Origin of the sequence: Chryseobacterium cheonjiense (assembly GCF_012927265.1) — a bacterium.
Classification (GTDB): domain Bacteria; phylum Bacteroidota; class Bacteroidia; order Flavobacteriales; family Weeksellaceae; genus Chryseobacterium; species Chryseobacterium cheonjiense.
Map to the genome: position 1 here is coordinate 2157003 of NZ_JABBGF010000001.1, position 57671 is coordinate 2214673.

The 57671-nt window shown below is 36.9% G+C and carries 47 protein-coding genes, 1 tRNA gene and 1 pseudogene (2 of these 49 cut by a window edge); 13 read left to right on the top strand and 36 right to left on the bottom strand.

Annotation, left to right across the window (positions count from 1 at the left end; all coding sequences use genetic code 11):
- The 3 genes from HHL20_RS09705 to HHL20_RS09715 form a co-directional block, all read left to right on the top strand.
- Positions 1-848 carry the 3' portion of a 3-hydroxybutyryl-CoA dehydrogenase gene (locus tag HHL20_RS09705; RefSeq protein ID WP_185194811.1) on the top strand. The gene continues 43 nt to the left of window position 1, outside the view, so the window shows 848 of its 891 coding nt (coding positions 44-891); the start codon falls outside the window, past its left edge; its stop codon occupies positions 846-848.
- 74 nt (positions 849-922) lie between these two features.
- Positions 923-2239, top strand: coding sequence for a hypothetical protein (locus HHL20_RS09710; RefSeq protein ID WP_169230929.1), 1317 nt, complete (start codon positions 923-925; stop codon positions 2237-2239).
- Positions 2240-2277: 38 nt separating this feature from the next.
- Positions 2278-2517, top strand: a complete 240-nt coding sequence (locus HHL20_RS09715; protein WP_002977986.1) for a hypothetical protein — start codon at positions 2278-2280, stop codon at positions 2515-2517.
- A 52-nt stretch (positions 2518-2569) separates the two neighbouring features.
- Here HHL20_RS09715 and HHL20_RS09720 read toward each other — a convergent pair whose 3' ends face one another.
- From HHL20_RS09720 to dnaN, 3 genes are all read right to left on the bottom strand, one after another.
- The gene (locus HHL20_RS09720; protein ID WP_169230930.1) at positions 2570-2977 is read right to left on the bottom strand and encodes an META domain-containing protein; all 408 of its coding nucleotides are present in this window, start codon (positions 2975-2977) and stop codon (positions 2570-2572) included.
- Between the two features lie 290 nt (positions 2978-3267).
- Positions 3268-5670: a phenylalanine--tRNA ligase subunit beta gene (pheT, locus tag HHL20_RS09725; protein WP_169230931.1), complete on the bottom strand. Its 2403-nt coding sequence runs from the start codon at positions 5668-5670 to the stop codon at positions 3268-3270.
- A gap of 827 nt (positions 5671-6497) precedes the next feature.
- Positions 6498-7628 (bottom strand): DNA polymerase III subunit beta, encoded by a 1131-nt coding sequence (gene dnaN, locus HHL20_RS09730; protein WP_169230932.1) that lies wholly within the window; start codon positions 7626-7628, stop codon positions 6498-6500.
- 200 nt (positions 7629-7828) lie between these two features.
- Between dnaN and HHL20_RS09735 the strand changes: the two genes are divergently transcribed.
- The 3 genes from HHL20_RS09735 to HHL20_RS09745 all read left to right on the top strand — a co-directional run bounded on the left by HHL20_RS09735 (position 7829) and on the right by HHL20_RS09745 (position 9227).
- A complete protein-coding gene (locus tag HHL20_RS09735; protein ID WP_169230933.1) occupies positions 7829-8179 on the top strand; it encodes a diacylglycerol kinase family protein in 351 nt (116 codons plus the stop codon).
- A 150-nt stretch (positions 8180-8329) separates the two neighbouring features.
- Positions 8330-8701 (top strand): hypothetical protein, encoded by a 372-nt coding sequence (locus HHL20_RS09740; RefSeq protein ID WP_169230934.1) that lies wholly within the window; start codon positions 8330-8332, stop codon positions 8699-8701.
- A gap of 4 nt (positions 8702-8705) precedes the next feature.
- Positions 8706-9227, top strand: a complete 522-nt coding sequence (locus HHL20_RS09745) for a hypothetical protein (protein WP_169230935.1) — start codon at positions 8706-8708, stop codon at positions 9225-9227.
- A gap of 63 nt (positions 9228-9290) precedes the next feature.
- Here the strand turns inward: HHL20_RS09745 and HHL20_RS09750 are convergent, their stop codons facing one another.
- The 15 genes from HHL20_RS09750 to HHL20_RS09820 all read right to left on the bottom strand — a co-directional run bounded on the left by HHL20_RS09750 (position 9291) and on the right by HHL20_RS09820 (position 30688).
- On the bottom strand, positions 9291-9623 hold the full coding sequence (locus tag HHL20_RS09750) for a gamma-glutamylcyclotransferase family protein (protein ID WP_169230936.1): 333 nt from the start codon (positions 9621-9623) through the stop codon (positions 9291-9293).
- Between the two features lie 157 nt (positions 9624-9780).
- Positions 9781-10164, bottom strand: a complete 384-nt coding sequence (locus HHL20_RS09755) for a ribonuclease inhibitor (protein ID WP_169230937.1) — start codon at positions 10162-10164, stop codon at positions 9781-9783.
- A 58-nt stretch (positions 10165-10222) separates the two neighbouring features.
- Positions 10223-11743 (bottom strand): hypothetical protein, encoded by a 1521-nt coding sequence (locus HHL20_RS09760; RefSeq protein ID WP_169230938.1) that lies wholly within the window; start codon positions 11741-11743, stop codon positions 10223-10225.
- Positions 11743-12705 (bottom strand): hypothetical protein, encoded by a 963-nt coding sequence (locus HHL20_RS09765; protein WP_169230939.1) that lies wholly within the window; start codon positions 12703-12705, stop codon positions 11743-11745. The genes HHL20_RS09760 and HHL20_RS09765 overlap by 1 nt, the downstream gene beginning before the upstream one ends.
- A 14-nt stretch (positions 12706-12719) precedes the next feature.
- Complete coding sequence (locus HHL20_RS09770) at positions 12720-13754, bottom strand: hypothetical protein (RefSeq protein ID WP_169230940.1); 1035 nt, start codon at positions 13752-13754, stop codon at positions 12720-12722.
- A gap of 150 nt (positions 13755-13904) precedes the next feature.
- On the bottom strand, positions 13905-17600 hold the full coding sequence (locus HHL20_RS09775; RefSeq protein WP_169230941.1) for a phosphoribosylformylglycinamidine synthase: 3696 nt from the start codon (positions 17598-17600) through the stop codon (positions 13905-13907).
- Positions 17601-17884: 284 nt separating this feature from the next.
- Complete coding sequence (locus HHL20_RS09780; protein ID WP_169230942.1) at positions 17885-18358, bottom strand: transposase; 474 nt, start codon at positions 18356-18358, stop codon at positions 17885-17887.
- Positions 18359-18419: 61 nt separating this feature from the next.
- Complete coding sequence (locus HHL20_RS09785) at positions 18420-19379, bottom strand: WG repeat-containing protein (protein WP_169230943.1); 960 nt, start codon at positions 19377-19379, stop codon at positions 18420-18422.
- Positions 19380-19475: 96 nt separating this feature from the next.
- Complete coding sequence (gene purB, locus HHL20_RS09790) at positions 19476-20903, bottom strand: adenylosuccinate lyase (protein ID WP_169230944.1); 1428 nt, start codon at positions 20901-20903, stop codon at positions 19476-19478.
- A 137-nt stretch (positions 20904-21040) separates the two neighbouring features.
- Positions 21041-21421, bottom strand: coding sequence for a hypothetical protein (locus HHL20_RS09795; protein ID WP_169230945.1), 381 nt, complete (start codon positions 21419-21421; stop codon positions 21041-21043).
- A 66-nt stretch (positions 21422-21487) separates the two neighbouring features.
- Positions 21488-23818 carry a beta-glucosidase BglX gene (gene bglX, locus HHL20_RS09800; protein ID WP_169230946.1) on the bottom strand — a complete coding sequence of 777 codons (2331 nt, stop codon included), beginning with the start codon at positions 23816-23818 and terminating at the stop codon, positions 21488-21490.
- A 203-nt stretch (positions 23819-24021) separates the two neighbouring features.
- Complete coding sequence (locus HHL20_RS09805) at positions 24022-24723, bottom strand: carboxylesterase family protein (RefSeq protein WP_194306234.1); 702 nt, start codon at positions 24721-24723, stop codon at positions 24022-24024.
- Positions 24724-24975: 252 nt separating this feature from the next.
- A complete protein-coding gene (locus HHL20_RS09810) occupies positions 24976-26364 on the bottom strand; it encodes a glucoamylase family protein (RefSeq protein ID WP_169230947.1) in 1389 nt (462 codons plus the stop codon).
- Positions 26365-26440: 76 nt separating this feature from the next.
- The gene (locus HHL20_RS09815) at positions 26441-27865 is read right to left on the bottom strand and encodes a RagB/SusD family nutrient uptake outer membrane protein (RefSeq protein WP_169230948.1); all 1425 of its coding nucleotides are present in this window, start codon (positions 27863-27865) and stop codon (positions 26441-26443) included.
- A gap of 9 nt (positions 27866-27874) precedes the next feature.
- The gene (locus HHL20_RS09820) at positions 27875-30688 is read right to left on the bottom strand and encodes a SusC/RagA family TonB-linked outer membrane protein (RefSeq protein ID WP_169230949.1); all 2814 of its coding nucleotides are present in this window, start codon (positions 30686-30688) and stop codon (positions 27875-27877) included.
- Between the two features lie 430 nt (positions 30689-31118).
- Between HHL20_RS09820 and HHL20_RS09825 the strand changes: the two genes are divergently transcribed.
- Positions 31119-31799, top strand: a complete 681-nt coding sequence (locus HHL20_RS09825) for a DUF4197 family protein (protein WP_169230950.1) — start codon at positions 31119-31121, stop codon at positions 31797-31799.
- Between the two features lie 41 nt (positions 31800-31840).
- A complete protein-coding gene (locus tag HHL20_RS09830; RefSeq protein ID WP_169230951.1) occupies positions 31841-32146 on the top strand; it encodes a DUF493 family protein in 306 nt (101 codons plus the stop codon).
- A 31-nt stretch (positions 32147-32177) separates the two neighbouring features.
- Here the strand turns inward: HHL20_RS09830 and HHL20_RS09835 are convergent, their stop codons facing one another.
- The 11 genes from HHL20_RS09835 to HHL20_RS09885 all read right to left on the bottom strand — a co-directional run bounded on the left by HHL20_RS09835 (position 32178) and on the right by HHL20_RS09885 (position 39285).
- A complete protein-coding gene (locus HHL20_RS09835) occupies positions 32178-32528 on the bottom strand; it encodes an ArsC/Spx/MgsR family protein (RefSeq protein ID WP_169230952.1) in 351 nt (116 codons plus the stop codon).
- 85 nt (positions 32529-32613) lie between these two features.
- Positions 32614-33228, bottom strand: a complete 615-nt coding sequence (locus HHL20_RS09840; protein ID WP_169230953.1) for a deoxynucleoside kinase — start codon at positions 33226-33228, stop codon at positions 32614-32616.
- Positions 33229-33259: 31 nt separating this feature from the next.
- Complete coding sequence (locus HHL20_RS09845; RefSeq protein ID WP_228463155.1) at positions 33260-34222, bottom strand: hypothetical protein; 963 nt, start codon at positions 34220-34222, stop codon at positions 33260-33262.
- 109 nt (positions 34223-34331) lie between these two features.
- Complete coding sequence (locus tag HHL20_RS09850; RefSeq protein ID WP_169230955.1) at positions 34332-35354, bottom strand: glutaminyl-peptide cyclotransferase; 1023 nt, start codon at positions 35352-35354, stop codon at positions 34332-34334.
- Between the two features lie 128 nt (positions 35355-35482).
- Positions 35483-35908: an SRPBCC family protein gene (locus HHL20_RS09855; protein ID WP_169230956.1), complete on the bottom strand. Its 426-nt coding sequence runs from the start codon at positions 35906-35908 to the stop codon at positions 35483-35485.
- 162 nt (positions 35909-36070) lie between these two features.
- A complete protein-coding gene (locus HHL20_RS09860) occupies positions 36071-36745 on the bottom strand; it encodes a DUF2490 domain-containing protein (protein WP_169230957.1) in 675 nt (224 codons plus the stop codon).
- Between the two features lie 170 nt (positions 36746-36915).
- A complete protein-coding gene (locus tag HHL20_RS09865) occupies positions 36916-37365 on the bottom strand; it encodes a VOC family protein (RefSeq protein WP_169230958.1) in 450 nt (149 codons plus the stop codon).
- Positions 37366-37387: 22 nt separating this feature from the next.
- A complete protein-coding gene (locus HHL20_RS09870) occupies positions 37388-37759 on the bottom strand; it encodes a VOC family protein (protein WP_169230959.1) in 372 nt (123 codons plus the stop codon).
- A 36-nt stretch (positions 37760-37795) separates the two neighbouring features.
- Positions 37796-38269: a hypothetical protein gene (locus HHL20_RS09875; RefSeq protein WP_169230960.1), complete on the bottom strand. Its 474-nt coding sequence runs from the start codon at positions 38267-38269 to the stop codon at positions 37796-37798.
- 18 nt (positions 38270-38287) lie between these two features.
- Entirely contained in the window at positions 38288-38824 is a 537-nt protein-coding gene (locus tag HHL20_RS09880) for a hypothetical protein (protein WP_169230961.1), read from the bottom strand.
- 5 nt (positions 38825-38829) lie between these two features.
- Positions 38830-39285: a DUF1569 domain-containing protein gene (locus tag HHL20_RS09885; protein WP_169230962.1), complete on the bottom strand. Its 456-nt coding sequence runs from the start codon at positions 39283-39285 to the stop codon at positions 38830-38832.
- A 195-nt stretch (positions 39286-39480) separates the two neighbouring features.
- On the opposite strand from HHL20_RS09885, the gene HHL20_RS09890 reads away from it, so the two are divergent.
- A complete protein-coding gene (locus tag HHL20_RS09890) occupies positions 39481-40737 on the top strand; it encodes a hypothetical protein (RefSeq protein ID WP_169230963.1) in 1257 nt (418 codons plus the stop codon).
- Positions 40738-40835: 98 nt separating this feature from the next.
- Here HHL20_RS09890 and HHL20_RS09895 read toward each other — a convergent pair whose 3' ends face one another.
- Complete coding sequence (locus HHL20_RS09895) at positions 40836-46724, bottom strand: alpha-2-macroglobulin family protein (RefSeq protein WP_169230964.1); 5889 nt, start codon at positions 46722-46724, stop codon at positions 40836-40838.
- 18 nt (positions 46725-46742) lie between these two features.
- On the opposite strand from HHL20_RS09895, the gene HHL20_RS09900 reads away from it, so the two are divergent.
- The 3 genes from HHL20_RS09900 to HHL20_RS09910 are packed head-to-tail and all read left to right on the top strand — an operon-like array spanning position 46743 to position 48901.
- Positions 46743-47498: a UbiA prenyltransferase family protein gene (locus tag HHL20_RS09900; RefSeq protein ID WP_169230965.1), complete on the top strand. Its 756-nt coding sequence runs from the start codon at positions 46743-46745 to the stop codon at positions 47496-47498.
- Positions 47499-47501: 3 nt separating this feature from the next.
- On the top strand, positions 47502-48581 hold the full coding sequence (gene recF, locus HHL20_RS09905) for a DNA replication/repair protein RecF (protein ID WP_169230966.1): 1080 nt from the start codon (positions 47502-47504) through the stop codon (positions 48579-48581).
- A gap of 23 nt (positions 48582-48604) precedes the next feature.
- Positions 48605-48901, top strand: coding sequence for a hypothetical protein (locus tag HHL20_RS09910; protein WP_169230967.1), 297 nt, complete (start codon positions 48605-48607; stop codon positions 48899-48901).
- Here HHL20_RS09910 and HHL20_RS09915 read toward each other — a convergent pair.
- Genes HHL20_RS09915 through HHL20_RS09925 form a run of 3 tightly spaced genes read right to left on the bottom strand, consistent with a single transcriptional unit; the run spans position 48879 to position 52655 of the window.
- Entirely contained in the window at positions 48879-50909 is a 2031-nt protein-coding gene (locus tag HHL20_RS09915; protein ID WP_169230968.1) for a recombinase, read from the bottom strand. The genes HHL20_RS09910 and HHL20_RS09915 overlap by 23 nt on opposite strands.
- A 13-nt stretch (positions 50910-50922) precedes the next feature.
- A complete protein-coding gene (mtgA, locus tag HHL20_RS09920; RefSeq protein ID WP_169230969.1) occupies positions 50923-51567 on the bottom strand; it encodes a monofunctional biosynthetic peptidoglycan transglycosylase in 645 nt (214 codons plus the stop codon).
- A 41-nt stretch (positions 51568-51608) separates the two neighbouring features.
- Positions 51609-52655, bottom strand: coding sequence for an ABC transporter substrate-binding protein (locus tag HHL20_RS09925; protein WP_169230970.1), 1047 nt, complete (start codon positions 52653-52655; stop codon positions 51609-51611).
- A gap of 48 nt (positions 52656-52703) precedes the next feature.
- On the opposite strand from HHL20_RS09925, the gene HHL20_RS09930 reads away from it, so the two are divergent.
- Positions 52704-52777 (top strand) — tRNA-Arg (locus tag HHL20_RS09930).
- Positions 52778-52839: 62 nt separating this feature from the next.
- Here HHL20_RS09930 and HHL20_RS09935 read toward each other — a convergent pair.
- The 3 genes and pseudogenes from HHL20_RS09935 to HHL20_RS09945 all read right to left on the bottom strand — a co-directional run.
- Positions 52840-54889: pseudogene (locus tag HHL20_RS09935) on the bottom strand (heavy metal translocating P-type ATPase).
- Positions 54890-54912: 23 nt separating this feature from the next.
- On the bottom strand, positions 54913-56220 hold the full coding sequence (locus HHL20_RS09940; protein WP_169230971.1) for an efflux RND transporter periplasmic adaptor subunit: 1308 nt from the start codon (positions 56218-56220) through the stop codon (positions 54913-54915).
- Position 56221: 1 nt separating this feature from the next.
- A protein-coding gene (locus tag HHL20_RS09945; protein WP_169230972.1) for a CusA/CzcA family heavy metal efflux RND transporter crosses the window boundary here: on the bottom strand, positions 56222-57671 show its 3' portion. The gene runs 2915 nt beyond the window's last position; only the last 1450 of its 4365 coding nucleotides appear in the window; its start codon lies off the right edge, out of view; it ends in the stop codon at positions 56222-56224.

The window sequence follows — 57671 nt, forward strand, 5'->3', positions numbered from 1 at the left end:
GTATTGCCCATACTTTTGCACAAAGCGGTTTTAAAGTAAACCTGGTAGATGTATCTAAGGAAGCTTTGGACAAAGGGCTGAAAACCATTACTACCAATCTCGACAGAATAATTGCAAAGGGAAACCTTACGGAAGAACAAAAAGCTGAGACATTAGGCAATATTAATACTTTTACTGCACTTCAGGATGCTGTGAGTTCTGCAGATCTTATTGTGGAAGCAGCAACGGAAAATCAGGAATTAAAGCTGAAAATTTTCGGTCAGATGGATGAATTTGCACCCGAAAACTGTATTCTGGCGACCAATACTTCCTCTATTTCCATCACTAAGATTGCAGCGGCTACAAAAAGAGCGGATAAAGTAATCGGGATGCATTTTATGAATCCTGTTCCGATCATGAAACTGGTAGAGATTATTAAAGGATATTCTACTTCTAAAGAGACTTTTGATGCGATTTATGAAATGAGCAAAACCTTAGGTAAAGTTCCTGTGGAAGTTAATGATTATCCGGGATTTGTGGCTAACAGAATCCTTATGCCGATGATCAATGAGTCTATCGAAACCTTATACAATGATGTTGCCGGTGTTGAGGAAATTGATACGGTAATGAAATTGGGAATGGCTCATCCGATGGGGCCGCTTCAATTGGCAGATTTTATCGGTCTTGATGTTTGTCTGGCAATTCTGAACGTAATGTATGACGGCTTCAAAAATCCTAGATACGCACCGAATCCTTTATTGGTCAACATGGTAATGGCCGGGAAACTGGGAGTAAAATCCGGAGAAGGTTTCTACGATTACTCGGAAAGCAAAAAAGCGGAGAAAGTAGCAAAGATGTTTGCAAAATAAGAATTATGAACGGTGAATAGCCAACAGTGAATTTTAATTGATTTGTTTTACAAAATTGATTAATTTCACCACCGATGAAATTTAAAGAACGAAATATTCAGATATCAATGATCATCATTACTTTAATGATGATCATTTTGCGTTTTTTACTGAACGAAAAAGGGAGAACCAACCCGGATTCTATCCGTTACATGAGGTTTGCCCATGTTTTTCCGACGATTGATAATACCACTACCCCATTAGGTTATCCGCTGAGTATTAAATTTTTCACTTTTTTCGGTCCGGATGAATTCTGGAGCAGTAAAATCGTAGGAATTTCATCATTCCTGTTTATTCTCTTTTTTACCTGGAAAAAGAAATTTTTCTTTAAAGAATCGGTTGTTTTAAGTGCGTTGTTCAGCTTTCTGTCGATCTATTCCTACACGATGAGTGAAGCGCTGATATTGCCGTTTGTACTGTTATTTCTCTATACCTGTTCTTTAATCATTGAAGGTAAACTGGAAAAAGGAAAAGCTGTTTTTTATCTTTCATTATCTCTGATTGCACTTTACAATATACGGTACAGTTCGCTTTTCATCATGGCCGGAACCGGGCTTTTCGGATTGATTTTTTTGAAGAGAAAATACTCGTCGGTCTTTATTATTTCAGGTTTGACCGGGGGTATATTCGTGGTTTTATATAAATTTTTATTCATTGATTATTTTAATGCAAATTACGTTAATGAATTCCTTGAAATCGGTTTGCATCCCACTTCCAAGCTGTTGGTTGAATTATTTCAGGGTCTGTGTACCACTTTTAATCCCTTCATTCATATTGCAAATCCGGGAGGAGGGCTTATTAACTATGCAATCTATGGTATCGGACTTTTGAACATTCTTTTGATATGCTGGCTTTTTATAAGATATAAACTTACCGAGACTGAATTTTTCTTTATTTTTATAAGCGTTGCGGGAATTGTCTGTTCTTATTTTATACAATATTTCTATTCCGTTAATCCAATTGATTACCGTTTAATGGCCCCGTTCAGCTTTCCGGTATGGATGGTGTATTTCAGAAAATTATTCCAGATATTTGACCGTAAAGTTTACATCATTGGCTTTTTAAGTATTTCATCGGGCCTGCTTTTCACATGGCTGTCAAGAGGAAATTACCTGGAAAACAGGAAAGAGATGCAACATTTTTTACAGTCTGAAAAACTGGACAAGATACCTTTACAATTTTATCTGGAAACTGCTGAAGATCTGGACAAGATACAGGTTGCGGAACTGATCAGCACCGTAAATCCGAATATTACACTGAGTTTTAAGCCGAAAGACACTTTACGCAAAACAACTTTAACGAGGTACAAAGTTTTACAAAAAATAAAGATAGACAAGAACAAATACCAATAATTTTATTATCTTTGATTTAAAGTTAAAACATTAAAAAAATGAAATTACCAAAGTTTTTATTAGCAGATAATTCGGAATTTCCAGAAGATTTGTTCGTAGTTCACACAGAATATCCGAGATTCATCCTGAATGTTGAAGAGGAAGAAGTGGAGTGGCTGGATGATCTTGAAGGCGATGATGAGGAGACTATGGCAGATGAGGCTACAAAAGTGGTGGAAGCTGCGTTTAAATGGTGCGATGAAGAGTTGGCTAAGTACGACGAAGAAGAGGAAGATTAATACAATCTAAACATAAAAAAGGAACTCACTTGAGTTCCTTTTCTTTTTATTATTATTCAGCTTTATTGAATTTTAAAAGAAGGAGATTGTCCTGATATAATTCCAGCACATTTCCTGTGATGACATATTTATTGGCTTTAGACATCATATCCATAAAGTTCTTTTCTACACTCATATTCTCACAAGCCATTTTAGTAGATCCCATCTGTCCGGCAGAGAAATTCCCTGTGGAAGGTTCTACTTTAGCTGTTCCGAAATAGTTGTTGCATCCTGTATTTCCGCTGATTTTTTCACCTTCAATATTCAGAGTAGGAATTTTACCTTTCACATTGTCAGCCAGAGCCCATTTTGTACCGGCCAGTGAAGGTTGTGCCTTCCCTACTTTAGAAGCCGAACCGGACATCGCACCGCACGAAACCAAAACCACTGCCGTACTGATACTTAAAAAAAGATTTTTCATTTTTTTCTTTTTGATTCAATCAAATTTACGGAAATATTATTATTTAAACGCTCCTGAGAAGATTTTATTATTCTTTTAACGGCAGTTTTTAATGAAATTTTTAAAGAAAATATAATTGAAATTGCTGTTCGCAAATCATGAGATCATGGTGCAACACTTCAATTTATTTGTGAAATATTTGCGCTTTAATTGTAATGTTCTGGCTAAAGCCGACCTGATATGGTTATTAGAAAAGCGGGCTAAAGCCCGCTTCTATTAATATTTAATCTTTTTATATTATTGTAAAGAAATTAACCTCTTAGTTCCGCATTGAAGTCCTTTTGGAAGGATTTAATCAGAGAATCCATTACTGCCGTAATTTCTTTCTCTTCAAGCGTTTTCTCCTCATTCAGCAGTTCAAAACTCATCGCATACGATTTTTTACCCTCAGGAAGATTTTTTCCTTCATAGACATCAAAAAGGTTGATGTTTTTGATATAAGGCGATTTATTTTTCTTGGCAGCCTGATAAAGGTCTTCGTAATTCACGTGCTTATCAATCAATAAGGCAAGGTCTCTTCGGATCTTGTTGAATTTAGGAATATCTTTAAATTTCAGTTCATTTTGAGAACGCAGCTTTTGGGCAAATTCCAGTTCGATTTCCGCGTAGAAGCACTCCTGATCGACATCAAAATCTTTCAGCATCTGAGCAGAAACTTTCCCTATTCTTACCAATGTTTTACCATCAGCTTCATAAGCGAGGGCATCAGAAAACCTATCGTCAGACAAAGCAACTTCTTTATAGTCAATTGCCAGCTTCTCCAGCAAAACTTTTATATACGCTTTTAAATTGTAGAAGCTTGTTGCAGATTTAGGCTGCAGCCAGTTTTCAGCTACATCTCTTCCCGAAACAAGAATGGCTAATTGCTTTCTTTCTTCGTATTTCTCTTTTTTATGGTAGATCTTTCCAAATTCGAAAAATTTGATATCCTGATTTTTCCTGTTGATATTATAGATCGCATTTTGTAAAAGCCCTTCCAGCAAAGATTTTCTCATAAAAGCAAGATCGTTGCTTAACGGATTCAACAGTTTCACCGCGTCTGTTTCATCTTTTACGGAAGTTAATGAGTTATTCATCACTTCATTGAAACCCAGACTCTGCAATGTTCTTGCCCAGCTGTTTTCCAGTTCATCCTGATCTTTTGCATGAAGCTTTACCGGTGTAAAAGATATTTTCTGAGGAGCATCAATTTTATTGTACCCGTAAATTCTTAAGATCTCTTCAATGACGTCAATTTCTCTGGTCACATCGGCTCTGTATGCCGGAACAGAAATCTCATACCCATTCTGTATTTCATTTAACACCTGAATATCAAGTGCCTTTAAAATTTCTTTTACTTTTTCTCTGTGGATTTTGGTACCCAGAATCTGCTCGATTTTAGAAAATCTGATGATTACGTAGTTATCTTCAATTTTCTTAGGATATTCTTCCAGCAATTCACCGGCAAGTTTTCCTCCGGCAATATCCTGAATCATTTTTATGGCATGCGTAATTGCTGTTCTGGTAATATTAGGATCTACTCCCCTTTCAAACCTGAATGATGCATCGGTATTCAGGCCATGGAATTTTGCCGCTTTCCGTACTGCTACAGGATTGAAGTAGGCACTTTCCAGGAAGATTGTTGTTGTTTCATTAGAAACTCCTGAATCTGCACCTCCGAAAACTCCTGCAATACACATCGGGTTGTCTTTTCCGTCTTTGATGATGATTTCAGAACCGTTCAGCGTTCTTTCCACACCGTCAAGGGTTGTGAATTTTGTTCCTTCTTTTACAGTTCCTACTTTCACGGTTTTATCTGCAATCTTGTTGGCATCAAAAGCATGAAGCGGCTGACCAAATCCATGAAGAATATAGTTGGTAATATCCACCACGTTATTGATAGGGCTTAGTCCGATGGCTTTCAGCCGGTCTTTCAGCCATGCCGGAGATTCCGCTACTTTTATATCTTCAATCACCGCTCCGATATATCTTGGAGACAGTTCAGCGTCTTCCACTACTAAACTGAAATCGTTTGTTCCTTCGTTGCTCAGTACTACTGAAGAAACTTTTTCAAATTCAGATTTTTGTTTGTTTGTAGAAAGATATGCATGAAGATCCCTTGCTACACCATAGTGAGACATAGCATCGGTTCTGTTAGGCGTTAAACCTATTTCCAGAACTTCGTCATTTGCAATTTCAAAATAATCAGCGAATTTTTTCCCGACTTCAAATTTTTCTTCATCAAGAACCATAATTCCTCCGTGGTCGTCGCTTAATCCCAATTCGTCTTCCGCACAGATCATTCCCTGGGAAACTTCACCTCTGATTTTAGCTTCTTTAATTTCAAAAAAGCTTCCGGATTTATCATAGATCTTTGTTCCGACTACTGCCACAGGAACCGTTTGTCCGGCTTCTACGTTTGGAGCCCCGCAAACAATGTTTAAGATTTTCCCGTTTCCAACGTCTACCGTTGTTTTTTTGAGTTTGTCCGCATTGGGATGTTTTTCGCAGGTAAGAACTTTACCCACAACAATTCCTTCCAGGCTGCCTTGTATGCTTTCAAATTTTTCTATCCCTTCAACTTCAAGGCCTATATCTGTAAGGAACTCACCGATTCTTTCAGTTTTCAATTCCGTTTTGATAAAGTCTTTAAGCCAATTGTTTGATATTTTCATCTGATAATTTTTATTTTTTCCAGAAGCAGATGCCCTCTTACGGTTTCACCTGATCTATTTTGAAAAATTTTGTTGAATTTTTAAGTTTACAAATGTCGTGTTTTTTTGAGAAATAGGGAAATTTATGGCGAACTTTAAGAGTTAATTTTATCAGCTTTTACTGTCTTTCTTCGTTGGTTTAATATCCTTTGAATTTTTGTTGTCCTTTCTTATAATTTTGAGGTATTGTTTTCTCCCGCGATTTCATGTATGGCGCAGATTTTTTATTACAAAGAAATTTCCATGCAGTTGTCATGCTGGAAGCATCTAAATACTATTTTTTAAGCTAATTGTTGTTTTCTCCCGCTGATTCCACGGATGGCGCAGATTTTTTAATGTTGTTACGTAAGTTTGGTATGCCACAGGCGGGTAAACCCTATTTTTTTAAAGCTGATTGTTGTTTCTCCCGCTGATTGTGCAGATTATACAGGTTTATTACAAAGATTTCTATAAAGATTGTCATGCTGAAAGCATCTAAATCTGATTATTTTATTTTAAAATCTGATTATTTTTATTCTCCCGCGGATTTCACGGATAACACAGATTGTTATTATTTCATGCTTGATCTGAGGAGGACGACAAAGTAGAGTTATTTCCCGGATTTAAATAGGAAACCTTCATCTTAGCCCCGATTGCAGCTTTGTTTGAGCTCATTTTACAGTTTCGGCGGCGCGGCTCCGCCGCGCCGCCGAAACTGTAAAATAGCGAGTGCGAAAAGCGGGAAAAAGCTTCAAAAAATAAGAGGCCCTGAAAATCAAGACCTCTTTATAATTTTATTTAAATTAATGCTATAACCCGATTACCGGCATGGATAACATTAAAATACTTTCGTTTTCTTCGAGACCGTCAAGAGGCTCAATAATTCCCGGTCTGTTTGGCTGGGACATTTTCATGGTAATATCGTCTGAACCAAGAATTGTCAACATTTCGGTTAAGAATTTAGAGCTGAATCCGATATTGATATCTTCCCCATTGTAATCGCAAGGAATCTGCATGTCTGCCTTGTTTGCATATTCTGTATCCTCCGCGTGAAGGTGAAGAATATTTGCCGACAATTTGAATCGTACCTGGTTGGTCGACTTGTTTGACATTATGGAAGCTCTTTTGATTGCTCCTAAAAGAAGGTTTCTGTTGATTGTTAATACATTCGGGTTTTCTTTAGGGATTACCGCTGTATAATTCGGATATTTCCCATCAATGAGTCTACAGATCCATGTATGCTTTCCGAACGTGAATCTTGCCATATTTTCATTGAAATCGATGGTTACATCGTCGTTTGAGCTGGCCAGAATATTCTTGAAAATGTTCAGCGGTTTTTTTGGCATGATGAATTCCATAGGTTCGGCATTCATCAGGTCATTTCTTTTGTAAACAACCAGTCTGTGGGAATCGGTAGAAACAAAGTTGGTTTCATTTTCCCCGAACTGGAACAAAACTCCTGTCATTACGGGACGTAGGGAGTCGTTACTTGTTGCAAAAAGAGTATTGGTAAGTGCTTCAGACAAAACTCCTGCTGACATGGTAACACTTTGTGCTGCGTCAAACTCAGGAAGTTCCGGATAGTCGTCTGCATTATCCAGCGCTACGGCAAAGTTGTCTTTTTCATCTAAAATCTCAAGCTGACTTCCGGTGCCTTCTGCATTGTCTTTTACAACAAGCGTTAATGGCTGTTCTCCGTAGGTCTTGATAAAATCCTGAAAAATCTTGGCAGGAACGGCAAATTTACCCGTATCATCGGACTTTACTTCAAGAGAAGTCACAAGAGTTGTCTCGCCATCGGATGCTGTAATGGTAACCTGAGTTCCGTCTAATTCAAAAAGATAATTTTCTAAAATCGGTCTCGACTGAGAGCTTGATATTACGCCACTTACAGTTTGCAAAGCTTTCTGCAGTTCACCACTTGAAATAATAAATTTCATAGATTTAAAAATAAATTTTTACAAATATAATAAATAGAAAACAGATTGAAAAGAATAATCCTGAGAGTTATTAACAACCATCAAAAGATTCAGCGATCTTCTGCCCCATTTTTCTGATATCAACAGATATCAAATTGATAATGACTAAAGATAAGGATTTTCTTCACGCAAATAATTATATTTGCCAATAACTTTTCATTATGCGAAAACCGCCTCTTCATACAAGTTTTTTCAATGCTTTCCGCGGTGTGTTGCTTATGGTGAAAAGCGAAAGGAACTTTCAGATTGAAACCGCTGCTTTCTTTGTTAACCTTTTTCTGATTTTTTATTTAAAACTGACTGCCACTGATGCAGCTCTTATCATTATTGTTTGTTCGGGTGTTTTAGCCGCTGAGATTTTCAATACAGCTGTTGAGCGGATTTGCGATATTATACAACCTGAATTTGACAAACGCATCGGTTTTATTAAAGACATTTCCGCGGGAGCAGTAATTTTAATGGCAATCGTTTCTGTTATTGTCGGATTTTCAGTCTACTGGAAATACCTCTAAGAATTATCATTATTTTAATTTTTATTTTAAAATCAATATTTTTTCATAGTAAAAAACCTTAAATACAGATATTTTTACAATAAAATTAATTTATCACCATATAATGACAAATTATTTCATATATTTGTTTCACAATAAACAAGTAATAATATGAAAGTCAAATTACTCTATGTCATTCTATTGACAGGATTCATTTCGTGCAGCACCGAAACCTCTACTCTCAACCCGCTGAGCACGACAAAAAGTGAAGAAGTTCTGAATTTTGAAAATTCCATCAAAAGTTTATCCAGACCCGAGAACCGTGAAACTCCTGAAGAGCTCAGGAACAAAAAATCTCTTGAATTAAGCGACAGAAGAAAAGATATTCTGATTCCTTCAGCATTAGAACTGATAAAATCCACAGGGGTAAAAGACAGAGAAATTACCCAAAATACGCAAGGCGACAGGGATAAGATTTTAACGTGGGCAGTAAAGATCTATAATGAAAAACTTGAAAAAATTAATCAAAATTCTAAAAACTAATTACATGAAAAAAATATTCACAATTATATTTGGTTTAGCTTTAGGATCATCTGCATTTGCACAGAACGGGTCAGGTAATTTGCATATTTTTAATGATATTACTAATCATAAGCTGGATTTGTACTATACGATTTTCACCGTTGTTCCGTCCACCTGCAGCGCAGGCGTACAAGCACTGGATCTTGTACATTTACCTCCCAATGAAATTGCCAGCTACACTACTTATATTAATTCCACTTCAGCAGCAGGACACCCTTACCCTATAGATCACTGGTCTCCCGATGTACTTTCTTATCCTCCGATTATAGCGAGTGCCCAAAGATGGAGCTATATAAAATTCTCACTCAGCGACCCTCTTAATCCCGGCCCAATCACGCCAACACTTGGCGGATCTGTAGGCTTTTATAACAGCTGTACAGGAGTGCCTGCAAGTATTGCCGGTACAGGTAGCCTCAATGGTACAAACTATAGTTTCAGTGCTGATACTTTTATGTTTGGAGGAGATTTATGGATAAATGTTCAATAAATTAAAATAAACTCAATAAAAAGCCTGTCAGCAATTCTGACAGGCTTTATTTTCACAAGCGGATTATTTTCCCACATATATAAATCCGGATTTGCCGGATCTGAAAACCGCTTCAATTCTTTTGTAATCATCCACTTCATATTCGTCGGCCTGTAAGATTTCTTCATCTGTTACTTCAAACAGGATGCCTTCTACCTGATCTTCGGGGTTTCCCGAAAACACCAAAATAGGATGATATTTCTGGTTGCTCTTCCGTAAAACTTCAGGATCTGTAATTTCCAGCATTTCAAGCCTGTAACCCGTCAGAACATCTTTCTGTCCGTGTAAAATCCGTCCGAAAGTTTCGATCTGAACCTGTTCTTTTTGTAGTGTTCCGTATGAAAATAAATTGGGCATTGAAAAATGTTTTTTAAAATAAATAATTGTCAGGCGATAAAATTGTAGCCAGAGATCAGGATGCTTCGACAAGCTAATCAAGACATTCCGGAATTCTAAGGCATTTTATTTAAACTGATTTATTAATGATCTTAGCAATAACTTTGATGATTTCAGATCAATCCAAAATGAGTGTAATATTTTTATGTGATTCAATAATTTCAATTAAAATTTCAAATAAGGTCTGCCCGTTTCCTTCAGCCAGATCATCCAGTTTTTCCTGAATCAATTTTATGTTAAAAGGCTTTCCCTGCAGGATTTTATTTTCGTAAAATTTTTTAGTTACCTCAAAACCTAATTCTTCTTTAGACTTTTGGGAATGTTTCCATATAATTTCGCCCTGAAAACCATATAAGATGTCATTGAACCCATCCAGTGTTCCGATCTTCCAGTCTTCATCCTTCATGAAAAGTCCGGAAACCTCATTGTAAAAACCTTCCAGGGTCGAAAAATGACTGCCATTGATGACAGTCATTTCATTTTTATTGTTTTGCTTTTTCATTTATTTATTATAAAACTTATTTATAATGAACACTTCTCTTTAAAATTACAAAAATACGTTATTCGAAAATAGGTATAGATTTTAAATCATGAATATAGATTGTATCATTTCCCGAAATTGTAAAGCTTTCCTTATTTTTTTCAAAAAGCAGTTTAGAATAATCCGACTTTTGATATTGGTAATATTTTTCTATACTCTTCGGATTTGCTTTAAAAACGAAACTAATGACAGTGTCAATTTTTAAATTTCCCGTTAACTTTCCATTGATCTTATCCATGATCTGAAGCTCTGCCTCTGCATTAGGCTTCGGATTCAGGGCAGGAATTGCGGTCTGTGGAATCTGCTCTGTTACGAGTTCCTGTTCCGGTTCATTATAAACGGTTATTTTTTCAGGCTCCTTAAAAAACTGAAACCATGCTAATCCTGAAATTGCAGCCAGCAAAAGAACGGAAAGGATGAGTGTTGCTATTTTAAAAACATTGGAATGTACAACTTCGTTTTCTTTCCGATCGGAACCAATATAATTAGAACGAGAATATACCGGAATCTCACGTTCGCGCATCGGTTTTGTTTGTGAAATTGATTCCAGATCAGATATTCCTAAATTTCTGATATTTTCCAGGAAGCTGCTTCTGCTCACATTGTAAGATTGCCTGATTTTATTTAACGTAATGCTGTCAGCTGTTTTCAACTGATTTAAAAATTCATCAATTTTCTGAGAAAATCTATAGTAAACATCATTTAGCTGGTATAAATTTTTTTCAGACTCTTCTATTCTTTTACCATTTGCAGCGTGCAGTTCCTTATTTTTTTCTATTTTGGACTTAAAATCTTCATAATTCTGTTTTTTAGAACTATCTAATTTTATTTTTTCATTTTCAAATTCATTAACTGCCTCCTGAATCTGACGTTTTCTTTCTTCAGCAAGTTTACTGATTTCATTTTCAAAACCGTCTCTCTGAACAAACTGAAAGATGTTTTTCTGACGCACAAAGTTTGCGATTTCTGAACTTTCCGTGAAATAAATTGTATCAAATACATTCAAAAGATCCACCGATCTCTTTAAAATCGTTTGCAATGCTGCGGGCTTTGTTTCACAATATACCATCAATTGACGGTTTGTGTTTCTTGCAGAATTTAAACTATCTATTTTCTTTAGATTAAAATCTATTTTATCAAAATCCGCAAGCTTATTAACGGAGAAATTTTCAGAGTGATTTACCATAAGTGTATCATTCTGCACGTTTCTGCTGACCAGATTAACGTGAAATTCATTTAGATACCGAATGGTAATATTTTCATCGGCAATTTCATCTACAAACATTATACTTGAGCCGATAAAAGATCCCTCTCTAGCCGAAGTCGGTTCTTTAGCGTAGGTATAAACGGTATAGGTAATCATATAAGATCCGTCTTTATATTCCTTGCGTAAGGAATATAATTTGCTGTCCGGATAGATAAGTATAGATCCCCTTATATCTAAAGTTTTTATTGCTACGGGGGTTCCGGCAAAGAATGTCTGGGTAAAACCATTGGGATTTCCAAAAGTTCCAAATGCAATTAAATTAACACTGCTCATTAATTTGTAAAACTGAATTTTATACGTTCCCAAAAAGTTCCTTCATAATTTAGCGGATAGCCTACAATGCTTTCATAAAGCCATTCTGATAATTTCTGTGCTCTTTCTAAGTTGAGTATGGTTACCTGGTTAGTCTCTTCGTTAAGCTCCCCTACCGTATAAAATGTTTTTGCCAGCCCGTAGGTATCCATTGCTGTAGAAGTCATCGGCAGTCTTTCTTCAATAAAATTATCCAGTTCAATCGACGCTTCTACATTCGCTCTTCCGGATTTATCCCATTTCGAGATAACCAGAATAATGTTTACGGATTTTAATTTTTTCTCATACTTTTCAAGTTTATTTAGAAACGTATTGATTAATATATCATCTTTGTGTGCACTCTCATAGCTGGTTACAATAATAAATGTAAGAGGAAGATTAGCTGAAAGATAGGTTTCTATGCTGCTGTGATAGCTCCCGCCACGCTTTATTTCATTGTGATTTTCTCCCGAGGTTTCCAGAAAAGTCAGATTAATGGGATTTACTTTTTTTGATTTATTATTAGGTTCAAAGATGAGGTCCAGTCTGGTAACCTGATCTTTCACTGTTCCCGCAGGCAAGACCCCTTTACTAATATTTTCAAAGAAATCATAAAGGAGGCTTTCTGCTTCCGCTGTATTGGGGGTACCTATCTTTGGTCTTATAACCCCTGCTTTCGACCTCAGATAGTAAAGCATGGTTGCTAAAATAACGGATTTTCCGGAAGAAGCTGTTCCGAAAAAAAACACAAAATTGCTGTCTTTGTTTTTGATTTCCGAAACATTACCCTTCGCAATAGGAACAAAATGGTCATTTATAATTTCCTTATTATGATCTAAAGATAGAGGCTTTAGCGCTTCTTCATCTTCAAAAGTTAAAGGTTTAAGGACTTCCTGATCCTTATCAAAAGATAAGGGTTTCAAAGGTTCATTTTCCCATTCCATATTTTATATTTCTATTAGATTATTGTTTTTCCACTGCGTTTACTTGTAAAAATGCTTTCACTGCTGTTCCCCGCATTTCTGTTATTTTCTGCAGGCATCAAAAGAATGATAAACATAATACCGAAGTCTAACAATATGCAACCTGCTAAAACGACCAGCTGAAACATTCCGAAATTTTTGATGGCATGACTAAAAGCATATCCTATTTTTCCCACTTCCTGAGTTTCCGAGTGGGTTGGCTCAAACTTCAGTTTATCCTTCCCCAAAATAGATTCTGCTTTGGTGCCAAGGCGATTATATTCAGTTAAAGATTTATCAATCTGTCCCTGGGCCATTAAGTTTATTACATCAGGATTCATTTGCAAGAGATTTTGAATTTCTTTATTCCATCGTAAAGAAGCGCTGTTAATATCACTCATTAAATTTTTCTCTTCAGGCGTAAGATTATAAACCATTTGTACAATCTGCTCTTCCATTCTGTCGGCAAGATCAGCATATCCGTCAGGAGTTTCACTAATGGGCGTAAGGGGCGTTACTTTTTTGCCTATCATTTTTTCAATTCTTGCAATAATCTGTCTTGCTTCCGGTCCTATCCCTACATTTTTAGGATCACTGATCTGAATTTTCAACAGGTTCAGCTCACTGCGGATTGCCTGTCTTGTTTTAGCATCCGGAACAGAATAATTTAGTTTAGATTCAACATCCGTTTCCAGAGCACTGAACTTTTCATTAACACTGCGTAGCTCAGTTGTATAAATATCGGTTCTCATAAACCTTGTATATAGTGCATTGAAATTGGCAATGAAGCAAAATGAAGCGAAGAAAAAATAAATCCAGCCAAGCGAAGATGGCGGTTGCCCGTGGATCTTTGCCCGTCGTATCTGCCAAAGCAAAAAAAGCAAGATAAGAGAAAGTACCAGGGCAATGACGAAGGAGCTTCCTCCGAAAATCTGCTGTAAGCCGAGCCAGGTTTGGTAAAAGCTAACCCCGATAAGCATTACGGCTAAGATACCGAGAAAGAAATCGGTTGCAGTAATTTTTGTTTTCATAGTTAAAATGTTTATTTAAATCCTTATTTACATCTGCAATTTATTACGGTTTTACGTATAATTTTTACGGTTTTCCGTAAAACAAAGAAACTTATAAATGAAAAATGCCCCCATTATCAAATGGAGGCATTTTTTATATTGATTTTTCGTTTATTTGAAGTATTCCACTCCGTTTTTGAAGATGTTGTGGTAATTCGCTGTAGGAATATTTTTCATTAAACCTTCTGCAAAACGTTCAGGGTGACCCATTCTCCCGAAAATTTTCCCGTCCGGACTTGTTATTCCTTCAATTCCGAATAATGAATTATTTGGATTAAACGGCATTCCGTGGGCAATATTTCCTTCAAGATCAAGGTATTGCGTTGCAATCTGTCCGTTTTCATACAGCTTCTGAATTTCTGCTTCCGAAGCCATAAAACGTCCCTCCCCGTGAGAAATAGGAATGGTAAATACCTGATCTTTCATACCTTTTAACCAAGGTGATTCGTCATTTGTTACTTTTACGTTCACCATCTGGGAAATATGTCTTCTGATGGCATTATGCGCCAACGTTGGCGAATTTTCATCTAAATCTTTTATTCTTCCATAAGGTAACAATCCTGATTTTACCAACGCCTGGAATCCGTTACAGATTCCGATGATCATCCCGTCTCTGTCTAGCAATTCATGAACGGCATTTCTCATCTTTTCGTTTTTCAGAACGTTGACGATGAATTTTGCAGAACCATCCGGTTCGTCACCGGCAGAGAAACCTCCTGAGAATGCTAAAATCTGTGATGAAGCGATTTCTTTAACCCATGCATCAATACTTTCATCCAACAATTGGTGATTAATATTAATTAATGGCAGACTGCTTATCACAGCACCTTCTTTGGCAAAAGCATTTAATGTATCATATTCACAGTTTGTTCCCGGAAAGACCGGTGCAAAGACTTTTGGCTGAGCAATTCCGTGTTTTTTGATGATGATATTTCTTGGATTGACTGAATTTAATTTTTCATCCAGTTCAACCGTAATTTTTTCTTTTTCAATCGTTGGGAAAAGATTTTCGAAGGTATTGGTGTTAGCAGCCAAAAGTTTGTCGATAGCTATTGATTGTTGGTTGATCGTTAAAGTTTCATCCGCAACTACTTTTCCGATCAGCTGAAGGTTTACAGAACTTAACTCTTCTTTAGATTCTATAATTAAGCTTCCGATATTTTTTGCCAATAAAACGTTTTCATCTACTGTAATTTCTGCTCCCAATCTGTTCCCGAAGCTCATTTTCGCTAAGGCAACGGCAACTCCGCCTTCTTTCACCGTTTTTACAGAAACAATTTTTCCGACTTTAATATTTTCAAAAATAAGTTCATAGATTTCTTTTAAAGCATCATAATTCGGAAGTCCGTTTTCCTGCGGAATATGGTTGAAGAAATATATGTTATTACCTTCATTTTTAAATTCAGGAGAGATCACTGTTGATTTTTCTCCATTGGCACAGGCAAAGGAAATCAACGTTGGCGGAACATTCAGATCCTGATATGTTCCACTCATGGAATCTTTACCTCCAATTGCAGCAAGTCCGAAGTTAATCTGAGCATCATAAGCTCCCAAAAGAGAAGCCAACGGCTTGCCCCACTTTTCAGGGTTCTGACCTAATTTTTCAAAATATTCCTGGAAACTGAATCTGATATTTTTGTAATCGCCACCCATCGCTACGATTTTCGCAACACTTTCCACAACTGCATATGACGCTCCAAGCAATGAGTTTTGCTTTGAAATTTCAGCATCAAATCCCCAGCTTGCCAAAGAAACCGTTTCAATATCTTTGGCTCCGATGATTGGCAATGTCTGCACACTTCCTTCCATCAAAGTCTGCTGGTATTTTCCGCCTAAAGGCATCGCAACGGTTGTCGCTCCAATAGAGGAATCGAACATTTCCAGCAGCCCTTTTTGAGAGGCTACATTTTTATCGCTTAATATTTTTAAGAAATTTTCTTCATTGAATACAGGAGTTTCTTCTTTTACTTCATTAAGGTGCGTAATTTTAACTTCCTGACTTTTTGAACAACCATTGGTATCTAAAAACGCTCTTGAAAGGTCAACGATTTTATTTCCTTTCCAGAACATCTGCATTCTTCCGGAATCGGTAACTTTTGCCACCTCAACGGCTACAATATTTTCTGCTTCACAGAATTTTATGAACTGTTCTTTATCTTTCGGATCTACAACAACTGCCATTCTTTCCTGAGATTCGGAAATAGCGAGTTCAGTGCCGTTCAGGCCTTCGTATTTTAAAGGTAAAACATCCAAATTAACTTCCAAAGAATCAGCAATTTCGCCGATGGCTACGGAAACTCCTCCGGCTCCGAAGTCATTTGATTTTTTAATCAGCCTTGTCACTTCAGGATTTCTGAATAATCTCTGGATTTTACGTTCTTCAACGGCATTTCCTTTCTGAACTTCAGAACTCATGGTGTGGATCGAAGTTTCGTCCTGCTCTTTAGAACTTCCGCTTGCACCGCCTACTCCGTCGCGGCCGGTTGCTCCTCCTAAAATAATGATTGAATCGCCGGCTTCAGGTTTTTCGCGTCTTACCCAATCCACAGGAACAGCTCCGGCAACGAAACCAACTTCCATTCTTTTTGCTTTGTAGCCTTCATCGTAAATTTCAGAAACCATTGTAGTCGCCAAACCAATTTGGTTACCGTAAGAAGAATATCCGTTTGCAGCCTGTTTTGTGATTGTTTTTTGAGGTAATTTACCCGGTAACGTCTGATCGACCGGCTCCAGCACATCTGCTGCCCCCGTTAATCTCATCGCCTGAAATACAAAAGAACGTCCTGACAAAGGATCTCTGATCGCACCTCCAAGACAGGTCGATGCACCACCAAAAGGTTCAATTTCTGTCGGGTGGTTGTGGGTTTCGTTTTTAAATAATAGATACCACGGCTCTTTTTTACCGTCGTATTCCGCCTCAATCTGAATGGTACAGGCATTGATCTCATCGGATACCACCAGGTTCTCCAGATTGCCTGTTTTATGGAAATACCTTGCGCAAACCGTCGCTAAATCCATCAGGGAAATAGGTTTTAATTCGCGGCCCAGGAATTTTCTTTTTTCGATATAATCATTGAAAATAGTTTCCAATGTATGTTTAAACTGTCCTTCAAATTCAATATTCGACAGTTCTGTTTCAAAGGTGGTATGACGGCAGTGATCGCTCCAATAGGTATCCAGAACTTTAAGCTCGGTTTCGGTAGGATTCCTGTTTTCCGACTTAAAATATTCCTGAATGAATTTAAGATCATCCAGTCCTAGTGCAAATCCGTGGTTGTTGTAGAAATCTTCCAGCTGCGCATCATCAAAAGTGATAAAATTTTCGTGGATGATTACTTTTGACGGTGCTTCTTCCGCAGGAATGTTTAAAATGGTTAAATCTTTTTCCTGAGATTCAACCTTATTGATAAGAAGGTCTTTTATTTTAACCAAATCCGATTCTGAAATCCCTTCGAATTCTATTAATTTACCACTCCTTACTTTGGACTTTTCATTTTCAGTGAGTAATGCAATACACTGTTGTGCAGAATCTGCACGCTGATCGTATTGTCCGGGCAAAAATTCCATGGCAAAATGAATGGACGATGCCGGATTTTCTTCATGCAGAATATCTGTAACCGGATCTACGAAGGTGCTGTTGACTACTTTTTCAAATTCTCCGTCATTCAGTCCGAAGATATCATACACATTATACACTTTTACCTGCTGTACCGTGGAAACCACTGCTTTTACTTCATCAAAAATTTTTGGACTTTCCACATCGAAAATTCCTCTTTTTTCTACGAAAATTCTTTTGTTTTGAGACATTAGATGTCAGATATTATATATTATTAGACTTATTTTTATTTTCAAATATTTGGCTGCATTGCCTTTTTATTTTACAAAGATAGCATTCCTACGGAATGCGTGCATTATTTAATTTTATTACTACTACTACACAGATTTCATTCCTACGGAATGATATAATTTTCTAATGTTGATTCCGTCAGGAATCATAGCTGTGTAGAAAGCCTGTTTGAATTAAAGCGCAGTCCGTAGGACTGCTATTCTCTTTTGATTGAAAATCACAGAACAATACTGCAATTACAAAATTATTTTTCGCCATCATAGAATTCAAATAAATATTCATTCTTAAATTCAATTTCAAAAACATTAAGCATTTCAGTATATTCTTCTCTGAAACTTTTTTTTGAATGATGTTTATCCTGGTTTAATACATAATTTATAACCTTATCTTTCTGACTTTTTGCATAAGAAAATGCTCCGTAACCTTCTTGCCAGGAAAATTTACCAAAACACAACTTTTTTTCATTAATAAAATTTGTTGATTCAATTTTAACCGTTTTAACTAATTCCGGAATTGTTATTTGTAAATTTTTATAGCTAAAGAAAACATGAAGATGATCAGGATTTGCATAAATCGCTAATACCTTTTGTTTCTTATTGTTAAATATTCCACAAATATATTTTTCAATTTCAACTCTGACTTCGGATTTGATTTTAATATTTCTTCCTTTTGTAGCAAAAACAACCTGAATATAAATCTGTGTATAGGTATTCGGCATATTCTATTTTCATCATTTTTGCAAAGATAGCATTCCTACTGAATAAACATTTTCAACATTTTCATTTACTCAGTTTATTCGGGTTATCCGGATGTTCTTCTTGAAATTTCTCCGCATTTTTTCTTTCTTCCTTTAGCCATTTTTCAAAAGGAATTCTTTCATCGTCATATTCCAGTTCGAGAACTGTTTTGCCGTCTTCTGAAACCAGGAATTTATAACCGGATAATCCGGCTTGTGCTTTTCGGTAATCATAAGCATTTACCTGATAAAACGGGAAGTTTTCCTTTGGCCGTTCTACGATTTCAAAGAATAATTTCTTCTCATCTTCTGACAGCTTATTGTAATGGTTGACATAATATATCCCGGAAATATTCCTGTTTTGTTTTTCAAAAAACCGGAGAATATTTTTTTCTTTTTCATTATACGAAAAAGGGTATGGATAGTGTTTACCGTTAATTTCGATGGTATTTCCTGATTTTGCAACAGGTTGAACAATCTCTCCTTTGAAATTTATCACGCCCCAGGTCCCGCCAACGATTGCTTTATGTTCTTCTTCCGTTTTCTCCCAGTCGCAGCCATTGCAATAGGCAGCATATCCGTAATTAAATGGTGATGCGAAATCGTATTTCGGTCTGATAACTACGGTTCCGTTTCTGTCTGTAAAGCCAACTTTCCCGTTTTTAACGAATCTTCTCATCCCTTCTGAGAAATAATCTGCTCCGTTATCATAAAAGAAAGGTCTGTACAAAAAATTTCCTTTTCTATCGTAGACATACCCCCATGCATTTTTTTCCGGGACTTCATTTGCTTTCGGTCCGTCAAAATAAATAGTCTCTCCTTTTACCAAATCTCCGTCTTTTAAGTATGAAAAAATCTTAAACTGTGCCGGGATGATGATTTTACCATCCTGTTTTTTTACCCCAACCAAAGAGTCCTTGGATTTAAAGTATCTGAGAATCTCTTTGTCTTGTGATAAAGCAAAGAATGGCATTAATGATAGTAAGAAAAGTATTTTTTTCATAGGGAAATAAACTTTTACATTTTATGAGCGGCTTTAGATCTGACCAGTTAAAGCAATGATCAAATAAAATATGCAGCCCAAAAGACTGCATATCGTTTATACTTTAAGATCAGCTTCGAGTCCGATCAGGTCCTTGTTCTGATCGATGATCGGCTGTACTTCGTTTTTGATAAATTCTTCCGTCTGGATCGGGGCAAAACCGATGAAGTTCTTCGGATCAAGCACTTCTTTTAGTTTCGATTTATCCAGCTTTAAGGTGTGGTCATTCAGAATTCTTTCGATAAGGTCGTTTTCTTTTCCTTCTACTTTCACCTGCTTGGAAGCTTCCATAGAATGAACCCTTATCACTTCATGAATTTCCTGACGGTCACCACCGGCTTTTACTTCTTCCATGATGATATATTCTGTCGCCATGAAAGGAAGCTCTTCCATAATGTGTTTGTTGATTCTGTTCGGATATACTACGATTCCGTTCATGATGTTATTCCAGATTAGAAGGATCGCATCCACTGCTAAAAACGCCTGTGGAATTGTCAGTCTCTTATTTGCGGAATCGTCCAAGGTTCTTTCAAACCACTGGGTCGAAGCTACCATAGCAGAACTTGTCGTTAAAGACATTACATATTTTGCCAAGGCTCCGATTCTTTCGCTTCTCATCGGATTACGTTTGTATGCCATTGCAGACGAACCGATTTGGTTTTTCTCAAACGGTTCTTCAATTTCTTTAAGGTTTTGAAGCAAACGTAAATCGTTGGTGAATTTATGGGCAGACTGTGCAATATTTCCTAATAAAGCGACTACTTTAGCATCGATTTTTCTGTCGTAAGTCTGTCCGGAAACTCCGAATACTTTTTCGAAACCGAATCTTTTGGATAATTCTTTATCCAGGTGTTTTACTTTAGAATAATCTCCGTTGAAAAGCTCCAGGAAACTCGCTGCAGTTCCGGTGGTTCCTTTCACGCCTCTGAATCTTAATGTTTCCAGGAAGAAATCAAGTTCTTCGATATCCAGCACCAGACTTTGCAACCAGAGTGTCGCTCTTTTACCAACGGTGGTAAGCTGAGCCGGCTGAAAATGGGTGAATCCTAAGGTTGGAAGATCTTTATATTCAATAGCAAAATCTGCTAAATTTTTAATAACGTTAACGAGCTTTTTCTTTAAGATTAAAAGTCCGTCACGAATCTGGATCAAATCTGTATTGTCTCCTACGAATGCTGAAGTTGCCCCGAGGTGAATGATTCCTTTGGCTGAAGGAGCCACATCTCCATAGGTATGAACGTGTGCCATTACATCATGACGAAACTTCTTTTCATATTCGGCTGCTTTATCATAATCGATGTTTTCAGCATTGGCTTTCAGTTCTGCAATTTGTTCATCACTGATTTCGAGGCCTAAGTCTTTTTCGATTTCAGCAAGCGCGATCCAAAGTTTTCTCCAGGTACGGAATTTATTATTGTGTGAGAAATTAAATAACATTTCTTCACTGGAGTAGCGCTCTTCCAATGGATTTTTGTAGGAATTCATTCTTTCTTTTACTTTTTAGCTATGCAAAAATAAGGTTTTTGAGTGAGATTTGAAAATGGTTTAGCTAATTAAAGCACTCTTCTCATCTTTTGAGAGTTTATAGAAAAAGCCATCTTTAGAATGGTTTTCTGCAATAATTATTGATAAATTACAAAATTGTCTTTTTTTAATTGATACGTCTTTTTGTAAGGGACCAGAACGTAATTTCCGTTTTTCCAGATTTTACTTTTTCGCTGTTTTGTAAGAATTATACTTTCCGGTTCTTCCATAAGAAAAATTTCTGCTTTCATCATGTCTTTACTAAAAACAACTGCAGCCATGAAGTTTGCACCCTCCTGAGATCTTACTCCTTTCAATTTGATCTTCTGCTCAAATACCCGTATACAATCATTTTTGGCTTTAGAATAAGTATATCCTGCGGAGGGTATACAGCCATGAGCGTCTCTGTCATTTCCTACCATCTGTGCAAAAGATAAGGCACTAAGGAACATTGTGCTTAATAAAATAATTTTTTTCATCTGTTAATGTTTAATTAATCAATCCAAGATACAAAAAGTAAGCCACTCAAATTGAGTGGCTTACTTTTATTTTGTCCAGTTGATTTTTGAGTGTTTCACATCTTCAGAACTTGTTCCGATCATGATATCAAATTCTCCCGGCTCCCAGTCGTATTTCAGGTCTCCGTTGTAGAATTTCAGATTTTCCGGACTGATGCTAAAGGTAACCTTTTTAGATTCTCCTTTTTTAAGCATTACTTTCTGGAAACCTTTCAATTCTTTTACCGGTCTGGTAATGCTTCCTACCATATCTCTGATGTAAAGCTGCACAACTTCTGATCCGTCATAATTTCCGGAATTCGTTACCGTAACCGAAGCCTGAATCGCTTGATTCCCTTTCGGATTGGCATTGGAAACCGTAAGATCAGAATAGTTGAATTTCGTGTAGCTCAACCCATATCCGAAGGGATATAACGGCGTATTACATTCATCCATATAATTGGAACGGAATCTCTGGTACTCACATTTATCCACAAGTTTCTGATCCAACGGTCTCCCCGTATTTTTAGCGTTATAGTAAATAGGCACCTGCCCTAAACTTCTCGGAAAGGTCATTGGTAGTTTTCCGGAAGGGTTTACTTTTCCGAAAAGAACGTCTGCAATAGCATTTCCGGCTTCAGAACCAGGGAACCACGCATTAAGAATAGCATCCGGAGCATCTTTAACATTGGTAAGCGCCAACGGACGGCCTGTGAATAATACCATTGCAATAGGCTTTCCTGTCTTTTTCAGTTCGTTTAAAAGGTCTACCTGAGATTGCGGAATGGTAATTTCTGTTCTTGAAGAAGATTCTCCGCTCATTTCAGCAGATTCTCCGATGGCCAGAACAATAACATCTGCTTTATTGGCTACGTCAACAGCTTCTTTTAATAAAGCTTCTTTTGAACGGCTATCTCTATCTGTTTTTTTACCGTGAGCCGCATAGATTTCTTCCAGCTTTGCATCATCATCGATATTGGCTCCTTTTGCAGAGATAAATTTTACATTTTTACCATAGTTTGCCTGAAGACCCTGAACCAGATTAACCGATTTATCATGTTTTGCCGCAACACTCCATGTTCCGGTCATATTGATTGCGTTATTCACCAACGGCCCGATTACCGCAACGGTTCCTGTTGCTTTTAAAGGAAGTGTCTGATTTTCATTTTTTAATAAAACCATTGACTGTGCTGCAACATTTCTTGCAATATTTCTGTTTTCCTGGCTGAAAACTTCTTTAGCTGCTAATTTAGCATCTCCATGCTTGTATGGATTATCAAACAATCCCAGATCATATTTGGACTCCAGCACTCTCCTTGCTGCCATATCGATTTCAGACTGGGTAACTTTTCCTTCAGATAAAGACTTTTTTAATGTTGTTAAAAATCCTTCTCCCACCATATCCATATCAACACCCGCTTTTAAAGCCAGTGCAGAAACCTGCTGAAGATCTCCCATTCCGTGATCTACCATTTCGTTGATCCCGGTATAATCGGTCACTACAAACCCTTTGAATTTCCACTGATTTCTTAATACTTCGGTCTGAAGCCATCTGTTTCCTGTAGCGGGAACGCCATCTACTTCATTGAAAGAGGCCATTACAGAAGCTACTCCTGCATCGACGGCTGCTTTATAAGGAGGGAAATATTCGTTGAACATTCTCACGTGGCTCATATCAACGGTATTATAATCTCTACCCGCTTCTCCGGCTCCGTATAATGCGAAATGCTTTACACATGCTAAAATGGTATTTCCGGCTGAAAGGTCTTTACCCTGATATCCGTACACCATGTTTTTAGCGATCTCGCTTCCTAAATAAGGATCTTCTCCGGAACCTTCGGAAACTCTTCCCCATCTAGGCTCACGGGAAATATCCACCATTGGCGAGAAGGTCCAGTTGATCCCGTCTGATGAAGCTTCTTTGGCAGCCACTCTTGCGGACTGCTGAACAAGATTCATATCCCAAGAGGAAGCAAGCCCTAATGGAATCGGGAATGTGGTTTCATATCCGTGGATTACATCCATTCCGAAAATCAAAGGGATTTTAAGTCGGCTGTTTTCAACGGCAACTTTTTGAACGGCTTTAATTTTATCCGCTCCTTTTATGTTGAATAGTCCTCCAACCAGTCCCTGCTCGATTTTTTTACCAATATCTGAGCTTTTTGCCAGACCTGTGGTAAAATCGCCTGAACTTGGAAGATTGAGCTGTCCGATTTTTTCGTCTAAGGTCATTTTTGACAAAAGATTGTCTACGAAAGCTTTCTTTTTAGCCTGGTATTGAGCCGTCTGATAAGACTGAACGGGCTGAGATACCATTTCCTGTGCAGAAAATACAGGAGCCAGTGCCAACATGGCGATTACAATTAACTTTTTTCTCATAACTTCTTCATTATTTTAAGGAATTCGTGAATCTTCGATTTCATAAATCTATCTTCTTTAATTATAGTTTCTTTATTAAGAATTTATTTCAAACGCAAAGTTCGCAAAGATTTGTCTTTATAAATGACCTGCATATTTTCGGCCGCAAAAGCACTTCTACAAGCTCAGCATAAACCATTCACTCAGCAAAGGCTTTGCTAAAATTATTTTTCTTTTCTTTTTGACAGCATCCATTCATATAATTTAGGATTGGAATAGGTCGAATCCCAGGAATTATGGTTGTCATTAGGAAAGATGGTTAATTCTGCGGACGGATTTACCGGATGCAGTGCCTGGTAAAAATTAAATGCGTTTTCGGGTAAAACTACATCATCCATTCCACCGTGGAAAATTTTCATATTCAGATTTTTGTACTGATCAATATTGGCGTACATCACCCTGTCTGTAGGCGCACAAACGGAAACTACTGCCGCAAACATTTCGGGATGTTCCATCGCCAGTTTTAACGTTCCCCAACCTCCCATGGAAAGTCCTGTAAGGTAAATTCTGGAAGCATCAATTTTATATTTTGCCTGAATTTCTTTGATCAGAGCATATACAGTAACGGTATCCCACCACGTATTTTCCGGGCATTGTGGCGCCAGAATTGCCACGGGCTCCTTGATCAGGTTTTTATAGGTGAACGGACTGTGTGCTTTTACGATCTCCAGGTTATTTCCTCTTTCCCCGGAACCATGAAGGAAAACAATAAGCGGTACATTTCCTTTAGTATTCTGCGGATAGTCGAGGATATAGGAAATTTTTTCCTGTCTTTTGACTTCCTTATTTAATTCTGCTTTTATTTCCTGAGCGCCGACACTCAATGAGAATGGCAGGAATAAAAGCGGTAAGTATTTCAGCTTCAATTTAATTTTTACTTTTTATGTTTGTTTCCGGCTTTAAATGATTTAATTCGATACTGCGGCCAATATTGAATTTTTTTTTAAATAGCCCCGATTGAGTGGCCTGTCTGAGCTCTTTTCAGGTTTCGGCGGCGCGGCTTCGCCGCGCCGCCGAAACCTGAAAAAGCGAGTAGCGAAAGCGGGATCAAGCTCCAAAATAAATCTGGTTTATGCTTTCTGCTATATGTATCTGTTAAAGATATTAATAATTATCAATTACCTGATGTTATATTTTTCAGATTTAAAGCTTAATTTCTTTAATCCCTGCTGAATTTCGGGTGCATTCATGAATAATTTCCATAAAAATCCGGTTCTGTAATTTTCAATCATCGGTGCAATGGTACCCTGATCGATGGCAAGATATCTTGGGGTAAACCAGTTGTCGTAATTGATTGACGTTGCATCATAAGGTCCGGCAGAGCCAATAAATTCAGGCTTCTGCGTGTAGATAAATCTTAAAAAATCCATAGATTCTTTCGGGGTGTACGGAAAACTGCTCAATGCGGCAGTTGGTGTAATTACTCCTCTGTCATTTTTTGGGAAATGTGCATCATATCCGGCCGTTCCGTCATCATTTCTTGAATAACTTGCGGTTAGTCCCCAATAGTTTGGTCCGTAACCTTTCCAGTTCTTGGGATTTTCAACGCAGTATTTATAATCAATAAGCACCTGATTTTTGTTCAGATCGAAATAATTTTTGATTAATTTATCCGAAAGATTGGTCGGATCCAACCCGATGTATGAGTAATGTGCCCAAAATAAAGGACCACCATATTCTTCGGCTCCGTTGTGCTTTACATATAACGGGAGGCCGTATTTTGTTTTGTCTGAAAGGTAGGTTCCGTTTCTTGTCCAGCCTTTATAGTAAGTTTCAGCATCAATAGGGTAAGTAGGTGAAGATGCGGCTAAAATGTACGTAATCAGGCATTCGTTGTAGCCTTCAAGCGGAAAGTTCATTTCCCAGCCGTAATTTGGAGACCAATGCCAGTACAATACTTTTTCGCCTCCTTTGGTGTACCAGTTCCACTGGATTCCTTTCCAGAGTTCATCACATTTTTTGGCAAGCGCTTTTTCTTCAGCATTTCCGTTTTTGAAATACTCACGGACCATTAAAATTCCTGAAGTTAGAAATGCCGTTTCTACAAGGTCTCCACCATTGTCTTTTTTCCCGAAAGGTACTGTTTTACCGGTTTCACCGTTGATCCAGTGCGACCATGCTCCTTTGTGACGATCTGCTTTTGCCAGAAAGTCCATCATTACGGTCAATCGTTTCACCGCTTCTTTTCTTGGGACAAAACCTCTTTCAACCCCTACCAGAACTGTTGCCAGGCCAAACCCGGAACCACCTGTGGTCACAACATGTTTGTCATTATCCGGGTAGATATTATCTTCGTGATACCGCTCCCGTCCAAGCTTAGAGTTTGGCTCTGCATAGTCCCAGAAGTATTTCAATGCATCTTTCTGCACGCGGTCCATTAACTGCTCGTCTGTAATATCATTTTTCACGTTCTGGGTTTTCGGAGCCTGCTGTTGTGTCGACTGCGAATTTTTGCAAGAAACGGTAAATAAAGATATTAAAGCGATTGATGCTATTATCCTTTTCATTTTTTAGATGTTTTGAAGTTATATCCTAAAAGAAGAGGAGAACTTTCATTCTCCTCTCAAGTTATATGGTTATATTTTAGTAGCCAGGGTTCTGGGTTAAGATGCCACTACTTTGGTTGATTGAATTTAAAGGGATTGGGAATACTTCATTTTTCCCGGCTTTAAATCCGTATGGTGCCAAAACAGTTGCTGCCTGTCCTGTTCTCACCAAGTCTACAAAACGGTCTCCTTCCATAGCCAGCTCTACTCTACGTTCACGCCAGATGGCGGTTCTTAATGCAGATTGCGTAGTAGCAGTAGTTCCTGCTAACTGTGCTCTTGTTCTTACTTTATTAAGATTCGTAATCGCAGCAGTAGTGTTTCCTAATTCATTAGCTGCTTCAGCATTTATTAGAAGAACCTCTGCAAATCTTAGAATTCTGATATTTTGTATTGATCCATAGCCGCAAGCATTATTATTCAGTGATTTTGGAACATATACTTTCTGATTCCACATATTTCCTGCCTGAGGATCTCCTTTTTGAATTAAATCACCTTCAGGAGTGGTTTCACCATTTCTTAGAATCGTTAATTCTTTACGGATATCTCCGGTTTCAAATGCTGATTCTAATGCAGTCGTCGGGGTAAAGAATCCCCATCCGAACTGATTTCTTACTCCCTGAACTTCTGCATACTGGCTTCCTCCGAATTGTGAGGAACAGTCACAGTTAACCTCAATAACTGATTCCGATCCAAACTCTCCCGCAGGCCGGAATAGATGATTGAAATTTGGATCAAGATTATACCCCATTGCTATTACCTGATTTGAAGTATCGTAGGCTTTCTGCCAATCTTTTTTGTATAAATACACTTTAGACAAAAGTCCTAACGCGCCGCCTTTTGTCATTCTTCCTAAATCTGAAGCAGGATATGACTGAGGTAAAACAGCCGCCGCACTTGTAAGATCAGAAATAATGAAATTATATACCTCATCTACAGAGTTTCTTGGAATGTTATAGTTTTTATCAGCCGGTAGGCCATCAAAAATAGGAACGCCCCCGTAAATTCTTACCAGATTAAAATAGAAATATGCTCTGAGCATTTTAGCTTCTGCTATAAGTCTATTTTTTAAAGTGGCATCCATATTAATATTCGGTACGTTTGTAATTACCTGATTACATCTGTTCACGAATTGCCATTGTCCAATCCAGTACCCTTCTACACCGGAATCACTTGCAGTGTAGGTAAATTGATCATAAGCATTAATAAAAGATGCGTCTCCCGGGTTTGATCCTTTTTCAACATCATCAGCAGGAACTCCAAAAACAAATTGAGAAGGAAATGCGGAGTTTTCCCAGCTTCGTAGTGCTACATAAATTGCGTTTGTAGCTTGCATTGCATCTTCCTGAGTTGTAAAAAATGCGTCAGCTACTAATCTATTTGGCTGTTGCACGTCTAAATAATCATCCTTACATGATCCAAGTGCCGATAATATGGCTATTGATAAAAGTATTTTTTTCATAATTTTCGATTAAAAAGTTAAATTCATACCAAATGTATAAATTGCTGATAATGGATAGATGTTATTATCGATTCCCATTTGAACTCTATCTGCACTGGTAATCTCCGGCGAGAATCCTTTATATTTGAAAGTTGTTAATGGGTTTTGTGCACTAAGATAAAGTCTAACCCTCGTGAAGTTCGGTAATTTAGCAAAGCCTTTCGGTAAAGAATATCCAACCTGAATATTTCTTATTCTGAAATAAGCACCACTTTCCACATAAAAGCTGCTTGGCAAAATTATAGATTGGTTATTGGTAACCATAGAATAAGAATTGGAAGTACCAGGTCCGTTCCATCTGTTATTATAGAAATCCAGATCCCAGCTTTCGTTACCAAATCTCTGTTCACGGTTGTAATTGTATATTTTATTTCCAAATACTCCCTGAAAGTCTATAGCAAAATCGAAGTTGGAGACATTCATATTGAAACCAAAACCATAAGTCCCTTTTGGAACAGGGCTTCCTAAGAAAGTTTTATCCCTTTCATCAATAACTCCGTTTCCATCCTGGTCTACAAATTTAAACCATCCTGCTTTTGCACCTGTCTGAGCAGAAGCAGCCGCTTCAGCATCAGTCTGGAATACCCCTGCTACTTCATATCCATAATAGGAACCTACAGCCTGGCCAGCTTGTAATCTCACAATCTGATTTCCAAAGAGGCTTGGTGCAGAATTCGCATAAGATCCTCCAAAAACTGAAGTAATTTCATTTTTCAGCGATGTAAAATTACCATAGAAGCCAATCCTCACCTTGTCAGATAATTTCTTATCATAATTTACTGATAATTCTACCCCTCTGTTATTGAAAGAAAAAGCATTTGTAATATAACCCGCCCAGTTTGCTGCTCCGGAAACGGTACCCTGAACTATTCCATAAACTACATCTTTTGTATCTTTATCAAAATAAGTTGCTTCAAATTTTAAGTTATTGTTAAGAAACGCCATTTCAATACCAAAATCCTTTCCGGTAGTAATTTCCCAACCAATGGATGTATCTATAAAATTGTCTATTGTAGCCGCCGGAGACCCTGTTGAGCCATAGTAAGCACCTTCTTTTATATTTGTTGCAAATAAAGTATAAGCCCCATTCTGTACGTTTGGATTTCCTGTTCTTCCCCAGCTCCCTCTTAATTTTAAGAGATTAAAAATATTCTGGTTGCTCATGAACTCTTCTTTCGAAATAACCCAACCTGCACTAACGGATGGGAATATCTCATTTCTGTTTTGATTGAAATTAGAAGATCCGTCTCTACGTATTGACCCGTTAATAAGATATTTGCCCGCGTAATCATAATTCACTCTTCCAAAGAAAGACTGAATTCTGCTTAATTTAGGAATAACATCTCTTCCTAGGTCATACATTCCGACTTCAAAAATATTTGTTCCGTTTGATATTTCAAGGGAACCATTAGTTCCATCATAATTTACATTAGTGGCATTTCTGTAGACCTGATTGTAATAATTCTGTGTTCTTGAAAAACCTGCTAATAAATCAAAATTATGACTTCCAAAACTTTTCTTCCAATTTAATGTATTATCCCAAACGTAATCTCTGTTTTTAGAGTCTCTTGTGATAAGTGTAGAAACACCTGGCTGTGGAGTATAAGTTATTACAGGAGTATATTCGTATTTGCTTGAATTTAAATTATCATTTGTCAAACTACTTCTAAAAGTAAAATCTTTTAAGAATTTCACCTCTGCCCAAACATTATTAAGCAATCTCTGTTGTCTGTCCTGAGATCTAAAAAGATCTAATTGCGCACGAGGATTATTTACAGTGACTAATGTAAAATATTGGTATGTTCCTGTGGAAGGATTAATAGGAGAATATACGGGTGGTGCATTATAGGCATTCAGCAGCGGATTATTTGCCGTATTAATTAATATTTTGGAAAAGGTAAAATTATTTCCTATTGTAATATTATCAGTGATTTTATAGCTTAAGTTAGCTTTAGTTGTAAATCTTTTAAAATTACTTCCTGAGTTGATTCCCTTTCCTGCATCAAGATTACCTTCATCTTCAAGATAACCCACACTACCGTAATAATTTAGTTTACCAACACTTCCTGAAGCTGAAAAATCATTTGAATTGATGGTACTAGGCCGAAATACTTCTTTGAACCAATTTGTTTCCTGCGGATAATTTAGACGAGAAATAGATCCTGCACTAGAGCCATTATCATTCATCAACCTCTCATTATATAATTCAATATACTGATCCGAATTCACCATTTTCGGAATATTGGTAACTTTTTTGATTCCCAGGTAAGAATTAAAATTAAAAGTTGGCTTTTTACCTCTTCCGGTTTTAGTCTTAATAATTACAGCACCATTACCTGCCTGCGCTCCGTAAATTGCCAAACTTGAAGGATCTTTCAATATACTCATAGATTCAATATCCTGCGGATTCAGATAGGAAATATCCGTTGTTATAGAACCATCGACAATATATACAGTATTACCAGTAAGAGATCCAATACCGCGGATATCTACTCTTGGTGATCCACCTGGAGTCCCCGAATTAAAAATCTGAACACCAGACACTTTTCCCTGAACAGAACTCAATGGGTTCGCATTGGGTTTATCCGCCAGGTCTTTTGCAGAAATTACACCAATACTTCCTGTAACGTTCTCTTTTTTCTGAGATCCATATCCAATCAACACCACCTCTTCAATTTTCTGTTCCTTAGCAACAGTATCTCTTGGTGTAGTCTGTGCATTGACATTCATACCGAAGTATAAAACAGCAATGAGACATGAATACTTTAAATCACTTTGTTTCATATAGTTATCTTTTATTCGTACAATCATTATTATGAAAAGATGCCCGATCTTTTCCTGCTTATCATGAAAATATACTTATTCTCATAAAAAGACATTAGTCAAAATTATAAAAATATCTTGAACAATGTTAATTTTACTTAATGTTTTTATACTTTGGTTAAATAGCCAATTTTATATAAAAATGAGATAATAATTATATTTCTAAAAGTATATTCATTTTTTCAGATTAAAATTATTATTATAATTAATTACAACTGCTTCTTTAACAAAAAAATCCAATTATATTATTTATATAAAATCAGAATAATATCATATTCACAGCAAATATTTTAAGATGCTTATTCTGCAGTGTGATAAAATTTGTTAAAATAATAATTGTCATTAAATTTGGTTTATTATTTGAGAACATTATTATTTTAATCAACAAAAAATGAAAAAGTACATTATTGCTGCTGCCTTTATTATAGGTACGGGAGCTTTTATTAATACAACCGTGCAGTCCTGCACTACTCTGGCAACATCCGATATCGGATTGTCTGTCATCAAAAGATTTCTTCTGAACGGAATTGATAAAGGGGTAAATATCTACAGCAACAGAGATGCTTTTCTGCAAAATAATATGGTAGACAAGGCTCTTCCGAAACAGCTGCGGGAAATCAATTCCATGCTTGAAAAAGTTGCTCCTTCACTGGTAGCTAAAGAGAGAGCATATATTGCAGATGCCGCGGTATACACTGTAAATATTTCTAAACCTATTCTCGTAAATGCAGTTAACAGCTTAAATGCACAGGATGTTACAAGAATTATCCAGGGAGAAAAAGGGACTGCTACACTGATTCTGAAAGAGAAAACATCGCAACAGCTCATCGCTGCTATCACCCCGAAAGTTGAAGAACAGCTTAATCAATATGGTATTACAAGAAGCATCAATACCGCTCTATCGGGCAGCAATCTGCTGGGCGGATTGCTTGGAGGCAACAACAACAGTACGGTAAATGCAGGCGGATTAAGCCAGCTTGCCTCTGAGCAGCTGGTAAACGGCATGTTCAATATCATCGAAGATTATGAAATACAGAATTCCAGCTCGCTGTTAGGACCACTTGGAAAATAGAATAATTTTCGTTATATTTATATATAATTTACAATTTGGAGATGGATATTTTACAAGGAAATCAACATGCGAGTCCTGAAGATTTTTACAATTCATTAAGGACAAAACTGGAAGATCATCACGATTTTCCGGAAGACTATTTATTTAAATTTATCATTCCGACGGATCAGGCGAAGCTTACTGAGATTTACAGAGTTTTCGACGGGATAAAATTCACTCTGGGAAACAGGGAAAGCAAAAACGGAAAATACACAGCCTGCAATATCAACGCTTTTGTGCTGGATGCCCATCAGGTTGTCAGGATCTACAAGGAGGTTGCCAAGATAGAAGGTGTAATTCTCTTATAAAAAAAGTCAGCTCTGTAGCTGACTTTTTTGTTTATTTATCTATAAAATATTTAACATTTTCAACCGGTCTTCCCAGCATTGCTACGGAACCTTTGATCAGAATAGGTCTTTGGATTAAAGAGGGGTTTTCAGATAAAACCTGTATCCATTCCTCTTCCGAAAGATTTTTACCGGCATATTTTTCAAGATACAGCTTTTCATTTTTTCTGATGATATCAGACACATTCTGGTTCAGCTTTTTTAAAACGGTTTTAATTTCCTGAACACTCAGCGGTTCCTCCATCATATTAATGATTTCAAACGGAACTCCATTTTCATCAAGATACTCCAAAACCGCATTGGATTTCGAGCAATTTCCGTTATGTAAAACTTTCACTAACATTTTTATTGGCGATTAAAATATACTGCTATTAAACAAATTTAGTAAGAATATTACCAGATTCTGTTTAATTTATAATAAATCTTTGTTAAAACAGTCCGTAAAGCTCTGCCTCTATTTTTTCCAAGATAAATCCAAAATCTTCGGGCTTTTCTACAAAATCAAGATCATCTACTTCTATAATCAGTAGTTTGCCCTCCGTATAATTAGAGATCCATTTTTCGTATTTCTGATTGAGCTTGGAGAGATATTCGATACTGATAGATGCTTCATACTCTCTTCCTCTTTTGTAAATCTTCTTTACCAGATTAGGAACGTCGGATTTCAGATAAATTAAAAGATCGGGCGCAGAAACGAATGATTTCATCAAATTAAAAACCGATGAATAATTGTTAAAATCCCTGTCTGAAAGCAACTTCATATCGTTCAGGTTTTCTGCAAAAATATGGGCATCCTCGTAAATCGTACGGTCCTGAATGATATTTTTACCACTTTCCCTTATTTCTTTTACCTGCTGAAATCTGCTTCCCAAAAAATAAATCTGCAGCGCAAAGCTCCACTTGCTCATATCCGCATAAAAATCTTCGAGGTAAGGGTTGTGATCTACATCCTCAAATTGAGCATCCCATCCGTAATGCTTAGAAAGCATGGTCGTTAAAGTAGTTTTACCAGCTCCAATATTTCCTGTAACTGCAATATGCATATTTTCTCCTTAATATTATGGTTTTATCCGATTAATCACCGGCAGATTCCAGTGTAGAGATATCCTCGATCAGCTTTTGCAAAGAGCTTTCAGCGGGATTTTTCTCTTCAATTTCCTGAGTCTTTTTCTCCAGCTTTTCTTCCGGGCTGCCCGATGCAGAAGTCTTTTCTTCGGGTTGCTTTACCTCCTGTTCCGATGTTTTCTGCTGCAAATCCGGTTCTGATTGCGGCTGAGACTCATCTTTGTTTTCGAGACTGTAAAGATAAAGTTTGTTGGCCTTGATTTCAAAATAAGAAAGGGTATTTTTATCCACAATCTGCGCCCCTTGGTCCTGAAAAATTTTAACCATTTCTTTTCCTGGAACGTATTTTAGAATCGTATCATTAGTAATCACTAAAATAAATTCATTTTCTCTCCGAAAACGCTTCCCGTTCTCTATAGGTGCTTCAAAGATTTTTTCAAACTTAAAAGTATATACGCGCATTTGTTGCCTGGTCAGTACATAGATTTTATTATCATATATCAGCAGATCCATAAGGTCGTCAAAACTTGCATCAAAAGGATAAGAATTGATAATGGTTTCGTTCCGGAAATTATACTGGATAAGCCTTTTCGTGCTCTCGTCAAGTAACCAAAGCTGCTGTAGATCTTCCGCATAAGCCATTTTGATAAACCCAAATTTCTGTTTAAAATCCACACGCTGGATCTCATTCATATTCTGATCAACAAACTTAAGTTCCTGCGCGTTTTCTGAGAAAAGGGGCACACTCAGCGGATTCTGTACAGACTGAACCTTGAAAGGCACCGTAAGCATCATCTGCCCAATTTGTTTTCCAAGCGAGTCGTATTTGGTAAGACTGAAATCTTTATTTTTGTAGATGTAGAGGTTTCCGTAGTCATCAGCAAGCATATCTCTGGCTTCCTTCAGTTTCAGGGTATCCAAAGGAAGAGATTTCTGTGCAGAAAGTGAACAGAAAACGAATACAAATATCAAATATATTATTCTCAAATTATTCTACTAAAGTAGCGTTCCGCCGGAACGCTACTTATTTACTATTTTTTTTATTTATTAAAATTTATAACTTAAGGTAATAAACCTGTGATTATTTAATGGCTACTTCGTAGATTTTAGGCCAGTTTTTTCCGGTTACCAGCATATTTTCACCTTTAAAGGCTATTCCGTTGAGTACATCATCGCTTCCTTTGGTGTTTTGTTTTACAATGTCGGTAAAATCAAATGTACCTACGACTTCTCCGTTCTGAGGATTGATTTTTAAAATAACCGGTTTCTGCCATACGTTAGCATAAATAAACCCATTATAATATTCCAGTTCATTAAGCTGATCGTATGCCTGTGAACTTCCCGCAACGGCAATATATTTTACCAGCTTTGAAGGATTGGCAGGATCAAGAAAGTATAAAAGTTTGCTGCCGTCTGATGCGATCAGGTTTTTACCGTCATAAGTAAGTCCCCAACCTTCTCCCAAAACATTTGGATAAGCAAATTCAGATAATAATTTCAAAGAGCTTTTATCGTAAATATATCCTTTTTTACTTTGCCACGTCAGCTGATAGACTTTATCGCCTACAATGGTGCTTCCTTCAGAAAAATCTTCCTGCGGCTGTTTTGTTGAGGCCAGCGGCGTTGTAGTGCCCAATGTGTATTTTAAAATCTGAGACGAGCCGTTCTGCCCATCACTCTCGTAAATCGTATTTCCTTCAATTTGGAAACCCTGAACGAAATTTTTAGGATCATGAGGATATTCTGCTACAATTTCGTAGGACATTTTTTTCTCAGGATTTTTTGCAAAAACGTTGATAGTGGCATCCTGCGTAAGAGTTTCACCACCTTTTGTCTTAATATTAAAAGTAACCGGATTATCACCCAGTGTAAAGAATTTCGGATCAATTGTCAAGTTTGAAGTTTCTTTATCCCCAAAACTGATGGAAATACTCTCTGCTTCATTGGTAACTTCACCCGGCAAGGCAAGCTTATCGCCGAAATGGTATCCTTTCTGCTCCATTGAGTTGTTGTAGTCTGCAAGTGCATCCAGAACTTTCTTATCATTCTTGCAAGCCGACAGTAACAAGATTGCTGCAAAACCAGCTATAATATTTTTCTTCATTGATTTCTAAATAAATTTTTTCAAAATTAGCAAAATTTATTGCTCCCTGCTAATTTCATTTCCACGTTCACTAAATTGTAATATTTATACACATTCAAATTTTGTAATGAATGATTGAGAAGGAGAAATTAACTTTCAAGGTAAGGCACAAGGCTATGATCTATAATCTGTGTCCATCCTTCTGTAAAAGCTTTTTCGGAAAAATTTTCGCCAAGATCACTAAAATAATTAATATTTTCATGAATCAGTCTTAGAAGAGTTTGTTCACCATCCGGCTGAAGTTCCCAGCTTAATATTGTCTTCTGGTCCGAAAATTCGGGGTAAAACCAAGTATGCTTCAGCTTTCTTCCCGGGATAATTTCCAGAATTTCTGCCTGATGATGATATTTCATTTCGTTTCCGGGTTCATAAAAATTAAAAACAGCTCCTTCCTCCGGAATAAAATCAGGAATATCAAAATACCATATTTTCATTTCGTCCCTGTCGGTTAAAGCTTTCCAGACCTTTTCTGCCGGAGCATTGACTTTCTGTTCTATGATGATCGGATGGCTCATATCTTTTGTTTTATCGATTTAATGCAATTTTTCTGACATTCTCTTTATCTGAATCATATTCAATACTAAACGTACTATTTTTTTTCAAAAAGAGTGCTAAAGAATTTATCTACAGAAGATCACATCATAAAAACAAACCAAATCCCGTGAATATTACATTTATTAATTTTTAGTAAAAGGAATATTGTTGTAAAAGCCAATCTGAACCTGTCCGCGATTTCTGTTCTCCTGGATCTGATTCATATATCCGGCTTCAATTCTCATATTTTTGTTGATCACATATCCCAAAGCCCCGTACACTCTGTTTCTGTCGAAAACCGGACTGTCAAAATGCAGGAAAATTTCGTTATAGGCAGATGCGTAAAAAGTTTTCGGAAGAAGTTCTTTGTTGTTAATCGGAATATTAAATCCTAAAAAATACCGAAACCTCATCCTAAAGTCATCTTCAAGAAAGCGTTCTTCCAGCCTGTAACGGTGCTGAATATTGAAGCGTCCGAATTTCTGTTTGGTAATATACTGCTGGAATATACGATGTTCAATATTTTCAGTTTTTTCATCGTTTACGTAGGGCCTGCTAAGAATAAATCCGTAGCCAAGCAATATATTATTGTTGTTTTCCGTAAGATCATACCCGATTCCCGTGCGGATAAGAAGCTGTTCCAAATCGCCTCCCGCATCAAAATTTCTGTATTGAATCTCGTTATGCAGGTTTAATTTCTTACTGATCTTATTGTTCCCAAAATACATATACCATGCGCCAAGGTCGCTTTCCTGTGCCTGTAGTGACAATGTTCCAAACATAAAAAGGCCTGCTGCAACCAATCTTAAAATTTTCATTCCCTCTTTTTTATTTATTATTAAAATCTATTAAATAATTGAATTCAATATGAATTATCAATAATAAGCAAAATAATCAGGTTATAAAAATATTTATATAGGGTACTGTTATTGGATAAAAATTTTCACAAAAAAACCGGCGTGTAAGCCGGTGTATTTATTATCTCTGTTTACGGATGCGGCTGCATTTTTGCAGGGTCATCATAATTAACCATCCAGTTGATTCCGAATTTATCGGTAAACATTCCGAAATAGGCTCCCCAAAAAGTATCTGCCATCGGCATGGTCACCTTACCGCCTTCGGAGAGTCCGTTGAAAAGCTTATCTGCTTCTTCTTTTGATTCTGCGTTGATAGAAATCGAAAAATTGTTCCCTTCCTTATGGTTGGATGCCCACTCTCCTCCTGTATCGCTTCCCATAAGGATGGTTTCCTGTGAAATCGGAAGACTTACGTGCATAATCTTATCCTTGTCTTCTTGGGGAGTTTGTTTACCTTCCATAGGAGGCATTTCGCCAAAAGTTCCGATATAGGGGAATTCGCCGCCAAAAACGGATTTATAGAAATCGAAAGCCTGCCTGCAGTTTCCGTTGAATGTTAAATAAACATTTACTGTTGCCATAATCTGTATTTTTATAGTTAAATTATCTGTGCTGATCTATTAAAATCATATTTCCATCGGGATCTTTCAGGTAAATATGTTCAGGACCGGAAGTGCTTTCATCGGCTTCTTTTTCAAGTTCGATTCCCTGTTCTTTTAAGCGTTTCTGAATATCGCGCACGTCGTCAAAACTCTCAAGGTTCTGGGCATTTTGGTCCCAACCCGGATTAAAAGTCAGCATATTTCCGTCAAACATAGCCTGAAAAAGGCCAATGATGTGATCTCCGTTTTTCAGGATGACATAATTATGCTCCATGTTTCCGCCCATCTGGCTGAATCCTAGTTTTTCGTAAAAATCTTTGGATTTCTGAAGGTCTTTGACACTAAGACTTATTGAAAAAGCTCCTAATTTCATATTTAGTTTTTTTAAGGATTATCTTATTTAAATTACTTACTGACTGTTCTGTAAACGGGTTTTGAAATCCAATGTACCGTCATAGCTTTTCCAGTCACCGGCAAGCTCTATATATTGCTGTTCAATTTTTTCGTTGTTTTTATCCCAACGGAAAGTATAAACAAATTTTCCACTGAACATCCCCGAATGTTTTCCTTTGTATTCTTCAGCAAGCTCATATTCACCGTAAACAGATCCTTTTTTACCGGAGTCTTTATACTTTTTGATTTTAAATTTGCCTTCAAACTTTGTATAATTCTTATCGACAAGCGTATAGCCGGAAACAAAATATTCCTGATCATTTTTCCTGTCCTGCTCAGAAATATCGATTTTAAGCTTAATTTCCTGATTTTTGCTGCCGATTGTTCCCGTGTAAGTTTTGCCATTATTCAGCCAGACATTAGAGATATCGGGCATTTGCGAAAACGCAGCATTTGAAATGAGAATAAAGTAGAATAATAATTTTTTCATGTGTTTTTTTGCTTTTATTTATTTAAATATTACTTTAGAAATATCGGTAGGTACAAAATTTGCCCACCAGGCTTCATACTCCAGGGTTTGGGAATAGTTCTTCCATTTTCCTTTCCAGGTAACACTTGCGCGGCTGGTTTTTGTAATAACTTTCTGCGACTGGATTCTTATCTTCCCCGTGAACACGCCTGAATGCTCTCCCGATTCCGTTTCTTTCAGAACAAAATCTCCAAAGACCAGCATGTCATCAGGAAGATCTTTCACATTATATCTCTGTGTAAATATGATCTCACCGGAAAATTTTGCATGGTTCCCTTCTTTCACTTCAGAATATCCGGAGATAAAATACTGTTCCTGTTTTTCGGGATTCTTTACTGCTTTTTCAACCTTTACTTTTATTATTGTTTCATTATCGGCAATGGTCCCTTGAAAAGGTGTTTCATAATTCATCAGAAAGGCGCTGAAGTCTTCGTTTTTCGCGGGAAAATTATTCAATGACTGACCAAAAGAAAATGAAAAAAATGAAAGCAGAATAAGCAATACAATTTTTTTCATATTTATCATACGCCAAATTGTGCCAGATGATGATTGAGATGTTTCGCAAACATATTGCTCCATTCTTTTGCTTTCAGCTTACCGAATGAAAAAGATTCTTTGTCGTCAAAAGCTGATTCTCCCAGCTGCTGGGTCTTCTGAATAAAGCCGATCAATCTTTTCTTTTCATCTTCAAAATTCTTTCTGTCGGCAATAATAAACTGCGGAGCAGTAGGACTGTTATGAGGATATCCTTTTTCACCGACAACTTTGGATTTTACAAATGTTTTTAAGATAAATTTTGCAATAGATCCCGGTTTTTTGTGCTTTTCCGGTTCGTAGACCATTTCATAAGAAACATTACAGTGAGCCAGCATCTGATCTACCGTCATTTTCCCCCATAAGGGCTGTGTTTCAGGAGTAAGCGTATTGATCCTGTCGATGTAATTCTGAGCTACTTTAGCATCAAAAACATTTTCCATAGTTTATTATATTGTTGAAAAGCAAATATATCAGTTTTTTTTCTGATCCTTTTTATTAAATGTTAAAAAATACAATAATTAACTAAAAATCAATTAATTAATCGAAAAATTTATCATTATTTAGAGTGTTATTCTCACTTGGATTTACAATAAAATAAATCCGTAGCAATTACGTTTATATCCAAAACTGAAACCTTGAAAAAAATTATTTTTCTTTTTATTATTGTTGTTTATACAATTTCTTCTGCACAGGAAAGTGAGATCTGCAAATGTAGTTTATTAACAAAAAGTGAAGACAGTATTAAGAAATTCTCTAATAATGTGGCTACTATCTCAAAAAAAGAAGCTTTAAGACCACCATTCGATTTTATTTCTATAAAATATTTAAAAAGCTACGCAAAGTCTGAAGATGTGGTTGATTCAGTGGATTTGAAGATCAAGAGTTTTTTGAACATTAAAAAAATTGATAACGATGATGATTATCTGCATTATAAAATCACTGATTCCATTGAAAAAGCTGAATTTTCAAAAACTTTCGGAAACATTCCCAAACCACTCATTATAAAATCCGGCAAACTTAACTATTCTATAGCCATCCTTTATTTTAGTAATTATAAAAGCAAATATTATTTAGCACTATCAACAGATGAAGGAAAAACATGGAAAAACTATTATACCGGATTAGTCCGAAAATTCAATTATATATTGAAGAGCAATTCACAATTTCCTTTATGGAAAGACAGCGAGCATATTCAAATTGAAGCTGATATTGTAAGAATGATCAAACCTATGACTTTTCCGGGCTTAAAGGAAGAATTTGAAACTGTTAAAAAAAATGCCTTGCTTACTTTACATTTAAAAGAAATTTTAAAAGATTCTGATAATGACGGTTTTAATGACCTTGAGGAAGAATTGGAACTTTTTACAAATCCACTTAGCGACGATACAGACCATGATGGAATTCCCGATTATGAAGATCCCAATCCCAAATATAAAAGTGTGAACAATGATTTTACAAAATTGTTACAGGCAATTATGTATGGAGATTATCCTGTTGTTGAAAATTCGGATGTGCGACAATCTGAATTTATTGTGAACCTGGAAACCTTTGAAAAAGATTTTAATAATCCTGCGATTTTTTTTCACGGGCAGGAAACAAAGTTTTCAGATTCGTTTAATTTTTCGGTAATTGTAACAGATAATCAAAGCTTTAAACAAATTACCCCAGTAGGCCAAAAAATAATTTTCTTAACTTCTGAAGAGTTCTCAAGATATAAAAAGAACAGTTTTATGAATTTGTATACACCGAATTACAGCAAACTTTTCCCATGTGATGACGCTTCGGACACGTATCTTTTCGTTACCGATAACCTTTGGATTGGCCGCACTTATCTTATTAAAAGAATTCCGCAGGGATGGCTTATTAAAACTGTTTCCAGCTGGCAAAGTTAAATTTTAAATTGACTGGTCATTTTTATGATAAGCTTAAAATTTAAAACTCCACACATCTGTTGATGTGCGGAGTTTTAATGTCATGGTATAAAACTTACTTATTCCGAGATATTAACGTTGCTTCCTTTTGTATGCGCATTCATCTGCGGGGCATAATAATTCTGGATCGTGGTAATCCCGTTTGAGAATTTTCCGGAAGCGTTGGCTACATAATCATATTCAAATACATATTTTCCTTTCGGCATGTATTGAATATAGAAATTTGTGGACGCATCTTTGGTCGACTGATAATAGCCTAAATTATTTTTCCACTGGTAACCGGATAATACATCCAAAGGCTCAAAACCTGCGGCTCTCATGTCTTTGATGTGAATAAATTCCATAGCGCGGTCTGTATTCAAAATCATACGTACTGTCACCTTATCTCCAATTTTTAATGGCGTTTCCGGGGAAATTTTCTGCAATTCCTCACCGTTGACCGTTTTGATTTTTCTGTACAGCTCTTTCGTTATGGATACATAATTCTCAGAAGATTTTATCTGATCCAGATCTTCATAATACTGCCAGAACAAGCCTCCCTGAACGATTCCCGGTCCCGGCTTGGTAACGGTAACCTCAGCAAGGTTTTTATTGAGAACATCCGTTTTTATTGTAGATTTCACATAACCTGTCGCCTGAGTTTCCGGCTTCAGTTCTTTTCCGCCCCAGATGATGGTTGCTTTATCACTTTCAGCAGAAGTCCATGATTTTCCTGAATTTAAGATCGTGAAAATAACTTCCGCCGTTCCACGGGAACTTCCCCATGAATTCACTTCTTTCTGCGTGATGAGCCATATTTTCATGTCTTCAATGAATTTCTGGTCATTAGGCTTTAATGTATTAAATGCTTCCAATGCCCCGGCATGATTCACCACTTTAGAGCTGAACCAGCCCCAGTCATCAAGATTTTGCTTCCAGTAAACGCCCTGAGTTTTTGAGTCTACAGAAGTTTCTTTTAAATAATTCATCAGTTTATCTGAAACATCTTTCAGTCCGAAATCATTCATCAGTAAAGCGGCGCGATGCAATCCGAAGAAGGTAAAATCCGTAATTTTTGCCGTTTTTGCTTTTTGCTTTACCAGCGATTTTATTGTTTCTCCTTTTCCTTTTACCGGATATTGCTTTTCCCAGTAATTACGGGCATCAAGATAGTCCAGCGTCCAGTTATTCAGGATATTTTCTTTATTTGATCTGAGCGAAGCTGAAGCATCATATTTTGCAACTTCATTATCTACGTACTGAACCAGTTTTTTCACCAGTTCATTTTGACCTGAACTTTGATAATCACTTACATGATCTTTCAGCCACAAATTGATTTTCCCTAAGTTTTTCAGGATGTACAATGATGTGGAATAGGAACTCGGATATCCCTGATACCAAGAGAAACCGCCATCCGGGTTCTGCAGTTTACTTAAAGCGTCCCAATCCTGGTTAATTGAATTTTTCATCGAATTAACGTCAAATAACAATGCCAGTTTAGCCATTTGTTCCTGTTCATTTTTACTTTCCAAAACCCATGGTGTTTCTTCCAGAAGCAACTGTTTCAGTTCCTGATTTTTTTCAAGATTGGAGCTTAATAAGCCTTTATCCTGGTACTCTTCAAAAACAGCTTTTATTTTCGGATTTCCTTTGAAAATTTCTGAAGCTAAAACATCCGCAAACCATTTATTGAAGATCACATCGGCAGAATTATTAGGATCATTTTTCAGGCTTGGAAGCGCAAACATAATTTCCCAGATAGGATTGGTCGTCAGTTCCAGCGTATTGGAAACATTGGAAATTGTTGTTGAATTTGTATTTTTAAGATTTTCCAATGTAAACGTTTTGGTTTCACCTTCTCTTACAAAAACCGGGACCGCATCTGTTACGAGCATTCTGTTAGGAAGAACTGCCACCGCTTTTTGCTCACCATCAGAATACTGACCGGCTTTAGCTACCACTTTCAAAATGATCGAAGAAACATTTTCAGGAACTTTTATATTCCATGTTAACGCTGAATTTCCGTTTTCATTTAAATCAAAATTCTGAATCGCTGAATGTAATCCAAACTTAGAAGAAATATCTTCATTGGTGAAAGCATCCAGGATCTGTAAGCTTGCAGAACCGCTCATTTTTTTATCGGTTAAATTCGACAGTTTTGACTGAAGATTCAGCTCATCTCCTTCTCTTAAAAATCTTGGATAATTTGGCGTTACCGAAAATTCTTTCTGGGTTACGACTTCTTTTTCCAAAGTTGCTGCTCTGGCATCTTTTGTGTGAGCAAGGAACATTAATTTCCATTTCGTTAAGGCTTCCGGAGAAGTGAACTCGAAGCTTACGTTTCCTTCAGAATCGGTCTTTAAATCAGGATAAAAGAAAGCAGTTTCATTAAGATTCTGGCGAACCGGTATATTTTCCAAAGGTTTGTCTTCTTTATCAAGAACTCCGTCATGATCAACATCGTCAGCAACGACTTCTGAAGCTGTCCTGGCAACTTTAGCTTTACTATAACCTAAGACAACAACTTCTTCAAGATTTTTATCTGAGCTACGAGCTGCCATTGGCGCAGGACTTGCAACACCGCGTACTACCACTCCTGATGCTGCACCTGGAAGTCCGTTAAAGTAGCCTCTGTCAAACCAATTAAAAGCAGGAATTTCAACTTGTTTTTGCTGAAAATATTCCAGTCTTTTCTGATAATATTGCTGAGTAAGATATTTTCTGATATCATAAGAAGTCACCATTGAAGTCTGAGCAGATAAGCTATACCAATTGAATCTATGAATTACAAATTTATCCAAAGACATATCGTACATATTGGCTAACACCTCCGCATTGATTTTTTCTTTTTCATTTCCTGAAACTTTTACAGACCATTTTTCTTTTGAATTCGGCTGGATTTTATCCCTGAATGTTACGGTTTCAATTTTTAAAGGCTGCTCAACATCTTTTATGGCAAGATTGACAGATTCCGTCTGAACATCATTAAAAGCCACCACCTGAAACTGAACATTTAAATTTTGTACATTTTTATCTTTCGGAATGTCTGTTGTGTACTCAACGATACCGTTTCTAAATGGCCGAACTTCTGAAATTGTTTTTCCTGAACCATCCTGAACGAAAACATTCAATAAAGCGTTGGGAACTGAGGAATAAACAGTAAAAACGGCTTTTTCTCCTCTGGCAAATTCTTTTTTAGGCTGTAAAACCGTAAGGAAGGTTTTCTGATTCGGTTTTAACGATTTTTTGTCCCAGACCCTGAAATTCTGAGTTGTTTTTATCGTGTCTTTGCCTTCGATATTGTACAATTCGAGACGGTAATCTCCTGCTTCCAGTTTTCCAAGGTCAAGAGATTCTTCATTTCTCTTTGTTCCATCAAAAATAACAGAAGCCGTTTTCCAGTTTTTAATTTCATCATTTTTATCGTACAGGTCATGCGGGAATTTGCTGATGAATTCTTCTTTTGAATACTTCGGCAGATCCTGAACTTCAGATTTAAAATTATTTCTAAAAACCCTTTCCGGAGCATCCAGCTTTGCTAATCTTACCAGATACGATTTTTTAAGGTTCTGTTCATTATAATTTTTGGTTTCAACTTTCAGCTTTATATTTTCATCAGAGAATACATCTTTAATTTCCTCAGCCTGTATATAATGAGACACAGAAGCAACTTTCAGCTGTGTATCTGCAGTCTGTGTTTCCCCGTTGATATCTGTAACGGAAGCATTGATTTCGTAATTATCAATCTGAATACCTTCTACATTTTCATCTTTTTTCAGATCCAGTTTAATGGTAAACTCTCCTTTTTCATTGGTTTTTGCTTCTCCTAAAACAGAGTTCTCATTATCATCATTTTGCGGGTACCATGAGAAATATCTCCATCGGATATTTCGCTTCCTGATTTCATACTGTACCGTCGTATTGCTTAAAGCAACTCCTGAAAACATCATGGCTTTCCCTTTCAGCTCGATGGTTTGCCCGTATTTGTATTCTTCTTTTACAGGATCAAACGTTACTTCAAATTTGGGTCTTTTATATTCCTCAACGCTGAAATCTTTATAGCCTTCATTGGTATCGGTCCGAAGATAAAACACTCCGTTCAGCTTACCTTTCGGAAGCATGAAACTTCCGTGATAAGAGCCGAAATTATTGGTTGTAAACGTCTGGGACGAAACTTCCTGTCCGTTTGCATCCGTTAATGTGATCTGTTGCTGTAATCCTGCTACAACAGACTCTATTTCTTTATCACGGCTGGTATTAATTACTTTAAAATAAACCGTTTGCCCAGGTCGGTAGATGGCCCGGTCGGTAAAAATCTGGGCTTTGCTGCGTTTCGTTTCTTTGTTCTGATCAATAGCAGCGACTCTGCTTCCGTACACGTCCATCAACTGAAAATTATTTGTTTTTGGCTGAAAGAGGAGGAAGGTTCGGTAATAATCTTTATTGGTTGTTGCTGGAAATTTAAAAACCCCTTTACCGTCAGTTTTACCTTGTATTGTATTGACGTTTTTATTTGAAACAAATTCATAAAACGTAAGACTTTCATTAGCAACAGGCTGTCCGTTTTCGCTGCTCACCAACCTTAATTCGTTCTCTAACTGGTTTCTGTCGGTCTTTGACTGATAAATAATTCTGTTGTCTGAGACCAGAAAATAAAAATCTTTTTCGGCTTCCGCATCTTTGGCACTTATTCCGTCAACAGCATATTCTGCGAGATAAATTCCGGGTGGAAGCGCTTTTATTTCTAACGATGTTTTGTGGTTGCGAAAGTCTTTTGGATCATTCAGTTGATAAATCTCTTTTCTTACGGAATTTTTTTTGACACTGCTCGATGTATTAACGTAGGGATTTTTGGCATATTTTAAAAAAGATGCTACATCCTCTTTTACTTCATAAATATTGATTGAAAAGGCAGAAACATTTTTATATTCTGCAACAAAGTGAATCGGTTTATTGCTTTGGTTCTGCTGCTCATATTTAATATTTAAAAACGGATTTAAAATCTGATTTTCTACATTTTTTATATTGCCGATGAATAGAGATTTCGGATATTGATTTTTCGCCTGGACAGCAATTTCCAGAGCCTGCTTTTCCTTCTTTTCCAAAATCAGCTGATTCATGATATCCTCCATGATCAGGACTTTATAATCGCCTTCTGCATCAGATTTCAAAAGATTCTGAAGCTGGGTAAGCCTGTCTTTGCACTGATTGAAATTACAGTTTTGCTGCAATTTTTTGTGCATAAAATATAGTTTTGAATTCCCGGTGTTCTGAGCGATTAATTCATCAAAATTGGTGTTGATTTTAATATGGTTTTCCTCAAGCTCATTTTTGGTAAAAAAATCATCGTTGGCAAGAAAAATGTTTTTATTAATACTATACCAATCCCATAATGTCGGGAAATAGGGAATATAATCGCTGTTTGAAAAAGCTTTCTCATATTTTTTCAGAGCAATCTTTTTCATGTTGTCTTTTTGCAGATCAAGCTCCTGATAGTTTTTATTTAAATAATTTTTAAAATCCAGCCTGCTCCAGGTTTCTATCTGTGAAAGATCCTGAGCATTGATATTGGTACGCTGTCTTATTTCCCATGAATGTTCGTTGTAATAGTCGAGGAAAAAACCATTTAATAAAACCTGAAATATAATTTTGTCGTCATTTTTTAATTGTTTTTCTACATCGGTCAGCTTTTTGAAAAACAGACTTACCGTGTCGTTTTTTTCATCATCCTGAGTTCGGTTTACAATACTGAATTCTGCCTTTAAAGACTGAATAAGCTGTATAATATTATTGTCTTTCATCGCCTGTTTTTGTATGTCTGAAATTATGGGAAGACTAGATTTATAAGCTCCTTTCTGAGAATTTGCAGCTACTTTTTTCCATTGCTCATCGTAATATTTCTGGGCAAAAACTAACGAAAAATTCAGCAGGAGCAGCAAAAGCATAAAAATCTTGGATAATCTTTTCATATATGTTATTTTTGATAAATGAATTTCTTAAAAATACTGAAAAAATCCGTTATAAACAGCCAATTGTATGTTTCTTTAATGGGGACCCTTTTTGCAGTATTCTTCATGGAGGAGCAAAACACATTCCGTTATCCTACTGTTTTCCTGATTTTTATCACCTATTTCAGCGGATATCTCTACACCAAGTACCAGAAAACAAAACATTTCTTTAAAATACTGATTCTGAACATTGTCGCCGGGCTGATTTGCGCTCTTTTAATTATTTATAACCATAATGAAATACGCCTGATAAAATGGGGTATCATTGTTTTTCTGGGACTTCTCTACAATAGTTTTTTTCTTGATCTTTACATCCGGAAAATCCCGTTGCTGAAGGTGTTTTATGTTGGCCTGGTCTGGGCGCTGGTAAACTGCTGGCTTACGTTGCCGGAATTTAATATTCCCATATTTCTGATCAGTTTCTTATTCATCACCGCATTGGTACTTCCGTTCGACATCCGTGATATGAAAGTGGACACAGTAAAGACTTTTCCTGCTCTTATCGGCGTTCAGAATACCAAGTACATTGCTTATATCTTAGTATTTCTGAGCATGATGCTGGCTGCGCAGTATCTTACTTTTTATAGTGCGGTTTCTTTTTTCCTGGCGGGTATTGTTACGTATATTTTTATCTATTTTTCTGAAAATGAAAGGGATGATGCGTATTTTTCTTTCGGTGTGGAAACCTGCTCTGCACTTCCTTTTTTATTTTCAGTAATAATGAAGTATTTTTGACGAATGATTATCAAGAAACTTTCGCTGTATAATTTTAAAAACCATTCTGAAAAAAGATTCGAGTTTTCGCCGCAGATCAACTGTTTTGTAGGAAACAACGGTGTGGGAAAGACCAATATTCTGGATGCACTCCACTATCTTTCAGTAGGAAAAAGTTTTTTGGGAAATACCGATCTTAATAATATCAGGCATGAGGAAGATTTTTTCACCATAGATGCAGAGATCGTCAATGAAGACAGTGAAGACGTCATTAAAATCTCACAGCCGAAAGAAGCCAAAAAGATCATCAAAAAAAACGATAAAAGCTATGACCGGCTGGCCGATCATATAGGATACCTGCCCAGTGTCATGATTTCACCCTACGATTCCAACCTGATTTCGGACTCGGGAGAAAGCAGAAGGAAGTTTCTGGATTCAATGATCTCGCAGACCGATTCCGAATACCTTTTTGACCTCATCCAATATCAGAAAGCCATTCAGCAAAGAAATGCGTTGTTAAAATATTTTGCTAAAAACAGAATCTGGGACAAAGATTCCCTGGAAATTTATGATGATCCCATTACCAGGACCGGAACCAAGATTTTCATAAAACGCAGGGATTTTGTTGAAAAGCTTAATCCTATCGTTCAGAGTTTTTACCAGATTATTTCGGGAGGTATGGAGCATGTTTCGGTGATCTACGAATCGCATCTTCTGGAAAATTCATTCGAAGACCTGCTGAGGGAAAGCGTGGAGCGTGACCGGATGCTTACCTATACTTCCAAAGGTATTCACAAAGACGACCTCCGGTTTGAGATGGATTCTGTTCTCATTAAAAAAGTCGGTTCACAGGGACAGCAAAAATCTTTTTTGATTTCACTAAAACTTGCACAGATGAGTTTGGTGAAAGAACTCACCAAAAAGACACCGATTCTGCTGCTTGATGATATTTTTGATAAGCTTGATGATACCAGAGTTTCACAGCTTATAGAATTGGTAAACCAGGAGAACTTCGGACAGATTTTCATCACGGATACCCATCGAGAACGTACGGAAAGTGTCGTGAAAAAAATTAATGAAGAAAGTATTATTTTCGAATTATAATCTGTTTTATCAGCTGAATTATCATGAAGAAGAATAAAAAACGCGAATATCAGTCATCTGAACTTGTGAAATCTTTTGCAAGAATCCATGGTTTTGAAGATAAGCTGATTGCATTTGAAATCAAGGATTTTTTGGAGGAATATCTTGATGAGAGCCTTTTCCGGGAAATTAAAAGTGTAAATATCGAAAACCTAACGGTAATTATTAAAATCAATTCGCCGTTGTTGAAAAACGATTTTCAGATGCGTAAAAGCTTTTATCTGAAGAAATTCCAGGATAAGTTCGGCGCTGAAAAATTTAATGATCTTCAGATTTTGTAGGAATGGTATTGTTCATAAGATCATCCGTTTTTTTGTCCAATCCCGATTGTAAAGGAATGAAAAACCGAAGCGGATTTTTCAGGAAATACCTGAAAATACCTTTGTAGATCTCACTTACCTGTCCGAAATTAAGCTTCCTTGACCTGAAAGCAAGGAACATCGATAAACTGAAACTCACCGCAAAATTGAAAAATCCGATCAGGAAGACGGTAAAGAGCGAGATGCAGAATGTATAGGAATCTATGGTAAAATCTTTTCCGTAAAGCCCTAAAGCAAAATTCCCGGCAGCAAACGTAATGTGCCTGATATCCAGGTCAAGCCCCAAAAACAATCCTACCGGAGCCGTTGCACCAAGAAACACCCCGAACCAGAAATTCGATACGATACCGGGCCAGTTTTTAGCATAATATTTAGATAATCCTTTTGCAAAGTTTTTCCCGAATAATCTTCTTATGGACAGGTTTTTTGCTATTCTTTCCGGTATCTGATAAAACACGGAATTATTGCCAATGTTCCCGGAAATAATCCCTGAAATGAAAAGATAAAATCCGGCAATACAGGCATGCAGAACCGCTTTGGAATTAAAGGGATCGAGATCTTTAAGAAGCTTATCAGACCTTTCAACCGCAAGATTCTGTGAGAAAAACACATCGAGACCGTAGATAATAATCAATGCTATCGGAAAAGATAAAAGAACATTTCCCACAAACGCAATGAACTGGCTCCGAAACAGCTTAGAAACAAGATGGGCAAATTCCTTACTGTCGGTTTTAATATTTCCTTCCTCCGACAGGACTTTCGTCATGGTGGCGGCCGTCATGGCAGGCTGCTTTGTTGCCAGCGTAAAGCCCATAAGATAGATCATCACAAAGCCCATCGCATAGTTCATGGAATACAGGAATGCGTGTGAAAAATCGCTTCCAGGAACGTATCCGTAAAGCATTTTCAAAACACAAAGTGCTCCTACAATAATCCCGCCGCCACTGGCTTTATAGAACATCGTCATATATTCTCTGCGGGTGGAAGTAATATAGTGTGCTCCCGTTTCTGCGGTGTGATTGGTGATAAGATGTGAAATCAGCCTTGTACTGTCGTTGATGAGTTCTGAAATATTATTCCTATGGGATTTATAGCTTAAAATATTAAATACCAATTGCTTCGAATTGATTAAAACATCTTTTTCCTCATCAATCACCAATAGCTGTACAGTTTCGTAAATTCTCTGAACCTGCTGACGGATCTTCAGCAGAGACTGGTTGATCTTTCCGGAAATTCCGTATTTTGAGGAGTTTTTAAATGAAATGTTTACAAATTCCAGACATTGTTCGATGTAAATTTTGATCTGCTTATAACGGCTGTCTTTTGAATGCAGCTGCAGTTCCTGATCTTTCTCAAATTCTGCGGCAAGCTCTTCGAGCTCATTTTGTAAGGCGAGAAAGGGATTATCGAAATTACGATACTGAGGAGCCATTCTTACAACCTCAACTTCCATTGCAGATCCTGTAACACGCCATGAAAGGATATTCATTGAAAAAAGCAGCTCCTTTTTTACGTCAGGCTTAGTGATAAAATCTGATATTCCCAGAATGGTAAAAAGTTCATCAATCTCATTTTCCGGCAGATTCTGGAGAAATTCCAGGTCTTTTTTCGGCGTAAAGCTTACATTGTCGATCATATACCAGATCGTTTGTTCATTCACAACCGGAGGCAGAACTTTGTTAAGAATTCTTTTTTTCAGCTCGGGAACGAATGCGTTTTCGGATAGAATATTTGCTTCTGTTAAAGACAGATTAAAGCTTTTATCCCCGAAAATATTATGAATGTATGTTTTAAAGTTTCCTGCAATCTGCGGATTGTTCCTGAGAAAATTGATAACGTCTGTAAAGTCCGCACTTTTAGCACTCTCCAGAAATTCCGAAAAGGGTTCAAGAGAGATCGTCTGGTTCTTAAAAGAAAAGTACTTTTTAAGAACAGACTCGAAATTTGCGCCGGATTTAAAGAGTTTCATTAGTGCAAAGATACTATTTCAGACGCACATTCCTCATTTGTCTCATGATCCAATTGTGTTTCTTTCTTAAATAGGCTGAAGGATTTTTAGGATCATACTTTTTAGGATTCGGTAAAACCGTTGCTATCCAGGCTGCTTCAGATACGGTGAGATCTTTTGATGATTTCCCGAAATAGTACTGTGAAGCGGCCTCGACCCCGAAAACGCCCTGCCCCATTTCAATGGAGTTAAGGTATCTTTCGAGAATAATGTCTTTGCTCCATACTTTCTCAATGATGAAAGTATATACTGCTTCAAGCCCTTTTCTGAACCAGCTTCTTCCCTGCCACAGGAATATGTTTTTTGCCGTCTGCTGGGAAATGGTACTTCCTCCCCTCAACTTTTTGCCTTTTTCGTTGTGCTTCATGGCCTTTTCGATGGCGGTATAATCGAAACCGTCGTGGGAGAAAAACTTCTGATCTTCAGAAGCAATAACGGCTTTTTTTACATTGTTTCCCATTTCATCATAAGAAATGTAGTATCTCTGTAGTTTTCCGTATTTCAATACACCTCCTATCTGGGTAATAGTGATGGGCGGATTGAAGAATCTTCCCCAGACAATAAATACTACATTCAGAATAAGGATGATGAATATGATGCGTTTAATTGTTTTCCACATAATTTAAAAATGAAAGCCCAAAAATAAGCAAATAGTCTGAGTTATTGCAACTCTTTCATGTAGGTAAGCTGATAATCGGGTAAAAGCCCGGGATGCAAAATTTTAATATAATCTTTTAATACAAGATCTGACCGCACCACACCGCTTTCGAAAAAATCATTGGCTTTTCCTTTCTCTTTTCCGGTAACTACATAGATCTTTCCTTTATTGAAAACGTTTAATTTGCTGTAAACAGGATTCATCGTAAGCATTTCTTTTTTTGAGGGATGGTTTCCTGCATTAATCCAGTACTGAACCGCACCAGCTTTGGCAAAAACCTCCTCAAAGCTCATGGTGACTGCTTTCTCTTCGGTGTTATTTTTTAAAATATAACTGGCATTGGCATCTGAAATGAAGTGAGCCAAAGCCGTATTTCCGCCCGGAAGATACCATACATCACCATACATTTCGTTGGCCAGAACGGCAGGCCGCTCTTTAGCTTTTGAGGCTAACTGCTTTAATTCCTGATAATTTTTACTGATTTCATCATATCTGGCGGCTGCTGCTTCACTCATTCCGAAAAGTTTTCCGAAAAGCTTGATATAAGCTGTTTTTTCCAGTGGCTTCTGTTCAAGATATTCATCTAAGAAAATAACCTGGATTCCGTTATCTTTTAAAAGTTTATAAGTATTGTCAAAGCTTGCAATGTGATTGGTAAAAATGGCATCCGGCTGCAAAGAAAGTATTTTTTCGACATCATATTTCTGTTCGTTTCCAACATTTTGAATTTTGCCTGCTGCCACTAAATTTTGAATTTTATCGGAATAAATATACTCCGGACTTGCGACGCCGATGATGAGATTTTCTGCGCCTAGTTCCGCGATATAGCCGGCCATGCTTGCATTCAGCAGTATGATTTTCTTGAACGGAAGCTGATTTTGTCTGAAATTATAGGTGAAATTTCCCGACTGGATATGTAAGTTCTCGTTTTCTTCGCTATACTGAACATGGTTTGAAATTAAAATGGGTTCTGAAGCTGATTTTTTTTGTTCTCTTTTACAAGCCGTTAGCGTAAAAATCGCGATTAATAGTAAAATTCCTGGTTTCATCTTTCAAAGAAAGCAAAAAAGTGTTATATTTGCAAACCATTAAACAACGGCCTCGTGGCGCAACTGAATAGCGCATCTGATTACGGCTCAGAAGGTTACAGGTTTGAATCCTGTCGAGGTCACAAACAGCTAAAAGCGCCACTTTAAAATAAGTGGCGCTATTTTTTTAGTATACAATCTATAATTAAAACTTCATTTTCTGAATTCTCACTGCATTTAAAATTGCCAGCATTGCAACTCCAACATCTGCAAACACAGCTTCCCACATAGTAGCCAATCCGCCTGCTCCCAAAGCAAGAACAATTCCTTTCACAATAAATGCCAATATAATATTCTGCCAAACAATCTGTTTTGTTTTTTTTCCAATATTGATTGCCATCGGAATCTTAGACGGCTTGTCATCCTGAATTACAACATCTGCCGTTTCAATAGTTGCATCACTTCCTAATCCTCCCATTGCAATTCCTACATCACTTAGCGCAACAACAGGAGCATCATTTACACCATCGCCTACAAAAGCAACACTTTCATTTCGGGCTTTGATTTCTTTTACTTTATTTACCTTGTCTTCGGGTAGCAAGTCTCCAAAAGCATCATCTATCGAGATTTGCTCTGCAACATATTTTACGACTGTGCTTTTATCTCCACTGAGCATTGTAGCTTTTACACTTAATTGATGCAATTTTTGAACGGTTTGCTTTGCGTCTTCTTTGATACTGTCCGCAATGGTAATATAACCTGCAAACTGTCCTCCATAGGCAACAGCAATGACCGTATAAACAATTTTTGAAGGGTCGATATCATAAAAAATATTAAACTTATCCATCAATTTAAAGTTCCCAACCAAAAGTTCTTTTCCATCTATTTTAGCTTTCAGACCATGACCTGCAATTTCCTCAGGATTATCCAATTGGATAGATGAACTAATTTCCCCGGCATATTGATGAATGGCTGTTGCAACAGGATGCGTCGATTTACTTTCCAGAACATTGACTAATTGAAGGATTTCATCTTTATTAAACTCCGGATTGATATTCACTTCCTGAACTTTAAAGACACCTTCTGTCATCGTTCCGGTCTTATCCATCACCACATTTTGGATCTCGGCAATCTTATCTAAAAAGTTGCTTCCTTTAAATAAAATACCGTTTCGGCTTGCTGCACCAATTCCTCCAAAATATCCCAAAGGAATAGAGATGACCAAAGCGCATGGACAGGAAATCACCAAGAAAATCAATGCTCTATACAGCCAGTCTCTGAATATATAATCTTCAACAAAAAAGTAAGGCAGCAAGCAGATTCCAATAGACAGAAATACAACGATTGGCGTATAAATCCTTGCAAATTTTCTGATGAAAAGTTCGGTCGGTGCTTTTTGAGCCGTTGCATTCTGAACCAATTCAAGGATTTTACTTAGTTTACTGTCCTCGTAAGCGGTTGTAATTTTGATTTGAGCCACGGTTTGAAGATTAATCATTCCGGCTAAAACTATTTCGCCTTTGTTTTTTGTATCAGGCTTGCTTTCTCCTGTTAATGCTGAAGTATTGAATGCTGCCGATTCGCTCAAAAGTTCACCGTCGAGAGCCAGTTTTTCGCCCGGCTTTAATTGAATGATATCGTTAATCTTCGCTTCTTTTGCCGGAATGGTTTTCGGTGTATTATTTTCTAAAATAGTCACCTCATCTGGACGCTGGTCCAGCAAGGCTTTGATATTGCTTTTAGCTCTTGAAACAGCTAAGGTCTGGAAAACTTCTCCCACCGAATAAAACAGCATTACGGCAACACCTTCCGGATATTCACCAATGATGAATGCACCGATTGTTGCAATGCTCATCAGAAAAAACTCTGAAAACATCACCTTCTCTGATGCTTTCAAACGCTTCTTTAAGCACCGGTAATCCTACAGGAGCGTAAGCAATAGCATACAAAACAATTCTCACCCACCCTGTAAACCATTGCTGTGGAAAGAAATTGTCGATCCCAATCCCCAACAACAAGATGACCAGTGAAATAATAGCAGGTAAAAACATCTGAAAAGTGCTTTTATCAGTATTACTATGATTATGGTCGTGTCCATCACCACCACTATGAACTTCAGGATTTTTACTTTTTGTGGAGCAGCATCTGTCATCTTCCAGCAATTTCTTTGCGCCTGCATCTTTGTATATTTTTCCTTCTTGCGGAGTACAGCAGAGCTGATTTCCCTGTTTATCGTAAATATGTTTATGTTCCATTATTGTAAATTTTATATTTAATTTTAGTGTTCGTGTTCTCCTGAGTTTGACAATTTTGCATTCACAAAAAATGCACCTTTAACAACAATCTTAGCATTGTCAGGAATTTTATTGACCGCTGTAATTGCTGTGTAGCCCATATCGGACGAACCTTTCACGACTTCCATTTTTTCAAAGTTAAACGTTTTGCCTTGCGATTCAGCATGTTTACCGGCTTCGGTTTCATTTTTATGACCGTGTTCTGCTTCTCCTTCATCGTGTCCGTGTCCGTGGTCATCGTGACCAACTTCTTCTTTATGTTCCTCCTGTTTTTTATCGGTCTGAACGAAAATATAATATTTGCTGTCTGCCTCGACAATAGCATCGTTTGGAACTGCTGGAGTTGTAGACTTATCAAGACTTACGATTCCTGTGATGTTCATTCCGTCAATCAAACCGATTTTATTTCCGGTAACATTGGCGTGAACGGAAATTGTTTTACTTTCATTCTCAAAGGATGAACCGATGCTGTAAATTTTTGCATCATATTCCGTTTCAGGGTTATTGGTCAGTTTAAAATGAACGATTTGCCCTATTCTCATTTTTGGTAAATCTTTTTCAAAAACCTGTAAATCAAGATGAATCGATTGGTTATCAATAATATCTAAAACAGGCGATGAAACATCCACATAACTTCCAATCTGCGCATTGATGGTGCTGATTGTCCCGCTGATTGGTGCTGTAATAACCAATCCTGAACGTAGATTTCCATTAGAAACTTTTCCCGGACTTATCCCCATTAACTGTAATTGTCTTTGCAATGATGCTTTCTGAGTTCTCAAACTTTTGAGTTCAGCATCAGCACTTTGAAGATTCTTTTTCGCTCCGGCATCGTTGTCAAAAAGTTCTTTCTGTCTTCTGTACTCCTGTTCAGCGAAAGAAATTCTACTGTTTACCGTCAGATATTGTTCCTGCAACTGAATGTACTCAGGATTGTTGATGGTCGCCAAAACCTGTCCTTGTCTCACAAAATCACCAATTTGAACTTTAATCGTCTGAATAACTCCGCCGTACAAAGAAGTTACAGTTGCCTTTTTATTATTCGGAACTCTTAACAGACCATTAGCTTTAATAGTCGAAGTCAACTCTTTCATTTCGATATTTCCAAGAGCGACACCCACTGCTTTCATCTGCTCTTCTGTAAGCGAAGCGATGGTTTGGGGTGCTTCATCGTGGTCTTCTTCAGTCTGCTCTGTTTTTATTTCGTCTTTGGGTTCTTCCTCTTTTTTTCCACAACTTATGGCGAAAAGTGAGATGAATACCAAGGAAAGGATTTTATATTTTATGTTCATTTTATTGATTTATAATTGAATTAATGATAATAACGGATTCGTTAACCTGCTGGATAGATTCCAAATATTTTAATTGAATATTCGTTGCGGTTTGTAATGCGAAAAGGTATTCTATGTAAGAGATTTCTCCTGTTTTGTAGCCCAATTGTCCGGCTTTTGTAATCTTTTCAGCATTCGGAATCGCTTGGTTGACGTAATATTCGTACTGTTTTACGTTTTGCTGATATTGGTTTAAAGCATTTTCCAATTGTGCTTCCAGTTGTTTTTGCTGAAATTTTGCATTTGACTCCGCCATTTGTTTTTGATAATCAAAAGACTGCATTCTCGCTTTTGTCGCTCCGAAAGACAAAGGAATTGAAACGCCAACTGTTGCCGAATGAAAACGGTTTCCGCCATTGAAATACTGCTCAATTCCATTTACATTCTGAAAACCAATTAATGACTGATTTGTATACCCAATGGTAAATTCAGGAAGTCCCTGTAATTTTTCAACATTTTTATTCTTTTCCGCAATTTCCATTTCCTGATAAAAAGCCTTTACCAAAGGATGTTTTGCAATTGCCGAACTATCCAAGACATAATCAGCTTTCAGAGGTTGATAATTTTGGTTAAACGGAACGGCTATATCTTCGGAGGTATTTAAAACAGTTTTTAAATTTTTATAGGCATTTGTTAAATACACTTCGTTTTGTTTCAGTAACAAATTGATTTCGCCTTTCTGCGTCTCAGCGGTATTAATTTCAATTTTCTTAATATCTCCAGCTTTAAATCTTACCGTCGCAATTCTGATAAAATCATTGTATAGACTATCTAAATTTTTCAGTTTTGACTGATTATATTGCAGATACTCAATCTGATAATAATATGTTCTGACCTGTTTTGCCAGTTCATTTGCTGAAATTTCTTTGTTGATCTGCTTTCCTTTAATTTGCTCATTAATCAGCTCCTTTCTAGCTTTAAATAAAGTCGGAAACGGAATCGTCTGAGAAACAGCAAAAGATTGGTCAAATTTTCTGGAGTTATATTGGCCCAACTGAGCATCAACATTCATTTTTGGAAGTTCTTTTGACGTAGGTTTTAATGCTTCAGTTGATTTAATATCCAAATCTTTTGATTTAATAAAATCACTGTTCTCCAAAGCCATATGAGTTGCCTGTTGAACTGTCAATGGATTTCCCTGTTGTGCTTTAAAGGTTTGTCCAAAAAATAAAAATCCAAGAACAACTACAGCTGTTGTTGTTTTAGATTTAAAATTTCTAAAACTAATTTTAGAATTAAATATGATGTACAAAATTGGTAAAACAAATAAAGTCAGGAAAGTTGCCGTGACCAAACCTCCTATAACGACTGTCGCCAAAGGTTTCTGAACTTCCGCTCCTGCACCTGTTGAAATCGCCATTGGTAAAAATCCTAATGATGCCACTGCCGCAGTCATTAAAACTGGTCGAAGC

What these genes read in the sequence shown, in the direction of transcription:
- HHL20_RS09825 (WP_169230950.1), top strand. Translation starts at nt 31,119, where the DNA reads ATGAAAAAGTACATTATTGCTGCTGCCTTTATTATAGGTACGGGAGCT.
- HHL20_RS09740 (WP_169230934.1), top strand. Translation starts at nt 8,330, where the DNA reads ATGAAAGTCAAATTACTCTATGTCATTCTATTGACAGGATTCATTTCG.
- HHL20_RS09865 (WP_169230958.1), bottom strand. Translation starts at nt 37,365, where the DNA reads ATGGCAACAGTAAATGTTTATTTAACATTCAACGGAAACTGCAGGCAG.
- HHL20_RS09750 (WP_169230936.1), bottom strand. Translation starts at nt 9,623, where the DNA reads ATGCCCAATTTATTTTCATACGGAACACTACAAAAAGAACAGGTTCAG.
- HHL20_RS09775 (WP_169230941.1), bottom strand. Translation starts at nt 17,600, where the DNA reads ATGTCTCAAAACAAAAGAATTTTCGTAGAAAAAAGAGGAATTTTCGAT.
- HHL20_RS09850 (WP_169230955.1), bottom strand. Translation starts at nt 35,354, where the DNA reads ATGAAGAAAAATATTATAGCTGGTTTTGCAGCAATCTTGTTACTGTCG.
- HHL20_RS09870 (WP_169230959.1), bottom strand. Translation starts at nt 37,759, where the DNA reads ATGAAATTAGGAGCTTTTTCAATAAGTCTTAGTGTCAAAGACCTTCAG.
- HHL20_RS09745 (WP_169230935.1), top strand. Translation starts at nt 8,706, where the DNA reads ATGAAAAAAATATTCACAATTATATTTGGTTTAGCTTTAGGATCATCT.
- HHL20_RS09880 (WP_169230961.1), bottom strand. Translation starts at nt 38,824, where the DNA reads ATGAAAAAAATTGTATTGCTTATTCTGCTTTCATTTTTTTCATTTTCT.
- HHL20_RS09885 (WP_169230962.1), bottom strand. Translation starts at nt 39,285, where the DNA reads ATGGAAAATGTTTTTGATGCTAAAGTAGCTCAGAATTACATCGACAGG.
- HHL20_RS09715 (WP_002977986.1), top strand. Translation starts at nt 2,278, where the DNA reads ATGAAATTACCAAAGTTTTTATTAGCAGATAATTCGGAATTTCCAGAA.
- HHL20_RS09710 (WP_169230929.1), top strand. Translation starts at nt 923, where the DNA reads ATGAAATTTAAAGAACGAAATATTCAGATATCAATGATCATCATTACT.
- bglX (WP_169230946.1), bottom strand. Translation starts at nt 23,818, where the DNA reads ATGAGAAAAAAGTTAATTGTAATCGCCATGTTGGCACTGGCTCCTGTA.
- HHL20_RS09900 (WP_169230965.1), top strand. Translation starts at nt 46,743, where the DNA reads ATGAATTTCTTAAAAATACTGAAAAAATCCGTTATAAACAGCCAATTG.
- HHL20_RS09925 (WP_169230970.1), bottom strand. Translation starts at nt 52,655, where the DNA reads ATGAAACCAGGAATTTTACTATTAATCGCGATTTTTACGCTAACGGCT.
- HHL20_RS09765 (WP_169230939.1), bottom strand. Translation starts at nt 12,705, where the DNA reads ATGGAATGGGAAAATGAACCTTTGAAACCCTTATCTTTTGATAAGGAT.
- HHL20_RS09940 (WP_169230971.1), bottom strand. Translation starts at nt 56,220, where the DNA reads ATGAACATAAAATATAAAATCCTTTCCTTGGTATTCATCTCACTTTTC.
- dnaN (WP_169230932.1), bottom strand. Translation starts at nt 7,628, where the DNA reads ATGAAATTTATTATTTCAAGTGGTGAACTGCAGAAAGCTTTGCAAACT.
- HHL20_RS09910 (WP_169230967.1), top strand. Translation starts at nt 48,605, where the DNA reads ATGAAGAAGAATAAAAAACGCGAATATCAGTCATCTGAACTTGTGAAA.
- HHL20_RS09855 (WP_169230956.1), bottom strand. Translation starts at nt 35,908, where the DNA reads ATGAGCCATCCGATCATCATAGAACAGAAAGTCAATGCTCCGGCAGAA.
- HHL20_RS09785 (WP_169230943.1), bottom strand. Translation starts at nt 19,379, where the DNA reads ATGAAAAAAATACTTTTCTTACTATCATTAATGCCATTCTTTGCTTTA.
- HHL20_RS09840 (WP_169230953.1), bottom strand. Translation starts at nt 33,228, where the DNA reads ATGCATATTGCAGTTACAGGAAATATTGGAGCTGGTAAAACTACTTTA.
- HHL20_RS09760 (WP_169230938.1), bottom strand. Translation starts at nt 11,743, where the DNA reads ATGAGCAGTGTTAATTTAATTGCATTTGGAACTTTTGGAAATCCCAAT.
- pheT (WP_169230931.1), bottom strand. Translation starts at nt 5,670, where the DNA reads ATGAAAATATCAAACAATTGGCTTAAAGACTTTATCAAAACGGAATTG.
- HHL20_RS09915 (WP_169230968.1), bottom strand. Translation starts at nt 50,909, where the DNA reads ATGAAACTCTTTAAATCCGGCGCAAATTTCGAGTCTGTTCTTAAAAAG.
- HHL20_RS09860 (WP_169230957.1), bottom strand. Translation starts at nt 36,745, where the DNA reads ATGAAAATTTTAAGATTGGTTGCAGCAGGCCTTTTTATGTTTGGAACA.
- HHL20_RS09830 (WP_169230951.1), top strand. Translation starts at nt 31,841, where the DNA reads ATGGATATTTTACAAGGAAATCAACATGCGAGTCCTGAAGATTTTTAC.
- HHL20_RS09810 (WP_169230947.1), bottom strand. Translation starts at nt 26,364, where the DNA reads ATGAAAAGGATAATAGCATCAATCGCTTTAATATCTTTATTTACCGTT.
- mtgA (WP_169230969.1), bottom strand. Translation starts at nt 51,567, where the DNA reads ATGTGGAAAACAATTAAACGCATCATATTCATCATCCTTATTCTGAAT.
- HHL20_RS09780 (WP_169230942.1), bottom strand. Translation starts at nt 18,358, where the DNA reads ATGCCGAATACCTATACACAGATTTATATTCAGGTTGTTTTTGCTACA.
- HHL20_RS09720 (WP_169230930.1), bottom strand. Translation starts at nt 2,977, where the DNA reads ATGAAAAATCTTTTTTTAAGTATCAGTACGGCAGTGGTTTTGGTTTCG.
- HHL20_RS09895 (WP_169230964.1), bottom strand. Translation starts at nt 46,724, where the DNA reads ATGAAAAGATTATCCAAGATTTTTATGCTTTTGCTGCTCCTGCTGAAT.
- recF (WP_169230966.1), top strand. Translation starts at nt 47,502, where the DNA reads ATGATTATCAAGAAACTTTCGCTGTATAATTTTAAAAACCATTCTGAA.
- HHL20_RS09815 (WP_169230948.1), bottom strand. Translation starts at nt 27,865, where the DNA reads ATGAAAAAAATACTTTTATCAATAGCCATATTATCGGCACTTGGATCA.
- HHL20_RS09875 (WP_169230960.1), bottom strand. Translation starts at nt 38,269, where the DNA reads ATGAAAAAATTATTATTCTACTTTATTCTCATTTCAAATGCTGCGTTT.
- HHL20_RS09795 (WP_169230945.1), bottom strand. Translation starts at nt 21,421, where the DNA reads ATGAAAAAAATTATTTTATTAAGCACAATGTTCCTTAGTGCCTTATCT.
- purB (WP_169230944.1), bottom strand. Translation starts at nt 20,903, where the DNA reads ATGAATTCCTACAAAAATCCATTGGAAGAGCGCTACTCCAGTGAAGAA.
- HHL20_RS09820 (WP_169230949.1), bottom strand. Translation starts at nt 30,688, where the DNA reads ATGAAACAAAGTGATTTAAAGTATTCATGTCTCATTGCTGTTTTATAC.
- HHL20_RS09755 (WP_169230937.1), bottom strand. Translation starts at nt 10,164, where the DNA reads ATGAAAAAGCAAAACAATAAAAATGAAATGACTGTCATCAATGGCAGT.
- HHL20_RS09835 (WP_169230952.1), bottom strand. Translation starts at nt 32,528, where the DNA reads ATGTTAGTGAAAGTTTTACATAACGGAAATTGCTCGAAATCCAATGCG.
- HHL20_RS09735 (WP_169230933.1), top strand. Translation starts at nt 7,829, where the DNA reads ATGCGAAAACCGCCTCTTCATACAAGTTTTTTCAATGCTTTCCGCGGT.
- HHL20_RS09770 (WP_169230940.1), bottom strand. Translation starts at nt 13,754, where the DNA reads ATGAAAACAAAAATTACTGCAACCGATTTCTTTCTCGGTATCTTAGCC.